A 57,671-nucleotide genomic window follows, 5' to 3' on the forward strand; every position below is an offset into this window, starting at 1 on the left:
GAAAAAGAATTGATTACACGTTGGAGATTAGAGCCTAAAAAAGAAGATATTGAAAAATACAAAAAAGGTGAATTAGTAGAACCTAAGAAACCTATTATATATTATATCGATCCATCGACTCCTAAACAATGGCGCTCTTATATTATAGAAGGTGTTCGCGATTGGCAAGTAGCTTTTGAGAGAGCAGGTTTTAAAAATGCTGTAATCGCAAAAGAACCAACGGCAGAAGATACTGATTTTGATATTGATGATGTTCGTTATTCGGTTATTACTTATGTAGCGTCACAAAAATCAAATGCTATGGGACCTGCGGTTGTAGATCCTAGAAGTGGAGAAATTATTGAATCAGATATTATCTGGTGGCATAATGTAATGACTTCTTTGCAAAGTTGGATGCGTATTCAAACTGGCGCAATTGATCCAAAAGCTAGAGGAAACAAATTTAGCGATGAACATATGGGTGAAGCAATCCGATTTGTATCGTCTCACGAAGTTGGACATACTTTTGGTCTGAAACATAATATGGGAGCTTCTTTTGCATATCCTGTAGAATCTCTTCGATCTAAAGAATTTACAGCAAAAATGGGCGGAACTGCTCCATCAATCATGGATTATGCTCGTTACAATTATATTGCTCAACCTGAAGATCACGTAGAAGCTATCACGCCAAAAATTGGTGAATATGATAAATATGCTATCGAATGGGGTTACAGATGGTATGGCGATCAAACTGAAGAGCACGCAGCACTAAACAATCTAATTGCAAAACATCAAAATGATCCTCTTTATTTCTACGGAGAGCAACAAGATGGAAACGAGACAATAGATCCTCGCTCACAATCTGAAGATTTAGGTGATGATGCAATGAAAGCGAGTGAATATGGTCTTAAGAACTTAAAAAGAGTTGTAAGCAATATTCTGGAATGGAGTTATGATAAAGACGAATCTTACTACCAAACCGGTAAACTTTATATAGGTGCAATTGGTCAATGGAATTTATACAACTATCACGTATTAAATAATTTGGGTGGTATTTATTTGAATACTACTGTTCATGGTGATAATAAAGCAAGTTATGTTCCGGTTCCGGCTGCAATACAAAAGAGAGCTGTAGCTTATTTATTGAAAAATACGATTACAACTCCAGAGTGGTTATTTTTTAATCCGATTCTGGACAAAACAAATCCGTTGAAAGATTCTCCTCTTGGACCTTATGAATATACACCTTATACATTGGTAAGGGAATTACAATACAATGTTTTATACACGATGTTAGGTGATGATCGTTTATTGCGAATGACCGAAAATGAATTGTATCAACGTAATGGTGCTAAAGAAAATGTATTTACGGTTACTCAGTTATTCCAAACCTTACGTCAAAGCATTTTTGCTCCAACAATCCAGAACAAGTCATTAACGATTCTGGAACGTATGACTCAAAAGAATTATGTTGATGTATTGATTGTTTCGACTAATAAACTTTTTGAAAAAACGGATGTTAAAAAAACGCTTCAATTAGAAGAAACATTAAGCATGCCTCATTTATGTGATTATTTAGATGAATCAAAAATGGCACGTAACATTAATCAGTCTTCTCTAAAAAGAGTTACAGAAGTTACCTCTGATAAAAAAGGCGAATTGAATCAGATACTTCAATTATTGAAATCTAAAAGAAGCATCGGAAATCAAGAAACTAAGAATCATTATTTCGATTTGATTCAACGTATTGAAAAGGCATTAAGCAACACATTATAAAATTTTTAACCAAACTCCAAACACAAACTAATGAAGAATTTATTTTACATGCTGAGTTTCCTTCTTGCCCTTTCCGGGTATGCGCAGGAAAGGACAATTAAAGGGACGGTAGTTGATGCCAAAGACGGATTACCAATACCAGGTGTTACTGTTTTTGTCGAAAACAGTGCCGTATCAAACAATACACAACAAAAAGGTGTGATTCAAAGTTCAAGCCTTGGAACCGTAACTGATTTTGACGGTACATTTGAATTTAAAATCAACAGCAATATGAAAAGTTTAAGAGTAACTTATATGGGTTACCTTCCTTATACTATTGATATTTCATCACAAAACAACTACACTATTTCTTTAAAATCTGACGTAGCAGAATTGAAAGAGATCGTTGTAACTGGTTACCAAAAAATTGAGAAAAGAAAATTAACATCGGCTGTTGCACAAGTTGAAATGGCAGATATCAAACAAGCGGGTGTTGCGAGTTTGGATCAAATGTTAATTGGTCAGGTTGCGGGTGTAGCGGTAACGCAACAAACTGGAGCTCCTGGAACGATCTCAAAAATCAGAATTCGTGGTACTGCATCTCTTAATGGTGCACAAGATCCGTTATGGGTTTTAGATGGTTTACCTCTTGAAGGAAATGATGTTCCTCAAAACTATGACAAAGACAATATAGATGTATTAAGTAACTTTTCTATCGCAGGATTAAACCCTGATGATATCAAAGATATTACCATATTAAAAGATGCTGCTGCAACTGCTATTTACGGAGCAAGAGCTGCAAATGGTGTTATTGTGGTAACAACTAAAAAAGGAAGAAAAGGAAACATGAAAGTAGACTTTAACGTTAATACTTTTGTGACTCAAAAACCTGATTTTTCTAAATTAAACCTTTTAAACTCTTCTCAAAAAGTAGATTTTGAACTTTCGCTAGCTTCTAGAGAAGATTTGACTTACAGAGACACGGCTGGGGAAATTTCCCGCATTCTAAACCAGGCTAATGAATTAGGAGCCTATAGATCGGGAGGTTTTTCGTCTCTAAGTCCAACAACACAAAACTCAATCAACGCTTTAAGAAGCAATAATACCAATTGGGGTGATTTATTGTACAGAGCTGCTTTCAATACACAATACGGATTAAGTTTATCTGGTGGTGGAGAAAGATCTGATTATTATTTCTCTTTAGGAGCTTATAATGAAGAAGGTGCTACTGTAGGAACTGGTTTCGACAGATACAACCTTACCTTAAAAAACAACTTTGATGTAACTGATAAATTACATGTTGGTGTTGGAATTTTTGGTACTCAAAGCAAGAAAACAAGTTACCTTTCAGATACAGATGGTTTTACAAATCCTTCTAACTATTCAAGAAACGTAAACCCATATTTGATTCCATTCAACGCTGATGGAAGTTATAAATATGATAAAGATATCAAAGGATATGGAAACGGAACTGTTGCTGTTCCTTTTAACTTCTTAGAAGAAAGAGAAAATACGAATTATGAATTAATAACAAGATCTGTAAAAGCATTACTTGATGTTGATTATAATATTACAAAAGGCTTAAAAGCAAGTACTCAAATTGGTTTACAGTTTGATAATAATTCTTCTGAAAAATACGCTGGTAAAGAAACTTACTATACAAGAAAAGAAAGAGAAAAAACAAGTGTATTTTCAAACGGAGCTTATAGTTATTTCCTTCCTGTTGGTGGAATTATCCAAAATTCAAACACAGACTTTTTCCAATACAACTGGAAAACTATGGTAAACTATAATACGACCCTTGGCGGAAAACATGAGTTAGAATTTATGGTTGGTAATGAATTAAGAAAAAACAAAAGCACTTCTATTAATACGAAAGCTTTTGGTTATGATCCAAAAACATTGACATCAACTCAAATTATTTTTCCAACTGCAAACTATGCAGCTGACACAAACTATAGAACGTATTTAAAGAATGAAAACGAAAATGCATTTGCATCGTTTTTTGCAACAGCATCTTATACTTATAACAGAAAATATACTTTCTTTGGAAGTGTTCGTTATGACGGATCAGATTTATTTGGTGCAGATCCTAAATACAAATACTTACCATTATGGGCAGCTTCTGGTTCATGGGCAGTATCTGAAGAAAATTTCTTAAAAGATAATGACGTAATTTCTAATTTAAGATTACGTGCATCTTACGGTTTACAAGGAAATATTGATAAAAACACTTCTCCGTATGTAGTTGGTACAAACCAAACAACTGTTATTTTACCAGGACAAACAGAACCTGTTATTTCGGTATCTTCTCCTCCAAATGATAAATTAAGATGGGAAAAAACTACCAATACTAACGTTGGAATGGATCTTGGTTTATTCAAAAATCGTATCAACATTGTTACTGATGTTTACGGAAGAAAAAGCACTGACTTAATTGGTTTACAATCACTTGCTGTAGAAAACGGGTTTGAATATACAAACGCTAACTGGGCGCAGGTAACTAATAAAGGATATGAAATTTCTTTGTCTACAAGAAACATTGATCATCCAAACTTTAAATGGAATACAACAATTAATTTCGCTCACAATAAGAGTAATGTTGATCGTATTCAAACAAGATCAAACAGTTATTTACCTTCTAGAGAAGGACTTCCGGTTAATGCGGTATTCGCATTAAAAACTGCAGGAATTGATGAAAATGGTTATCCTTTATTTGTAAATAAAAAAGGAGAAACTGTAAACTCACAAACCTTTTTTGCCCTTTTTGACCCTTATGCAGATTTTTTCCCGGGAGTTCTATCTCAATCTAAACTTACAGATGCTGAAACAAGAGATTTGTTTACTTATGCAGGAGATTTAGATCCTAAATTTACTGGTGGTTTCATGAATACATTCAAAATTCATAATTTTGATCTTACGATTGCTACTACTTTCAATATTAAACAAACTGTCGTTGAAAAACCTACTTTCAATGGTACAAGTTTAGATCGTGGTCAAAACTATACTACTGATGCGCTTAATGCATGGTCACCTACTAATACAGGTTCACACATACCTGGAATTACTAGTCCAACTTCAGGTACAGGAGATTCATGGATGGCTTACCAATGGTATTCTCCAGGAGCAGCTCCACTAGAAATGTACAATTACTTAGATACGTGGGTTCATGAAATGAGTTTTATGCGTGTAAGCAGTATTCGTTTTGGATATTCTTTGCCTAAAAAAGCTATAAACAGTTTGTTTATGGAGAACGTTAGATTTAGTATTGAAGGTAGAAACCTTTTCGTAATCAGCTCTGATTATAAAGGTTACTTTGATCCTGAAACTTTCGGAAATATCTATGCACAACCAATCCCAAGATCAATTTCTTTAGGATGTAACCTAACTTTTTAATCTGATTCAAAAATGAAAAATATATTAAAATACGTATTCTTTGCCAGCGTAGCGATTACTACCGTAAGCTGCGATAATTATCTTGATGTTAAGCCAGTAGGTAAAGTAATTCCGGAAACTTTGCAAGATTACAGAGCTATAATGACAAAAGGTTATTCTATAACTGTAATTCATAAAGCATTGTCTGCTGTAAGAGCAGACGAATTGACTTTTGATGAGTTTAATGATAATGCCACTTTCTATAGAGATCATTATATCTGGAATGATATCAATCCTGATAAAACTACAAACCTTTTTCCTTATGCAGCTTTATACAACAGGATTTTTTATACGAATGTAGTTATCAATGAAGCAAGCCAAAAGTTAGCACCTTCTGCAGAGAAAGACCAATTACTTGGAGAAGCTTATGCACTAAGAGCCTACACTTACTTTGATTTATTGAACATATTCAGTAAACCTTATAATGCTGCAACAGCTGCAACAGACAAAGGTGTTCCATTGGCTTTAAAAATAGATTTAGAGCAGGCTTATATTCCTCAAAGTATTGCTGTTATTTACGATCAGATTTTATCTGATAACCAAGAGGCAAAAAGATTATTGAATTTAGACACACAAACAACAGGTCTTAATTACCGTTTTTCTAAAGCTTCTTTATATGCTATGGAATCTCGTATTTTCCTTTACAGAAAAGAATGGGCTAAAGCTATTGAAGCTGCAGATAAAGCAATGACATACAAAAATGCTTTAATAAACTTAAATACAACAGCTGCTTTGCCTAACCTTTATAATGGTCCGGAATCTATTTTAGCGCTTGAAGATCCTTTTATCAATATTCTAAAAGGAACTACATATGCTTCACCAACATTAACTGGAGCTTATGATAAAACAAACGACTTACGTTTTGCTTTATATTATCAGACAAGCGGAAGCAAATTCAAATTTAGAAAAGGTGGAGATATCGCTCAAAAATGTACTTTCAGAACAGCTGAATTATATTTGACAAAAGCAGAAGCTTCAGCACAATTGAACGATCTTCCAGCGACAAGAACAATCATTTTAGCTTTTATCAAAAACAGATACAATGCTACAGGATTCAACACATTAAGCACATCAATTGCTGCTATGTCACAAACTCAGCTTCTTGATCTTATAGCTCAGGAAAGACAACGTGAGTTTGCAGTTGAAGGTCACCGTTGGTTTGATTTAAGAAGAACTACACAAAAACAAATCATCCACACATTTGGTGGAGATGATCATACTCTGATAGAAAATGACCCGCGTTATACGCTTCCATTTCCTCAAGATGCACGATTAAATAATCCTGATTTGTAATTAAAAAAGCCGTCTCAAAACATTATTTGAGACGGCTTTTTACTTTTATAAACAATTATACTCCTTGAACTAAATTACGGTAATCATACTTTTTATAAGCTTCTACATTAGCTTTTTCTTTATTCAATTCAATCAACTCATTTTTTACCTGAACTCTGTACCATTGCTCCGGTTTAGTATGAGAAAAAGTACTTAACTTCAATACCAGTTTTGCATTTAACTTTCTTTCTCCTATCAGATACTTATGAAGATTACTGTCCTTCATTTCAAAGTAAGAAGCTAATTCCTTTTTCGTAATATTAAGTGTTTTTAAATACATCTTAACAAAATCAAGTACTTTTAAAACCTCGGTATCATTATCACTTTGAATATAATCTTCCAATTTATATTGAATAGAAAGCAATTGATTCTTTAATATCTGTTCTCTAGATTGTTTTGAAGAATGAGATTTTATAATATTTTTTAAATCATCTTTCTTTTTATCATTCCAAATATCACTAATTTGAATTTCTTTATTTTTCATATTCTTTAATTTAAAAACTCGGTAATTAATTTCTCCCCTCCCACTGGAGGAATAATCATAGTTGTCTCACCATATCGGAGTGCTTTGTATTTTTTTGAATATACAGCCATGAGTTTTTCTTCATCAGCTTTATCTTCTTCCAAAACATCAAATACCAGATAACCTGTATATGGTTCCTTCGCTCTTATAAAGCTTAATCTGCACGCAAAAGCAATCAAACAACCTGCTACTTTTTCATATTTTTTATTTAAACCTTTATTGTGAGGTGCGATTTCTATATAAGCCATATAAGGTTCTACTTTCTTTTTCATTTCAAAAATCAGACAACCTTCAATTATATCGGGAGTTTCTTCGCTTACTAAAACATAAGTTTCATTACCTGCAACTTTAGAATGCTTTCTAAAATTAAACCTCCATCCATCAGTGATAGAAGGTAAATTTAATTTTACTGATTTTACATCTGAGATTTTAGCATCAACTAAACTACTTTCATCGATTCTTAATATTTTTACATTCATTTATCTTAAGTAGATTCTTTACACAAATGTACAAAAAAAATATACATTTTGTATAATTTTAACTTCCACTTGCCTTCTTTAATACTTGAAATATATTGCTTAATAAGTTCTGTAAAACAGTAACCCTATACAGTCAAAGTTTTTTAACTTTGCAGAAAAATAAACCAAATGAAAATTGTCATTATTGAAGATGAACATCTGGCTTCAAGCTATCTGAAATCAATTCTGGAACAACAAACTATAATTTCAATTAGTGAAATTTCTGTACTGAAATCGGTAAAGGACGCCGTTGCTTTTTTTAAAACAAATACGGTTGATCTTGCCTTTATGGATATTCATTTGGGAGACGGAAAAAGTCTGGACATTTTTGAGCAAACACTTGTTTCATGTCCTGTTATTTTTATCACTGCTTACGATTCTTATGCTGTAAAAGTTTTCAAACATTTCACGATTGATTATCTACTGAAACCTTATGAAGAAGAAGAATTACTGGAAGCTTTAATCAAATACAAAAACATTAAAGAAACCTTTAATACCAACTTAATTGTTGAATCACTTGTTGAAATTGAAAATCAAAGCAACATTCAACATCACTTTTTAGTAAATCACAGAGACAAACTCATTTCTATAAATGATACGGCAATCACCTATTTTTTTGCCACAGGAAAGCATATGTTTATCTATACCAATTCAGGTAACAGCTATTTGTACAATAGTAATTTAACGGATTTAATCAATAAACTTGATCCGGTTCTTTTCTTTAAAGTCAACCGAAAATATATCATAAACAGACATCATATTCAGGAAATCATCAAACATTCAAGTCAAAAAATAGAATTGCTTTTAAATGTTTCCATTCCCGAAAATGAACCTATTATTTTAAGTAAAAAGGAAATCAACAATTTTAAAAACTGGTTGGATTCCTAAACAAAAATTATTTCCTATAAATAAGTAAAATTTAAGTTTAATTCAAAACACGAATTTCACGAATTAGCACGAATTAAATTTGTGAAATTAATTTCACAAGCTTAATTAACGATTACAATTAGTGCTAATTCGTGAAATTCGTGTTTTCTTTTATAACTCGTATTCCTTCTTCAATCAAAGCGTTAACTCCCCTATTTCAACATTAAAATTTCTAATGTAAATCTAATAATCTTCTAATGACTTTATTTAGATTAAATATAAACAACAACGTAAGTTTGCCCTTCTATTGATAAGTAAATAAGTTATGCGTTTTCTATTGTTTGTGTTTTTGTTCGTTCATTTTTCAGTTTGGTCTCAAAAAGGAAATATTACAGGAAAAGTAACATTAGGAAGTTCAGAATCTGCATTTGGAGCTTCGGTAACGGTTACAGAAACTCAAAAATTTGTTGTTGTTGACAACGAAGGTCAATTCGAAATAAAAGGATTATCATACGGAAACTACACCTTAATAATTTCTTCGCTTGAAGCGAAAGCAAAAACCATAAATGTTGTTCTAAACAGCGCTTCACAACAACTAAATATTGTTCTTGAAAAAAATGATCCAAAGGCTTTAAAAGAAGTAGTTGTTCAAAAAACATCGGTAAAAAAAGAAATTCAAAACAAAGGTTTTTCGGTAAATGTAATTGAAACAAAAGATGCTGCGACCAGAAATCTCCAAACCAATGAATTATTGGATCGTTCTGCGGGAGTAAGAATCAGGCAAAACGGAGGAATGGGTTCTAGCGTTAATTATAACCTCAACGGAATGTCCGGAAACTCAATTAGAATTTTCATTGACGGAATTCCGCTTTCTACTTATGGATCTTCTTTTAACCTCAACAGTATTCCGCCAGCATTAATTGAGCGTATTGAAGTTTATAAAGGAGTTACGCCAGCACATTTAGCCGATGATGCTTTGGGCGGCGCTATAAATGTTATACTGAAAAAAGGGGCAAAAAACACAGTAAATGCTTCTCTTTCTTATGGTTCTTTCAATACTGCTCAATCTAACTTTAATACAACCTATCGCGACAAATCAGGTTTTACTTTAAAAGGTTCCGGATTCTATAATTATTCGGATAACGATTATGAGATTTGGGGAAGATTTGTTTACAATACTTTACCAAACGGACGATATGATTATGTGAGAGTAAAACGTTTCGAAAACAGATACAGATCTTATGGCGGAAGATTCGAAGCTGGCTTTACAGATGTTAAATGGGCCGATATTTTTTTAATTGGCTTAAACATGTCCGAAGATCATAATCAAATTCAGCACGGTCAATATATGACAAAACCCTATAAAGGACGTTTTAGCGAAGCTGATGCAACGGCAATAAGTTTGAATTATTCCAAAAAAGATTTCCTTTTTAAAGGTCTTGATTTTTCAACAAATACGGTCTTTAGCAAAAGACACGAAATGGTAAACGATACCATAAAGTGGAATTACAATTGGTATGGAAAAAAAGCAATTGGTTTATATGACGCACCAATTTTATCAAATACCGGCGCACAACAAGCTGGTCCAACAATCAATACAATTACACAAAATATCTTAAGTTCAAGAAGCATATTTACGTATAATATCAACGAAAAAAACAGAATCGTTTTTAGTAATTTATATTATATGGTTGACAGAAATGATGACGATTTAATAAAACCGGAATTTCAAAACAATTTTGAAGCAACACGCGATTTACAAAAAACGGTTACTTCTTTGGCTTACGAAATGCAAGCTTTTGATTCTCACTTACGAACCAATATTTTCGGGAAGTTTTATGAGCAAAAAGTAAACGAAAGTAAACCTGAAATAGTAAATCAAAATGGTCAGAATGTTATAGTAGAAAAAAAGACTCAAAGCACTACTCCATTTTTTGGATACGGACTTGCAACTTCTTATTTTATTACGCCAAAAATAATGATCTCCGCATCTGCCGAAAAGGCGATTCGATTACCAAACGAAATTGAAATATTTGGAAATCCAAGTGAAAACGTAATTGGAAATTCTGATTTAAAACCGGAACAAAGTGATAATTTAAATGTTGGATTTCAATTTGGTCCTTACAAAACAAACCAACATAAAATCTCAGTTGCAGCATCTGGTTTTTTAAGAAATGCCACAGATAAAATTGTCAGAACTTCAGGAAATCGTGTAAATGATGCGATTCAAACTTTGCCTTTTGAAAATTTAGGAAAAACTCAATCCATTGGTTTTGAAACTTCTTTTGATTATGTTTTCAAAGATCGTTTGTTTATTTCGATGAATATGTCAAAGTTCAATTCGTTATTCAAAATGCAATACGACAATAACGGAGGTCAATTGTCAAACTACGACAAACAATTGCCAAATGAACCTTTCTTTACTGTAAACGCAAACGTTCAGTACAATTTTAAAGGGCTGATACAAAAAAATTCACAATTAAATCTCTATTACAACTGCGGTTATGTTGATCCGTTTGCTACGCTTTGGATTGATGTAATTAATTCTAAAACACCTGCACAATTTTCACAGGATTTGGGTTTGAGTTATGCTTTTCCGAATAAGCAGTTTGTGGTGAGTTTTGATGCCAAAAATATATTCGATAAACAGATTTTCGATAATTACGCCGTTCAAAAACCCGGACGCGCCTTTTATCTAAAACTGAATTATACCATCAATAATTTTTAATATCTAATTTTTTAAAACAATGAATATGAGAAAAAGTACGTTCAAACTACTTGCATGTGGTTTAGTTTTAAGCACATTATCATTTACTGTAAGTTGTAGCAGCGATGACAACAAAAATACAGATCCTGTAATTCCTGTAAATCCGGAAAAACCAGTTCGTTGGATCACTGTTTCGGGAGCATTAATGCAAGATGCGCCGGGAGACGGAAACGGGGGAACGATGGTTTATGCCGTAACGAAGGAAAATGCAAAAGATCCTAATTATTCTATCAATGTTTATGAAAACGGAATGCCGGTTCAATCTAACAGAACTGCACGTTTGCAATCGTCTGTAGACGGAAGCACGCTTTTTAACATCACTTATACTGGCGCAAACGGTGGAGAGTTTATGACGTATAAAGTAAACGGAGCCAAAAATTTTGTGCAATCAGGAACTACAGTAAATATTGCTCAATATGCAGGAACATCACCAAGATGGAACAAACTTTTTGACGGAGATAAATCTGGTATTGCTGTAAATGTAAGTACTCCGGTTATCAAAACCAATGATGATAAAACGTATAAACATACAAGAGGTACTGCAACAATCTTAGGATTAGATCTTAAAAATATTTTAATTTCAGGATACAAACAATACGAACTTCCTTTGACTACTGAAGAAGAATCACTTGGGCACCATATTTTCCGTTTGGATGCACCGACATTAAACAAGGCAGGAAACAAATTAATCGTTGGTACATGGATGCGTAAAACAAATCCGGCTACGGGACAAAACGAAACTACATTTGATCGTTTAGGTTCTAAATCTGTTGTGGTAGATTATCCTTCGTTAGAAAATCCAAAAATTATTACTTCTACAGTTGGTTTTGGAGATACAAGTGGTTTCCGTAGTTTCAACAGCTTTTTAGGAACAGATGGTAATATTTATCAGGCAACTCAGAGAGACACGAATAAAGGTTCTTATATTTTAAGAATCAACCAAAATAATGAATACGACAACTCTTTTGTTCTTAGTTTAGATTCTGCTCTTGGCGTAAAAGGATCTTATATCGACGCTTGGAGATATGCAGGAAACGGAATTGCTTATGCACTTTATACGCACGCCGGAGCTGGCGAACAAGGTTTTGTAGCCAGAATTGACCTGAATGCAAAAACAGTACAAAAAGTAGAAGGTATTGCTTATGATCCTGCTTTAGATTTTGGTCAATACCAAGGTTTTGTAGTAGATGGAAACGAACTTTATTTAGCCGTTACACCAGTTGGAAAAGACGGAAACATCTATGTAATTGATATTCCTACGGGAGCAGTTACAAAAGGTGCAAAACTAATCAACAAGCCAGGAAACCATTATATTGGTCTATTCTAAAAATTTACAGTGACAGAAATGTTTGCTGTAACAAATGCGATTACTTGTTTTTTAATTAGAACATTCTGCTTCAGATCTCTGAAGTAGGATGTCTCTAATAAAGTATCATTTGTTGGATTATTTTTTTTTTATTAAAAGAGCTGTCATAAAAACAGCTCTTTTTTTGTTTCTATATGAAGCTACTATTATTCTGTAATTGTTCTAAATGAATGGATTATGCTAAAAACTCAATTATGAATTATCATTCAAAAGAGTTAAATTTATTATAATAACGATAACTAATTGTAATAAAAATAGCTCTATCTTAGCAGAAATAAATCATATTTAGATTTATATAAAATTTTATCCTACTATAAAATGAGCAAGCAGAATTACAATCTTTTACTAGCGGACGATGATCAGGATGATTGCGCTTTTTTTAAAGAAGCCTTAGACGAATTAGAGCTTCCGGTATCTCTTGTAACTGTTAATGATGGCGTGCAATTAATGAATTATTTAGGAGAGAATTCATCGGGAGATTTACCTGATATTCTGTTTCTTGACCTCAACATGCCCCGCAAAAATGGTCATGAATGTCTGGCTGAAATAAAGGATAAAGAAGAACTTAAAAACCTTCCGGTAATAATATTTTCAACCTCTCTGGATATTGACATTGTAGATTTAATGTACGAAAAAGGAGCCACTTATTACATTCGCAAACCCGGCGAATTTTCTAAGTTAAAAAAGGTTATTGGCAATGCATTAGCCATTACATCTGAAAATAATTTCAAACAACCCAACAGGGCAAATTTTATTCTTCAACCCTAAATAGTTTTTAGAATGAAACCCGCAAATAAGGAGCATTATTTTCTGGCCGATGGTGGAGAGATGGGAGAATTATTACGTTCTAAAGATTGGAGCAAAACCTCTTTAGGAAATCCCGAAACCTGGCCACAAAGTTTGTGTACCATGGTTGCCGTAATGCTCAATAATCCTTTTGGGATGTATATTGCCTGGGGAAATGATTACACACAACTTTATAATGACGGTTTTCGCCCTATTCTGGGTTTAACAAAACATCCCGAAGCTTTAGGAATAAGTTCAAAAGAAACCTTCTCTGAAATCTGGGATACTATTGGTCCGATGTTTGGCGAGGTTATGACAGGAAAAGCGCTTAGTTCTCCTGACTTTATGGTTGTTTTAAACCGAAACGGATTTGATGAAGAATGTTATTTTGATTTCTCCTATAGTCCAATTAAAAAAGAAGATGGAACAATTGGCGGTGTTTTAGTAACCGTAATTGAAACTACCGAAAAGAAAAAAGCAGCCAAAGCATTACAAGAAAGCAATACCAGATTTATAAATAATATCATGCAGGCGCCTGTTGCAATGTGCGTTTTTAGAGGTAAAAATCATACTGTAGAAATTGCCAATGCACAAATGATTCAGTTATGGGGAACGGAATATGAAAAGGTAATTAACAAACCTATTTTTGAAGCCTTGCCCGAAGCTCAGGATCAGGATCTCGAAATTTTACTGGACAATGTATATCAAACCGGTGAAAAATTTGTTGCCAACGAACTTGCGATTCTATTGCCACGAAATGGAAAAGTCGAAACTACTTATATCAATTTTGTTTACGAAGCATTAAAAGAAACTGACGGAACTATCTCCGGTATTGTTGCAATAGCGATCGAAGTAACTCCGCAAGTTTTAGCACGTTCGAAAGTTGAAGAAAGCGAACAAAAAATAAGACAGCTTGTCGAGAATGCCCCCTTTCCTATCGCCGTTTATGTTGGTAAAGAAATGATTGTAGAATTGGCAAACGATTCTATTATTAAAATATGGGGAAAAGGTAATGATGTCATCGGAAAATCATTTAAAGATGTTGTTCCTGAATTGGACAATCAATTGGTATTCGAACAAATTAATACCGTTCTGGAAACCGGAAAATCTTTCCACACACAAAATACTCCGCTCGATCTTACTGTCGATGGAAAATTAGGTACTTACTATTTCAATTACAGTTTAACACCTCTCTACGATATAAATGGCGATGTTTACGGCGTAATGAATACCGGAGTTGACTTAACTGATTTGAATTTAGCAAAGAAAAGAGTCGAAGAAAGCGAACAGAATTTACGTAGTATGGTTTTGCAATCGCCTATTGGTATTTGTGTTCTTGATGCTAAAACTTTGGTCAGCGAAATTGTAAACGAAAGTTTTCTTGAAGTCGCTGGAAAACGCTACGACGAAATCGCCGGAAAATACTATTGGGATTCTTTTGCCGAAGCCAAACCGTATTATGAAGAAGCTTTGCAAAATGTGGTAAATGACGGTCTTCCTTTTTATGCCAATGAAGTCGAAATGATGCTTATCAGACATGGAAAAGAAGAAAACATATATGTTACTTTTGTCTATGCTCCGCTTAAAAATATAGAAGGTAAAGTTAAAAAAATCGCCATTTGGGTACTCGATAATACTCCACAAGTAATTGCAAGACAAAAAATTGAAGAAGCAGATAAACGTTTTAGAAATACTGTAAAACAAGCTCCTGTTGGAATTACGATCTTGCGTGGTTCCAATTTTATGGTTGAAACAGCCAATGAAGCTTATTTAAAATTAGTAGACAGACAAGAAGCTGATTTTGTTGGAAAACCTTTATTCGATTCTTTGCCAGAAGTTGAAGAATCTGTAAGTGCATTACTAAATGGCGTATTAACAACCGGAATTCCTTTTCATGGAAATGAAGTTCCGATTCCGCTAAAACGTTATGGAAAACTGAGTATTTCCTATTTTGATTTTCTTTATCATCCGTTAAAAGAAGAAGACGGAAAAATTTCGGGAATTATTGTAACCGTTACCGAAGTCAGCGAAAAAGTTGAGGTTCGGAAAAAAATAGAACAAAACGAAGAAAGACTTCAAATTATAGTTGAAGCCAGCGAACTAGGAACCTGGGAACTAAATGTAAAAACGAGAGAACCTAAATATTCTAAAAGATATCTCGAAATCGTTGGCGGTTATACCGATAATGTCGCATTATCGCACGAACAATTGCTAAAACATCTTCATCCGGATGATATGCATATTCGGAATAAAGCTTTTAAAGAAGCTCTGACTTCGGGATATTTGAATTATGAAGCCCGAATGATCTGGAATGATAAATCTATTCACTGGATGGAAGGCAAAGGAAAAGTTTTCTATGATGATGAGAATAATCCTGAGAAATTAATAGGTACAATAAGAGATATTACTGATGAAAAAAATCATCAGCAAGAACTCGAAGAAAGCGAAAAAAGATTCCGAAATCTCGTAATGCAATCTCCTGTGCCAGCAGCAATTTTGAAAGGCAGAAACATGAAAATTGAAATTGCCAATATTGCGCTTCTTAAAAATATCTGGAAAAAAGAAGAAAGTGATGTTCAGGACAAAAACTTATTTGAGATTTTCCCTGAACTCGAACAACAAAAATACGGACAGCTTTTAAGTAAAGTTTTCAAAACTGGAGAAGTACATGCTGAGTCAGAATCTCTCTTGTATATAAATGGTAAAAATGGAAGACATCAATTGTATATTGATTTTGAATATGCTCCATTACTTGAAGCAGACGGCAGCATTTCGGGAATAAAAATGACTTTGATAGATGTAACCGAAAAAGTTGAAGCACGCAAAAAAATCGAAGAAAGCGAAAAAAGATTCCGTTCGTTAACCGAGAGTATTCCGCAATTAATTTGGGAAACCGATGAGAAAGGAAATGCTTTATTTGCATCCGGAAAATGGTTTGAATACACAGGTATAAAACCCGCTGGTGAAGCCGAATGGAAAGCTATGATTCATCCTGACGATTATGACGAAAATGTTAGAATATGGAGTCATAGTTTAGAAACCGGAGACATTTACAGATGTGATGTTCGCGTAAGACGAAAAGATGGATATTACAGATGGCACGCCGTAATTGGTGAGCCTATTTTTAATAAAGAAAATAAAATCATAAAATGGGTTGGTGCTTTTACGGATATTCATACTGAAAAAGCGTTTACTCACGAACTCGAACAACAAGTAACCGTAAGAACTAAGGAATTAAGCCAGATAAATGAATCGCTTAGAAAAAGTGAAGAACGTTATCATTTAATGGTCGAAGAAGTTCAGGATTATGCCATTTTATATCTAAATCATGAAGGTATAATTGAAAACTGGAATGTTGGTGCCGAGAAAATAAAAGGCTATAAAGCAGAAGAAATTATCGGAAAATATTTCTCTATTTTTTATACCGAAGAAGATCGCACAAGTAATCTTCCGCAAAAGCTACTGAATCTTGCAATCGAAAAAGGAAAAGCAACTCAGGAAGGCTGGCGCGTTCGCAAAGACGGAACTTATTTTTGGGCAAGCGTTGTGATTACTGCAATTCACAACAAGAAAAATCAGGTTATAGGATTTTCAAAAGTGACGCACGATCTTACAGAAAAAAAGAGAGCCAGCGACAAATTAAAACAAAACGCATTAGAACTCGAACAAAAAAATACAGAACTGGAGCAAATGAACAAAGAGCTTCAGTCTTTTGCTTATATCTCAAGTCATGATTTGCAGGAACCTTTAAGGAAAATACAAACTTTTGCAACTCAGATCATGGAGAAAGAATTAGATAATTTATCTGAAGCCGGCAAAGATAAATTCCTCCGAATGCAAAATGCAGCGCAACGAATGCAAACCTTGATTAATGATTTGCTATCGTATTCAAGAACTAATATTCAGGAACGTGTATTTGAAAAAACAGACTTGGCTAAAATTATTGATGAGGTAAAAGACGATTTAAAAGAAGAACTCGAACAACAGGACGCAATTATTGAAGTCGAAAATACATGTGAGGCTGATGTAATTCCGTTTCAGTTTAGGCAATTATTATACAATCTGGTGAGTAATTCTCTTAAATTTTCTAAACCCGAAACTCATACTGTTATAAAAATAAACTGCGAAATTGCTAAAGGATTAACTTTCGATAATGATAAACTAAGTGATCAGATTAATTATTGCCATATAAGAATTACCGATAACGGAATTGGTTTTGAGCAACAATATAGTTCTAAAATATTTGAAGTTTTTCAGCGTCTACATGGAAAACTAGAATATACAGGAACCGGAATTGGTCTTGCAATCGTAAAAAAAATCGTCGATAATCACAATGGATTTATCACCGCAACAGGCGAACAAAATATTGGAGCCACATTTGATATTTATATTCCGGTGAAATAATTATAGAAACAAAAATCCATAAAAAAGGGAAATAACTTTAAAGTTATTTCCCTTTTTTATTTTCCTGATATAGACTAATTACCTAGTGTAAACTGTAATTATACCAGTAGTTTTGTCTTTTATCTTCAACTCTTTGTTAGTAAGATTCATGATATCGGCTGTAGTACTTACATTCCCTACCGAAATAGTTAAATCATTATGAGATCTTGCGTAAGTTCCTGTAGTTTCTGTTAAGGCACAATCAGAACCATTATAATCACCTATAACTGCTGCATTACTTATTCTTAGATCTAAATAATCTTTTTTACATCCACTTGCATTTTGTGGAGCATCAATTAATACTTCTTTCCCGTCAACAATTGTCCCTGTTTGGCTTAAATTGTATTTCCCTTGTATTGGTACGATTGTTTCTCCTTCGTTATCATCGCTGCTACACGATACAGTAAATAATCCAATACTCAATAATAGTCCTAGTAATATACGTTTAGTTTTCATGTTTGATTTCTTTTAAAAATTAATTATTTGTATATGGCTAAATTATATCCAACATCGATGAAAGATGTTATATAATATTCGCTTTCATTTACATAATTATTTCATTTATCAATGTAATTTCTTACCTAAACATGAATATCGAAACAAAAAAGAACAATATTACTTACATGGTTTGCCTTTTATGTACTTATTAAAAATATAATGCGAAACCGGTCTTAGCGGTCTGTTGAATTCAGGATGTCTTCCATGATCATTAAAAAAGTCAATTCCTCCATCTGGTGTCTTGGTATACCAAATAAAAGCTTCTCCATCTTTCTTAAAACAATTGGTCGTATCGCAAGCGGTTAATTTTCTAAAATCTAAAAGTTCCTTATTTAGCGGAATTACTTCGTTTAAATTCCCTTCAACTTTAGAGGAACAATCTACTATCTCATAATGATCTTCTGACCATTGCATACAATCATTCTTAAAAAAAGCGAAATAAATTACTGTAATAATTAAACCAAAGATAAGTAACGTCGCAATTGATGTATTCCGAATTTTTCCTTTCAATCTACTTGAAGGATTTTCTTTAAAAGATAGGAATGCACTGATTGCATTTGGTTTTGGTTTTGCTTCTTCAATAGTATTTTGCTTTACTTCCTCGTTTACTTTTTGTGTTATAATTCCTTTTTCTATCCTTTTTTCACTTTCTTTCTTATCAAGAAAATTTTCTAGAATTTCAGAACTATCTATTTGTTGCCTTTCGGTATTTAATACTTCAGATCTATTTGTATCATCAATTTCAATTTCATCCTTATATAAATTTTGAATTCTAAATTTATTAAACGGTCTTGCTTTAAAATCAACCAAAATAGCAGCAAGATTTACTGCATCAACATTTGCAGGATCAGTCTCTCCTTTAAAATAAGTTTCAATAGGTCTAAATTTATCAATCTGTTGGTCAAACTTATTCTTCTTAGTAACATCAAAAGCGAGTTCTAATAGAGAACTAAAAACATTTAAATCATCTTGATTTCTATTTTCTTGCAGAAATAATTCCCAACATAAACTACGAAGTTTACCTCTTGTTGGGCTATTTAAATAAACAAAATGTTCGCCGTTTTTAACCTCATCATATTTACTTTTTACAGCAATTTTATAATCTTCAAAAGTATTGTTTGGCATGTGTCTTCTGGAATTTTAAGGATTTCTTATTTGGATTTTCAAGGAATTATCTGGAATTATTCGGAACTCTAAAAATACATCGGAATTCCCGGAATTCCCTCTCAATTCAGGCCTAAAGCCGTTGTTACTTTGCCTTCAGAATCAGTTAACGTTTTGATCTGCAGGTCAAAATCAAATGTACAAAACTAGTTCAATTAAAAGTACGGAAATCCGTAAGACGAAATTTATCCGGGAAGTATAAATATTACTCTTACTGATCTACGTGCTCCACTTCCCAAAGCAATTTGGGTATTGCCCTAACAAAGTTCAGAACCTTTTTGAACGGCAATGCCCTTTAGTAAAAATCATTAAAAACACAAAAAAATGAAAAATTTATTTACAATGGGAGCGTGCGCGCTATTGAGTCTTACAATATTTTCTTGTACAGCAGACGAATTTGAAACTGGAAACAAAGATAAAGCACCTGAAGTTAAAAAAGCTTCTATGACAGACATGCCGCCTTCAGGACCTGGTGATGATCCAATCATTGTTCCTCCACCACCAAAAAAACCATAAATTAAAGAAGGTGGTTTATAATTAATTCATAAATTCGGGGAAAGTAACTTCTATGCTACGATCCCCGTTTTTTTGTTTTATCATTTTCTTAAGTTTTTTTTCCTGTAAAGAGAAAACGACAGTATCTGTAAACGTTGATGCTGCAAAAGAAAAAGCTTTTGAAATAAGAGAAAAAGGAATCGCTAACCTCAACGAAAAGAACTTTAATAGCGCTTTTTACAACTTCAATAAGTCTAAAATACTATATGAAAATTTAAAGGATAGTGCCAATATTGTTTACACTCTTATTCAAATGGCTTCGATACAGCAAATAAACGGAGATTATTATGGCAGCAAAGAGACGTTAACAGAAGCGTTACCTTATATCAAAAAGAAAGATATTTATAGTGCTTCTATTAATAATTTCTTCGGAATTGCAGACAAAGAACTCTCCTTATATAATGATGCAATTTCTTACTACAATGAAGCGATAAAAGAACTGGACAATGAAGCATCAAAACAATCTCCGTTAAACAACATTGCCGCTGTTTATATTGAGCAAAAAAAATACGATCCCGCAATTCAGATTTTAGAATCTTTACTGAACCAAAACAATTTCCAAAAAAAAGAAGAAACTATTAAGAAATACAGAATATTGGATAATCTGGGTTATGCATACTTTAGAAAAGGTCTATTAGATAAAGGTCTTTCTCTGATGGAAGAAAGTCTTAGAATGCGAAATCGAGATAATGATCCTTATGGCTCCATTCAAAGTAATCTTCATTTAGCCGAATATTTTAGTAAAATCAATCCCGAAAAATCAAATCAGCATGCCTTAAATGCGTATGAATCAGCCACAAAATTTAATAGTATTGATGAAAGATTAAAAGCACTTTCTTTTTTAATTTCAAATGATTCTGATATCGATAATACTAAATATGCTCAGAAATTTGTTTTCTTAAACGACAGTATTATTAAGGTTCGGAACAACTTCAAAAACAAATTTGCGAAGATTAAATACGACTCCAAAAAAGAAAAAGACGAGAATCAGAAACTTCGTTTGGAGAAAGCCGAAAATCAATTGGCACTTCAAAAAGCCAAATATCAAAGAACCTTTTCTGTTCTCGGAATTATTATTCTTTTCACTGTATTAATCTATGGTCGAAAGTATTATCGAAATAAAAACAGAATTGAAAAAATAAAAGCTTCTTATGAAACTGAAACCAGAATTGCCAAAGATATCCACGACGAATTGGCAAATGATGTTTTTCATGCGATGACTTTTACACAAACGCAATCTTTAACCAGCAATACTACAAGAGAAACACTGATTCAAAAATTAGACAATATTTATTCACGCGTCCGCAGAATTTCACAAGAAAATAGTACAATTGATATCACATCAAATTATGCTGTTAACTTAAAAGAAATGCTTTCGACTTATAATAGTCCGGAAGCAAACGTAATCATTAATAATATTGAAAAAGTAAATTGGGAATTAGTAGATAATATTAAAAAAGTTACGATTCATCGAATTCTGCAAGAATTAATGGTGAATATGAAAAAACATAGTTACGCATCATTGGTTGTTATAAAATTTGAAAGCAACGGAAAAACAGTTTTTATTGATTATACAGATAATGGAAAAGGCTGTGAAAAAGATAAAATTATTAAAAATGGTTTACAAAATATGGAAATCCGTATTCTAGCCATAAAAGGAACTATTACTTTTGATACAGAACCAGATAAAGGATTTAAAGTAAAAATAACGCTGCCTAAATAAAAGCCATATGTTTAAAAAAGTAATAATTGCCGAAGACCTCGAAGATATAAATTTAGGAATCGAGCAAACCTTAAAAGATTTAGATATTATAAATTTTCAGCATGCAAAATATTGTGATGATGCCTTTTTAAAAATCCGAAAAGCTATTCTGGATAATGAACCGTATGATTTATTAATTAGTGATTTGTCTTTTAAAAAAGACCATCGTGATGTGAAAATTTCGTGCGGTGATGAACTTATCGAAAAAGTTCGGGAATTACAGCCTGATATTAAAATCATAGCTTATTCCGTCGAAGATAAAAGCTTTCGTATTAAATCTCTTTTTGAAAATTCAGATGTTAACGGTTTTGTATTAAAAGGTCGAAATAGTATTGAAGATCTAAAAAAAGCAATTCATATTATTTCTACTTCAGATCAAAAATTTATATCACAGGAAGTTGCTTCTGCACTTCAGGAAAAAAACAATTTCGAAATAGACGATTTGGACATTGAAATTTTAAAATATTTATCATCAGGAACTCCACAAGATGAGATTATAAAAATCTTTAAAGACTCGGGTAAAAAACCCAACAGCAAAAGCGCTATGGAAAAAAGACTTTCTAAATTAAAAGACTTTTTTAAGGCAAATAATACTGTTCATTTGGTTTCTATTACAAAAGATATGGGCATTATTTAATCCTATTACAATGCTGTTTTTAATTTTTTAAAGCTCCTTCTGGGGCTTTTTTTATTACTGAAAATTAAAAAAAAAAATGGATTATGGATTTCCGTAAAATACTGGTTATGATTGGTTTTACTTTTGAAATATCAAAAACTAAAACATGAAAGTCAAACAATTATATATAGGTCATTTTATTACACTTTTCTGTGGTAGTATTATATATGTGCTATTCAGATCTTCAAGTTTAAGAATGTTTCTTTGGTTTGAAAAATTAGGTGTTTTAAATTTTATTCAGACAATTAGAAACTTTACAATTGATTACAAAAACAACTTTCCCAGCTTTATTTTATTCTCATTTCCAGATGGACTATGGTTATTTTCATACGTAAGCGTGGTTTTATATCTGTGGAAAAATGAAATAAGATATGAGAATGTTTTCTGGATTTTAATTGTACCAATAATTGCAATTATGTCGGAATTGGGGCAAATACTAAAAATAGTACCTGGCACATTTGATATAATAGATTTACTCATGTACCTATTAGGAACTACTCTACCTTTTTTAATTTACAAAAAATCAATAACCATTAATTTATTAAACCAATGAAAAGAAAAGTACAACATTTATTTTCTGCATTAACTCTGGCAGGATTTATATTCATCGCATTTGGAAGTGGCGATGATGAAGTCAAAGATGTTTCAGTTAAATCAATAGCAAATGAAACAACAGCTTCATCTCTTGATAATAAAGAGAACGATATTCCAAATCAAATAGCACAATTAGAAAGAGAAATCACCTCAATTGATGAAGGTATAAACTTCTCAAATTACAGGAATACAATCGAAGCTGTTCAAATGGAATTAGTCCTTTTTTCAGCGTGGTCACATACAATTAATGATGCACTAATTTCAGATAATAGTGAAGTAAGATCTTTAGGTAAAAAATTAGAGCAAAAAGTAAAAAAAATTCAAATAAATGAATTTCCAATTTTACGAAAAGCATACAGAGATGCAATTTATCAGAAACTTTGGAAAGAGAATATCGAAACAGAAGTAATTGGAAAAAAAAGTAAAACTATTCAATTTACAGGAGGAATTTTTGCAAACAATGCAAATAAGCAACAAACACAAGAAACGTTACACGATGTATTAAAAATGTTTCGATTCACTAAAGTTAATTATAAATGGTACGAAGGTGATGATGAATTTACATATTATGAAATTGATTCACCTAATGATGGCGATTTAACAGATATTAAATAAAATAAAATTTTAAACTAAAACCAATGGAAATCAATATTCAACTTAAATCATTGGCTGATAAAATAGATCAGCTTAAAAGCAAAATTGAAACAGAAGAATCTACCAAACATGCTTTTGTATTGCCATTTATTCATATTCTTGGCTACGATGCTTTTAATCCGTTAGAAGTTGTTCCTGAATTTACCGCCGATTTAGGCTTAAAAAAAGGAGAGAAAGTAGATTATGCAATCTTTCAAAACGGAGAACCAATTATAATAGTAGAATGCAAAAGTTGGAAAGAAAATCTAACGGTACATAATTCTCAATTATTCAGTTATTTTCATGTTACTAAAACCCGATTTGCTCTTTTAACAAACGGAATTCAGTATCAATTTTTCACAGACTTAGATGACAAAAACAAAATGGATCAAAAACCATTTTTGGAATTTGACATCACAAATCTAAAAGAGAATACAATCACTGAGGTTGCAAAATTTCACAAATCAAGTTTCAACGTTGATAATATTGTTACAAATGCAAGCGCTTTAAAATACATTAAAGAAATAAAAAAGCAAATCAATATTGAATTAGAGAATCCTTCGAATGATTTTACTAAACATTTTGCAAATAAAGTTTACACTGGAAGATTAACTGAAAAAGTGCTTGATGAATTTAAAGACTTAGTTCAAAAATCCCTAAACCAATTTATTAGCGAAAAAATAAATGATCGCTTAAAAGCTGCTCTTACCAAAGAAACAATTAAGCAGCAAGATGAACAGGTTGAATCTCTGGAAGAAGAAAGCAAAATTATTACCAGCGAAGAAGAACTGGATGGATATCGCATTATTGTTGCAATACTAAGACGAAAACTTCCTACTAAACGAATTGTTTATCGCGACACACAATCTTATTTTGGAATTCTACTGGACGATAATAATCGCAAACCTCTTTGCCGTCTTCATCTTAATGGAAGTAAAAAATATGTCAGCCTTTTTAATGACAATAAAAACGAAACAAAACTACCGATTTCGACTATTGATGATCTTTATCAATTCGAAAAAGAGTTACTAGAAACTGTTGGATTATACGAAACCGAATAAAAATTAATTATTATGATAAACGATTTAAAAAAATTCTTGAACGAAGAACAAGACCCAAAAGCAGTTGAAAAACTATTAGTAAAAGTCAACGGATTACTTACTTCTGGTGAAGAAGTAGAATATATCGCCGTGCAAAAAAAACCGGCTATAAATTTATCTCCGGATTGTATTGCTTTAACTAATAAAAGAATCATTTTCTGCAGACCCCGAAATTTAGGATTATCGATGGATTTTCAGGATTATGCCTGGAAAGACATATTAGATTGTCACATGAAAGAAGGAATTATGGGAGCAACTTTTTCTATGAAGACTATTAAAGGAAATGTAAATATGCTCGATTATTTACCTAAGGCTCAAGCTCGAAAATTATATCAATTTGCTCAGCAAAAAGAAGAAGAAATGGTTGTTTTCAGACGTGAACATGATCTTGAAAATAAAAGAGCAATTGCTGGCGGAGGAATAACCGTAAATACAAATATACCAACTCATCAAAATGTCGAGCAAAAAGAAGATCCATTAGAAGTGCTTCAAAAACTAAAAAAATTATTAGAAAGCGAAATCATTTCACAAACAGAATTTGATTCAAAGAAAACAGAAATTTTATCTAAAATGTAAATTATGAAAAGTAAAACAACCGCAGCAATTTTGACATTCTTTTTAGGAGGCATCGGAATCCATAAATTCTATTTAGGACAATCAGGTCAAGGTATTCTTTATCTTTTATTTTGTTGGACACTTATTCCTTCAATATTGGCCTTTTTTCAGTTTTTCGGACTTTTATTTATGTCCGATCATTCCTTTAATGTAAAATATAATACCGGATTTTAAATAATTTAAAAATAAAACCAAATCATTTAAGCTTTTAAAGAGGAACGGAAATGTCCTCTTTTTTCTATTTAAACCAACTTCATGCAAAAACTTTCTTCTCATTAGATCTTTCGATAAAAATCACGTGTAAATACGCATTTTAAAGAAAGTAATTCTAATTAGATTTATCACTATTTAAAAATAACAAGATTTTGAAACCTGTTTTAATATTATTTAAATACCTCAACGCCTGTGCAAAAAAACTACCTAATCCTATTGTTATTTCTTTCGCTTGGAATACTTTCTTGCAAACATGCTTCTGCTCCGGCTCCTCAAAAAATAAACACATTTTATAACGAGGTGATTACTTCTGACGACCGAAAAACTATAACTCCTGAAGAAGCCAAAACTTATCATGTTGATACGCAATATCACTATAAATACCGAACCGGAAATTCTGGTCATTATGAATATAATTATAATGTAAAAGGCGTTGATATCAAAGGAGATTCTGTTTTTGGAAATATTAATGTCGAAGGAAAATATGGCGCAGGAATTCTAATCAATGATTCTGTGCCGGAACTCAACATCAAAACCGAATGGATTGAGCACGGAAAACTAAAAGCCTTTGACGAAAAAGGAAATGAATATTTCTTAGTAGTACAATGATTGTATTTTGTTGAATTTTATCAAAATAATAGCTGCATTCAAAAACACAGAAACACTCACAAACCGTTATTCATCTGATATTTAATTCAGTGATTTTTTATTTCTTTTAATTAAAATTAATAGCTATTTTCGGCTAATTAAAACTTCATTCTTTTGACGTTTTATAAAAAATTCTAATTACTAATCAAAAAAACCAAAATGAAAAAACTAATTCTATTTAGTGCCATTGCATTATTGACTTTTACTACTTTTTCTTGTAGTGCAGATGATGATGATTCTGCAACTAAAACTACTGAAGTAAAAAAAGAAATTAACCATGAAATACCAAAGTACGCTGGACCCGGAGATATTCCAAACACTCCTCCTCCTCCTCCTGAAACTGAATAACAATATTAAAATCATAATTCCGGAGAGAATGCCTCAATTTAGGATTCTCTCCATTTTTTGATTTCTTCATCAAACTTTTTCCCTGGCAACAAAATTGATAAAACGTTTGTTTCTCTAAATGCTATTACACAATAGAAACGCACTCATCGAATAATGTTAATTATTTGATAATAATGACTTTACAATAAATTCACATTAGTTTTGTTAATTTGAATAAAACTAAACGTCATGAAATTCTTCAATTTAAATTTTTTGGTTTCATTCAAAGAATGGCTTTTTTTAAGAGCTATGCAATCTTCTTTCCTTCATTAATAAATTAGAAATTCAAAATTAAAAAAGGAAAGCACAATTGAATGAATAAAGTTGATACCTCATTTTTACATAAAGACCAATTTGGGCAAGATTTCTTGTGGGGTGTTTCTACCGCCGCCTTCCAAATTGAAGGTGCACATGATGCCGACGGAAAAGGTTCTTCTATCTGGGATGTTTTTACTTCTCAAAAAGGAAAAATCAAAAATGGACATCATGCCCTGACTGCTTGTGATTTCTATAATTCTTACCAGAATGATATTGATCTGATAAACGAATTAAACATTCCGAATTTCAGATTTTCTATCAGTTGGCCACGAATTATGCCTACAGGAACTCATCCTGTAAATCAGGGAGGAATAGATTATTACAACAAAATCATAGACTCTTTACTCGCATCTGGAATAGAACCCTGGATTACACTTTATCATTGGGATTTACCTCACGATTTAGAAGTAAAAGGCGGATGGACAAATCGCGAATCGGTTTCCTGGTTTTCAGAATATGTTGCCGTTTGTGCCCAATATTTTGGAGATCGCGTCAAAAACTGGATGGTCATAAATGAACCTTCCGTTTTTACCGGAGCAGGATATTTTCTGGGCATTCACGCTCCAGGAAAAAAAGGAATTACCAATTATCTTAAAGCCATGCATCATGTAACTTTAGCTACAGCTGCCGGTGCAAAAAAATTAAGAAACCTAATTCCGGACGCTAATATTGGCACTACTTTTTCGTGTACACATATTGAACCTTTTTCTCAATCTCCAAAAGATATAGAAGCTGCAAAACGTGTAGATACTTTACTGAACAGAACTTTTATAGAGCCAATTTTAGGATTGGGTTATCCACAAGCAGATTTGCCGGTTCTTAAAAAACTGAATAATTATATTCTTGAAGATGACTTAAACAATCTAGCTTTTGAGTTTGATTTCATTGGACTTCAATGTTATACAAGAGAAGTTGTAAAATCGTCCCTATTAATTCCGTATATTGGTGCTGAATTAATTAGTGCCGAAAAAAGAAATGTTATTGCCACAGATATGGGTTGGGAAGTTTATCCTCCGGCACTTTATCACGTTCTTAAAAAATTCAATAGTTACAATATCAAGAAAATTATAATTACCGAAAATGGTGCTGCTTTCCCGGACATTCTTAAAAACGGAAAAGTCTATGATATCAAGCGCACACATTATATACAAGATCATTTAGAACAGATTTTGAAAGCCAAAAAAGACGGTTATAATGTTGATGGTTATTTTGTTTGGAGTCTTACCGATAACTTCGAATGGGCAGAAGGTTACAATGCCAGATTCGGGCTTATTCATGTAGATTTTGACACACAACAAAGAACTATTAAACATTCGGGATTATGGTTCCGTGATTTTTTATCCTAAAACCCAAATCATAAAATAGATTTAAGAATACCTAAATTGAATTAAACTCAGTATAAACTTAAATAAATTATTATGGAAATCAACCGGTATGTATTGAGCGCGATAGTTATTGGCGTTGTTTTATTAGTTTACTTTCTGGTAAAACAAAATAAAAAAGACCGTAAGAAAATTGAAGAAGAATTAAATTTCTACAAAGAATCTGATGAGGTAGAAATCAACAACGATCTTCATTTATAGTTCTTTTTTAAACATTTAAAAAAGCAAAAAGCCTTTCGGAAGTCTACTTCCGAAAGGCTTTTTGTTTACACACTAATTCAATGTTTCATTCAAAACTGCAACAACTTCTTTCCAGTTATTTACACGTAAGTGATGCGTTTTATTTACATTATGAAACGCTGTAAACATAATAGGTTTACCCATGCAATGATCCAGATTTTTAGGATGATCATCAATCATAAAATCTGTATTGATAATTCTTTTACTTCCGCAAAGAATAATATTTTCCCACTTAATAAACGGAAAATGTTCCTCAAGCCAAAAGATTTTTTCGGCAAGCGAAACCGGAAATTCCGTAGCGGCAGAAACTATAAATATTTCGAAGTTTTCCTGCAATTGACGCAAACTTTCGACAGCATCGTCCATTACAGGTAAGTTTCTAAAGAAATTCTCTTTATTTAAAATTCCTCTCAAAAGATCTCTTTCTACAAAAGCATCTTCTTCACTCAAACCCTGAATACTTTCTCTCGTTAATGTTGTTCCATTAGCTTCATTATAATACTCAATTAAATGTGCCTCGATATCGGCAAGCACGCCATCCATATCGACGGCAATAGTTTTCTTTTTCATTTTTAGCTTTATTTTGCAACAAAATTACGCAAATATTGCAAATTATTGCAATAATATTTTACTTTTGCAATATAAAGTTGCATCACATGAAAAAAGAAGAGCGTCAAAAAGTAATTTTAGAATACTTATCAAAAGAGCATCGCTTAACATTACTCGAACTTAGCGGATACTTAAATGTCTCTGAAGACACGATAAGACGAGACGTAAAAGAACTCTCAGATCAGGGATTATTAAAAGCAGTTCGCGGAGGCGCAGTCGCTCCTTCTCCAATTCCGTTGCATTATAGAAGCAGAGAAAAACACGACGTCGAAAATAAAAAGATCATTGCCGAAAAAGCAATCTCTTACTTAAAAGACGGTCAGGTTGTGTTTATTGATGGCGGAACAACTTCTTTGGCTTTAGTGGCAAGTTTTCCCTATGATTTAAAAATAACCGTTATTACAAACAGTTTTCCCGTTGCGGCATTAATCGAAGATTTACCTAATATTGATCTGATTTTTGCAGGCGGAAAAATGTGCAAAACATCCTTTACCACGGCTAGTATCGAAACTATAGATTTCTTCCGTAATTTTAGAGCCGATATTTGTATTCTGGGCGTTTGTAGTATACATCACGAACGCGGACTTACGGGCGTTATACATGAAGATTCTCAGATTAAAAAGACCATGATTCAAAATTCTAATTATGTGATAGCATTGAGTTCTATAGAAAAAGTAGATACCGCCGAATCTTATTTTATTGGTCCAATCAGCAATATTGATGTTCTGGTAACAAATGCTTCTCCGGAAGAAGAAATTTTAAAACCATACAAAGATTCTGGTGTCACAATTGTTTAATGCTCGATTTTATTTAGAATCTAATATAATATTTATTAGGAGCTATTTCCTGCTCTCCGTTTCAATCTTTTATGCCAAACCCTGGCATAAAAGGATTTCCACTTCTATCACGGCTAGGGCATTCGTTTCTATAAGAAATATTGAAAAAACTATTAAATAAAAAGTAAACTTCTTTCATTGGTTTCAAATCCCGAGACAAATTTTATGTCAATCCAATTACCATCAAAAAAGCAGATTTCACTGCTTTTTTGATTCATAATAGCAGGCAAAAAAATTTAGAAAATTTATGCTAAAAAAAGCAAAAAAAATCCGTTATTTCACTGGTTTTTACTAGGTTTAACGGTTATTTTTTCTTATCTTTATAGTGTAAATAACAGTAAATATATGCCGAAAAACAGACTTTTTAAACTCCAGAATTACTTCTCAAAAAATTATTCTTTTTACTTCTTTAAGTATCTTATTTTTCACTTTCACAATGCTTCTCCAGAACTTCCTTTAGATTTAGAAATCATTCGATCTAATTTTTTTAAACATGCTGAAGAAACCAAAGCTATTGTCCCAATTCCAACCATAATTATTTTTTCCGGATTTATTTTCTGAGTTTTTATTTTAGAAAATACATCTTGAACATTAGAATAAAAATTTCCTTTTTTAAGATCCTCGTTCGATCCTTCATTTTCACTTTTCACAAAACCCTCTACTTCTATGACTTCTTTCTCACTTTCTACAGCTATCTCAGCTTTATCGGTATTCTTAATTTGTTTGGTTTCTTCAATCCGACACTTTTCGTTAAACTTTTTAAAAGGACGTGGTTGAAAATCAACTATAACTGCCGCAAGATTTATTGCGTCAATATTCAACGGATCTGTTTCGCCCTTAAAGAAGGTCTCAATAGGCCTAAACTTATCTTTTTGCTCCTTAAACTTATTCTTTTTAGTATGATCAAAATCTAAGCACAATAAATTTTTAAAGACATTTAAATCGTCTTGAGTTGGGTTATTCTCAAAAATAAGCCAACATAAATCGCGGAGTTTTCCACGAGACGGATTATACAAGTAATCGAAGTGTTCTCCTTCTTTTACGATCTCATATTTAATTTTAATGCCTTTTTTATATTCTTCTAATGTCTTGGAATGCATGGTATATATGGTTTTTTATAGGAAATCTTGGGAATCTCAGTAAACCGCAGAAATTTTGATAATCTCTTATAAACAAAAGTCTCAACAGACCTTTGTTTATCATAGAAATTAGTTCATGTATTGTCTGCAGATTAAAACAAAAATATAAAACTAGTTCAAATTAACAGTGTAAAAAACCGTAAGACCGGATTTATTCGGGAAGTATAAAAAACGTCTTACAGTTCTATAAACTTTACTTCCTCAAAAGTCAATCTTGGAACTACTATTAACAAGCTCTGGATAAACTCTGGATAGCAATACTTATGCCTAATTTTTAATCTAAACCAAAATGGAAAAAAAATATTTTTTTATAGCCTTCACGTTATTATTTACTTTATTCTATTCTACTCCTATAAGTATGAAAATCAGCAAAAAAACTAATCTGTTTTTAGTAAAAAATTCTACTATTTTTTTCTCGTTCTCCAGCAATTAAAATTGTTCTACTATTAAAATCAATTTATTGATCTCTTCAATATGCATTTTTATGTTTTTTTTAATAGTCCAAACCAACCTTTTTAAGACTTTTTGCCTCTATTAAATAAAGGTCAAGTTTGATTTTAGATTCACATAATATCTTCTAACAAACCTAAATTTATTGTGCATCATATTCTTTTTTCAGGAATTCCTGGGAATCTCAGGAAAACGCGGGAATTCTGGGAATCCCCTATAAACAATGGGCTCAAAGCGCCTTTTCTTTGCCATAGAAATTAGTTCAAGTTTTGTCTGCAGACTAAAACAATAATAAAAACTAGTTCTAATTAACAGTGTAAAAAACCGTAAGACCGGATTTATTCGGGAAGTATAAAAAAACGTCTTACAGTCCTACACCGTTTACTTCCCAAAAACCAATTTGGTATTGCCAACCAAAAACTCTGGGTGAACTCCGGACAGCAATACCTATGTCTAATTTCTAAATTAAATCAAAATGAAAAAGCTAATACTTTTTGTCGCTATTGCGTCATTATTCACTATATTTTCTTGTACTCCTGATGAGTACGAGACACAGCCAACAAAGAAAACAGAAAAAATAAAAGATTCTTTGCAGGCAGGAGACAAGGGCACGGAAGGTCCTGGTGATGGCGGTACAACGTCACCACCACCAACGATACCACCAAAAATAAAACCATAAAAAATTATTTTTAGTGTCTAATTTATTGTTATTTTCGGGGAAAGTAAATTTATATGTTACGGTCCCCGTTTTTTTATTTTATTGTTCTGCTTTTCCTTTTTTCCTGTGAAGAAAAAAAGACTACTACCACTAATACAGAGTCAATACAAAAAGAGGCACTTAGCTTAAGAGATAAAGCAATTAAAAATTACGAAAAACAAAACTTCAACACTTCATTTTACGAGTTTAATAACTCCAAACAACTTTTTGAAACTATAAAAGACAGCGCTAATATTGGGTATATACTTATTCAGATGGCATGTATTCAGCAAGTCAATGGAGATTACTACGGCAGCAAGGAGACTGTAACAGAAGCATTACCTTACGTTAAGAATAACCTTATTTATATCGCCGCTATAAACAATAGATTAGGTATAGCGGACAAAGAACTCTCTCTTTATGATGATGCTATTCATAACTACAAAAAAGCATCAAATGAATTAATAGATCCTATGGAGAAGCAACGTCCCTTAGGTAATATTGCAGCTGTTTATATCCAACAAAAGAAATATGATAATGCAATCGCTCTTTTAGAATCTCTTTTAAGCAAAAAATTATTAACTAAAGCTCAATCAGTCATCAAAGCTGTATACATAGACAACTTGGGTTATGCTTATTTTAAGAAAGGAATGGATGAAAAAGGATTCGGTTTAATGAAGGATGCGCTCCACACCAGAATTGAATTTAAGGATACTTATGGAAGTATTGAAAGCTACTTGCATCTTGCCGATTATTATGCTAAAAAAGATATTCCTAAATCAGATGAAAATGCTCTCGCCGCTTACAATATATCTACAAAACTAAATAGTGTTGATGAAAGATTAGAAGCGCTGCAAATTTTAATCTCTAATAACCATAAAAACCAAGCAAGCAAATATGTGCAAAAGTATTTTACATTAAACGACAGCATTATTAAAGTTAGAAATAATTTTAAAAATAAGTTTGCCAAAATAAAATACGATGCTAAAAAAGAAAAAGACGAAAATGCAAAACTTCGTTTAGAAAAAGCCGAAAACGAATTGTCGCTTCAAAAAGCCACATATCTGAGAATTGTATTTGTTATCATTTTTATCTTTTTAGTCATTTTAATAGCTATTTTAATCCGCTATTATAAAAATAAAAACAAAGCTATAGAATTTAAGACTTCGTACAATACAGAAGCTAGGATTGCTAAACAAATCCATGATGAGTTAGCAAACGATGTATATCATGTAATTGCTTTTGCCGAATCTCAAACATTGTCTCAAGAAAACACTAAAGAGAATCTACTCCAAAAACTAGATGATATATACGGACGTGTACGAGGAATTTCAAAAGAAAATAATAAAATTGATACGGGAATAAATTTTACTTCCACCATAAAAGAAATGCTTTCGACTTACAATACCAGCGAAAGAAATATCATGATTACCAATCTCGATGATATCAACTGGGAAATTATCGATGACGTTAAAAAAGTCACTATTAGCCGAATTTTACAGGAATTAATGGTGAATATGAAAAAACACAGTATGGCAAAGCTGGTTGTTATAAAATTTGAAAATGATCAAAAATCAATCTTAATAAGCTATACTGATAACGGTAAAGGTTCCGAAAAAACCAAGATGGTAAAAAACGGTCTTAAAAACATGGAAAGCCGAATTCATGCTGTAAAAGGAACTATCGATTTTGAAACAGAACCTGACAAAGGCTTTAGAGCAAAAATATCCATTCCTAAATAATACAAATCATTAGTTGTTTTATAAGGAGCTATTTGATAGTCCGTTCGCTATCGCTCGTACAGTGCAGTTAAGTTAAGCTTTTAGAAAATAAAATCCGTTTTAATCCGCGTTTTTACAAAGTAAATCTGTTTTATCCGCGTCAAAATTAGACGCTGATTTTACTGATTCGCTAAAGCGAAAACGCTGATAAAAACGGATTTTCTAATTACTTTCTTGATTAAACTGTTAAGTAATTTTGTAGATTTTCCCTTAATTTAATGACATTGCCCGATAACTATCTGGACCGGCACAAAAGGATTTTCTCCCGACACTTCGGGACTATCAGGGCTAAGACTCCGGTTTTCATAAGAAAGTTTAATGTTTAATTATCTCTTTTTAAACATAAAAAAAAACCTCCCAGAATTTTACTTCTGGAAGGCTCTCCTACTAATAACTAATTAAAATAGGCATTCTATTTCCAACCGCCGCCTAAGTCTCTGTAAACATGAACCGCAGCATTCAGTTGTTCCTTTTTAGTATCTACTAATTCTAATTTCGCTTCTAATGCATCACGTTGAGTCATTAAAACTTCGAAATAATCAACTCTCGCTGACTTAAATAAATCATTAGAAACATCAATTGATGTGTTTAAAGCATCAACTTGTTGCGATTTAAGATCGTATCCTTTCTGTAAGTTTTCAATCTTAGAAAGTTGGTTTGAAACCTCTAAATAAGCATTCAAAACCGTACGATCATAATTATATAATGCCTGAAGTTGTCTGGCGTTTGCACTTGCAAATTCAGCTTTAATTGCATTTCTGTTAATCAATGGCGCAGCTAAATCTCCTGCTATAGAATATAAAATTGACTCTGGAAACGTAAACAAATAAGCAGGCTTAAATGCTTGTACTCCAAATGCTGCCGAAATATCCAATGAAGGATAAAACTCAGCACGTGCTACTTTTACGTCTAATTTTGCTGCTACAAGCTCTAACTCTGCTTGTTTAACATCAGGACGATTTGCTAATAATTGAGACGGAATTCCAGAACTAACTGCTGCAGGCAATAAACTCAAGAAGTTGGTACTGCTAGTTCTTTTAATTTCCTGTGGATATCTACCTAACAAAAAGTTGATTTTATTCTCCGCTTCTTTTATTTGCTGACGAATATCAAACTCCATACTTTTTGAAGTTAAAACCTCAGCCTCAAACTTCTTAACACCAAGTTCTGTTGCTCTTGCAGCTTGCTTCTGAATTTTTACAATTTCTAAAGCATTTGACTGCAATTTGATCGTTTGATTTATAATATCCAATTGATTGTCCAAAGCCAATAACTCATAATAAGAATCAGCAACTTCAGCAATAAGATTTGTAATCACGAAGTTTTTCCCCTCAACTGTAGCTAAATATCTGTTTAAAGCTGCTTTTTTAGAATTACGCAATTTTTTCCAGATATCAACTTCCCAATTCGCATAAGCGGCAATTGTAAAATCACCAAGCGGATCAGGAGTTTCTACTCCCGGTTTAATCTCTGTTGTAGCATCACCCGCACCTTGGCTTGTATATCTACCAACTTTCTCGATTCCAGCTCCGGCGCGAACACCAACTGTTGGCAATAAAAGTCCTTTTTTAACTCGGATATCATTCTTTGCAATTTCAATTTCCTGCAAAGTGATATTTAATTCCTGATTGTTTTTTAATGCAACATCAATAAGGTCAACAAGGTTTTGATCTTTAAAATAATCTTTCCATTGCAATGCTGATGTATTATTGTTTGCGTCCTGAGTTTGGGCAGTCTGATCAAATGATTCAGGAACCGGCGTGCTTGTAGTAGGCGCTGCCTCAGGCGCAGGGGCTTTACACCCTGCAACCGTAAGACATAAACCTAATGCAATACCATATTGATATGATTTGAATTTATACATGATTGTTATCAATTTCTTCTGTTAATGGATTCTCTTCTTCATGTTTCACTAATTTGTGTCGTTCTGCAATTTTTCCAAAAATGTAATACAATCCCGGAATTACAAATACACCACAAATAGTTCCGATAAGCATACCTCCAGCGGCGGCAGTACCAATGGTTCTGTTACCAATTTTACCCGGACCAGTCGCAAAAGCAAGTGGTAATAATCCGGCAATAAAAGCAAATGAAGTCATCAAAATTGGACGGAACCTCGCTTTCGCTCCTTCCATTGCTGCTTCAAGAACTGTTTTACCCGCTGCATGTCGCTGTATCGCAAACTCTACAATCAGTACGGCATTTTTACCCAATAAACCAATAAGCATTACCATGGCAACCTGAGCATAAATGTTGTTTTCTAATCCTGTTACTTTCAATAAAAGGAAGGCTCCAAAAATACCCGCCGGCAATGAAAGAATTACAGAAAGTGGTAAAATAAAACTCTCATATTGAGCAGCCAAAACCAAGTAAACAAATCCTAAACAAATTAAGAATACCCAAATAGCCTGATTACCCTGAGCAACCTCATCGGCAGAAATACCTGCCCAGTCAATATCATATCCTCTAGGTAATTTTTTCTCTGCAACTTCCTGAATTACTTTAATAGCTGTACCAGAACTATATCCTGATGCAGGTCCACCACTAATCTCAGTAGAGTTATACATGTTGTGTCTTGTAATCTCTGAAAGACCATATACTTTTTCTAACTTCATAAAAGCAGAAAAAGGAACCATTTCATCACGATTATTTTTCACATAAAGTTTTAAGATATCATCTGGTTGTGCACGATATTCTGGCGAAGCCTGAACGATTACTTTATAATTAATTCCGTATTTAATGAAACTAATTTCGTAGTTACTACCTACAAGAGTTGACAAAGTATTCATCGCATTTTCGATAGAAACTCCTTTTTGCTGTGCCAAATCATTATCTACTTTCATCATGTACTGAGGGAAACTCGCACTAAAGAAACTAAATACGTTAGATAATTCCGGACGTTTGTTCAATTCTTCAACAAACTCTTTATTTACAGCTTCCATTTTCTTGAAATCTCCTGAACCTGTTTTATCCAGTAAACGAAGCTCAAATCCTCCAGCTGCTCCATATCCAGGAACTGCAGGTGGTTGGAAAAACTCAATGTTTGCACCTGGAATATCTTTTGATTTCTCTTCCAGTTCTGTCATAACTTCCTGAACAGATTCTTTACGATCGTTCCAGTCTTTTAAGTTGATCAAACAAGTTCCGGCATTAGATCCGGTACCTTCCGTCAAAATTTCATAACCCGCCAATGAAGAAACAGATTTTACTCCATCAATTGTCTCAGCAATTTTTTGCAATTTCTCAGCAATATTATTCGTTCTTTCTAATGATGAACCCGGAGGCGTCTGGATAATAGCATAAAACATACCCTGATCCTCATTCGGGATAAACCCGGAAGGAACTGTACTACTAATCAACCAGGTTCCGGCACAAAATCCAAGAAGTGCAATAATTGTAACGGCTCTTCTGTTTACAATTTTAGCCAATACATTTTGGTATTTACCTTGTGCAAGGTTAAACTTGTTGTTAAATCCATCAATAAAGATGTTTACAGGAGTTCTCTTTTTAGGTGTAGCATGATTATTTTTTAACATCATTGCACAAAGTGCCGGTGTCAAAGTCAATGCGACAATACCAGAAAGGATAATTGCTGTTGCCATCGTAATCGAGAACTGTCGGTAAAATACCCCAACCGGACCTGACATAAACGCAACCGGAATAAATACCGCTGCCATTAAGAATGTAATCGCAACGATCGCTCCTGCAATTTCATGCATCGCTTTTTTAGTTGCTTTAAGTGGTGAAAGATGCTCTTCCTCCATCTTGGCGTGAACGGCTTCAATTACAACAATCGCATCATCGACGACGACCCCAATTGCAAGTACCAAAGCAAACAATGTAATTAAGTTCAACGAAATATCGAAGAATTGCATGAATACAAAAGTTCCAATTAATGAAACCGGTACCGCAATTGCTGGGATAATCGTAGAACGCCAGTCTCCTAAGAAAAGGAAAACCACTAATCCTACCAGGATAAAAGCTTCAACCAAAGTGTGAATTACTTTTTCGATAGAAGCATCAAGGAATTTAGAAACGTCATAAGAGATTTCATAATCCATTCCTTTTGGGAACTTTTGCTTGATTTTTTCAAGTTTCGCTTTTACATCTTCAATAACCTGATTGGCATTACTACCAAAAGATTGTTTTAATACGATCGCCGCAGATGGTTTTCCATTCAAATTAGAATAGATATCATACATCGAGCTGCCAAATTCAATTTTAGCAATATCCTTCAAACGTAAAAGTTCTCCGTTGCTATTTGATTTTACAATGATATTCTCGTATTGTTCTTTGGTTGTAAAACGCCCTGAATATTTTAATACATATTCAAATGCTTGAGAACGTTTACCAGAACTTTCTCCTGTTTTACCAGGCGAAGCTTCCAAACTCTGACTAGATAATGCTTCCATTACTTCATCAGCAGAAATTTTATAAGCCAACATACGATCCGGTTTCAACCAAATACGCATTGCATATTCACGTGTTCCTAAGATATCTCCTGATCCAATACCATTTACCCTTTTTAATTCAGATAATACGTTGATATCAGCATAGTTGTACAAGAACTTCATGTCGGTATTTTTATCCGTACTATAAAGATTCACGTACATCAACATACTCGGAACCTCACGCGTGATCTTAACACCTTCACGAACTACCAATGGAGGTAGTTTATTAGTAACCGAAGCTACACGGTTTTGAACGTTAATTGCAGCCTGATTAGGATCTGTACCTAAGTTAAATACAACCTGAATACTTGCTTCACCATCATTTCCTGCATCAGAGGTCATATATTTCATTCCCGGAACACCGTTAAGCGCTCTTTCTAAAGGAATAACAACAGATTTAATCATCAATTCTCCATTCGATCCAGGGTAATCCGCTGTAACGTTTACCATCGGAGGAGAGATGGAAGGAAACTGGGTGATTGGTAAATTCAACACCGACAATATCCCTAAAAAGACAATGATAAGCGATATTACTATCGACAATACAGGTCTTTGAATAAATTTATTAAACATTTTTATATTTTTTTAATGATTAAACCTATTCTGCTTTTACGCGCAAATGATTAATAACCGTTTGAGGAGATTGGTATTCGAATTTAATTTTGTCATTTTCTTTTACTTTCTGAACTCCTTCAAGTAAAATTTTATCAGTTTCAGCAAGACCTGTTTTGATAACATACAAATCAGGAATTTCACCTGTAATTGTAATTTCTCTTGAACTTACTTTATTGTTTTTATCTACTATAAAAACATATTTTTTATCCTGAATTTCATAAGTAGCTTTCTGTGGAATCACGATAGCATTTTTAAGCGGAACGATCATTTGAACTTGTCCAGTTTCTCCGTTTCTAAGTAATTTTCCAGAATTAGGGAATCTTGCTCTAAAAGCAATATTTCCTGTTTCGTTGTTAAATTCACTTTCGATAACTTCTACGTTTCCTTTTTCTTTAAAAGTCTCACCGTTAGCAAGAACCAAGCTCACTTTATTGTCAGCACGATCTTTTACATCTGTTTGGTATTGTAGATATTCAGGTTCAGATACATTGAAGTAAGCAAACATTTGACTGTTGTCTGAAAGACTTGTCAACAATTCACCTTCGTCAATAAGACTTCCAAGTTTCAAAGGAATACGGTCAATTGTTCCATCAAATGGAGCTCTGATTTCTGTGAATGATAAATGAAGTTTTGCCAATGCAACTTCAGCTTTTGCTGATTGTAATTTTGCCTGAGCTACACTTAATTCGTTTTTAGAAACGATATTTTTATCAGCTAATAATTTAGAATTTTGCAATTCAATTTCTACTGATTTTTGTTCAGCTTGTGCTTTTAATAATTCTGCCTGATACATATTTGGCATAATTTTAAACAATAACTGACCTTTTTTTACAAACTGTCCTTCATCAACATAGATGTTTTGTAAAAACCCTTTTTCCTGGGCACGGAGTTCAATGTTACGTACAGATTTAATCTGTGAAACGTATTCTTTTGTAAATGAAGTGTCAATTTTTACAGGATTAGTAACCGTAAATTTTTCTGCTTCTTCTTTCTCTTCTTTTTTAGCTGTACAGCTAGTAAGGCACACTAGGGCAATTAAGCCTGTGAACAAGATAATTCTTTTCATGATTTTATTTGGAAATTAAGCGATTGGATGCTTGGAATACAGAGATTCCTTTGGATGAAAAAATGCATCAGCCAGCCTTAGTCAGAACTTAACTTTCATATAAGAAGAAGTAGAAAAAATATACATCAACAAGATATGCAGATCACAACTTAGGTAACCGATGTATACTGTTGAATCAAATTCTTAAAACCTGTTGGGTAATGTAAATAGGATTTGAATTGCCACAGAATGGCACGAAGAATTTAAAACGATTGTAATTATTTACAATAGTCTGACTTGAAAAGGAAAGGTACCATTTGTCAAGTAAACTGTAGTTTGTTGCAAAAAATTTATTCGTAAGTCCATCTTTAAGATCACCACTTCCAAGATATTCCTCTTCAAGATCTACATCGGCATCTTCGATTATTGAAGATCCCTGATCCTGATTTGTGAATTTTACACGGTGCTTTTTCTCAAGAGTATGTTGATGAAAGTTTTGAGGAGTACCAGCATTAAGATATTGCCCTCCGCCGAACAGAAGCATATTCATGAATACTAAAAATACTATTAACTTTCTCATTTGGGTGCGAAAGTAATAAAAGATTGGAACAAAAAAAATAAAATAAGAAAGTCTTAACATGTAGAATCAAACGAAAACGTTTTCATTTTTTAACATTCTTTATTCAATAATTAAATGTGGCGTTTTATGCTAAAATGACAGAAAAGAATCGTTCAAGCTTTTAACTATTGTATTTTTCAAAAGTATTCCAGCAGAAACTGATTAAATCCACAAATACCTGATAGTCTTTATCTTATTTCAATAAAATCCGCTACTTTTTCTACAGAAAAATTTCCATTATCGTAAATTCCTGTCCTTCTTTAGAGAAAATTTTATGAGTGTCTATCATTCCAAATTTCTCATAAAATGATTTTTTATTGCTTCTTGCATTGCACCATATTTTACTTAAATTTTGCTTTTTGGCGACTTCAAAAATAAAATTTAACAATTCAGAGGCAATTCCTTTACCTTGATATTCTTCTAAAGTGGCTAGTTTTCTAAATTGCATTTCCTGATTACCAACAAAGCAAGAAACTATAGAAACTAATTTTTCCTGATCAAAAACTCCAAAATGCAAACCATTATTATCTTCTTCTAATTGTACAAATTCAATAGGTTTATCAGGCCACATTACTTTATGTCTGATTTCCCAGGTTTGAGATGCATCGATTGTTTTAATTTCCATGATTATCTTTTTTGAAACATTCAAATTTAAGTTTTTTAAAGATTATATTTTCTCGCTTTACAAATACGTACATTCTATTCATTATCAAAAAGATACAAAATTAAAAAACACAGATTAACTCGAAATAAATAAGATAAATCGTTCGAATCTAATTTATAATATTTATTTTTATGTCATCTAAAAACAAATCCAGTCATGAAAAAATTCATTTTAGCAGCATTTTTGTGTATTAGTGTAAATGGCTTTGCACAATTAATACAATTTGGACCCCAGTTTTCTTATAACATAACTTCGCCACTTACTGATGATTTTAGTTCAAAAAGCTCCGGAACCGGTTATGGTGTTGCCGGATTTGTTCGGGTTAATTTATTAATGTTGTATGCTCAGGGCGAACTTGGATATGCTAAATCAAAATTTAGTCTTTCGCAAACAGGTATTGGTGAAACTGATTATGAGTTAGCCGGAAGTGATGCAACCATACTTGTTGGTTTCAAAATCGTCCCTTTAGGAAAACTTGGAAACGTACGTCTTTTTGCCGGATATAACTGGAAGAATTATTCAGATATAAGTGCAAATAACAATCTAAATATTGTTGCTTTCGAAAAAAACAATAGCAGTATTCTTGGTGGTGTTGGTGTCGATTTATGGAAACTTACTCTCGATTACAGATATCTTGCAGGCGTTACAGATCTTGATCCTTCAGGAAGAAATATAAAAACTGCAGTCTCAAATTTCTCACTTGGATTTAAGTTCTTGTAAAAATATTTTATCATATAAAAAAAGGGAATCAAAATTTTGATTCCCTTTTTTTATTCGTCTACTTTGATATAAAATCGCTCTTGATTATCGCTTTTTATTTCTTCAGTACCATTTTCATCTTTTTTTGCAACGTTAATTACATGCATTTCATTTGAACTATCATTTATTGAACAATGCCAAATATTACCGTCTGATAAGATTACATTCGAGAATGAAGCATCTTCTGAATTCTCTCCGTTATAATAAACTAAATCCTCTGTTTTTATAAGTTTCTTTTCTTGTGTTTTCTTATTTTTTTCGAAATATAAAATCTGTGTTTTATTAATTTCTACAAGCTTATCCGAAGTTTTTCCTGCATTAATACTTGCCTGATCAACCGCCCAACCTGGTTTGTTTCCAACCTTTTTCCAGGTACCCAATGCTTGATCTAATAATCTCTCTCTTAAAATAACTCGCAAAGAATCTACTTTTTTAAGAGATGCAATACCAATCTCGTTCTCTGGTATAACTCTGGCAGCAATGTAATATAGATCGATAGCTTTCTTAAAATCAGCTTTCTTAAAATAAGAAACAGCTAATTCATATCTATTTTTCTGGAATGTAATTTTAGAATTGTTTTGAGCAAAAATCGGAATACTTAATAATAAGATAACAATAAGAAAATAGAGTTTTTTCATTTTTTCAGTATGTTTTTTTTCTTACAAACGTAATTTATTAATTCAACATACTTTTATGGTTTTCCGTATTTTTTTAATTTTAACACATTACCATTAATACAAGCGTCAGAAAGGAATCTATTACATTTAAACTCCTTTCTGATGTTATTTATTTTAACAAAAAAAGATACTGAAAATTATTCTGAAAATGCATTTAGAACTTTCATTGCTTTCTCTGTATCATTTGTATTCACAAAAATATGGTCGTGATAAAAAGCTGCTACAACATTACAGCTAATTCCATTTTGTGAAAGTGCTTTAGAAAATGCCGCGGTCAAACCAACAGCTTCTAATGACGAATGCACTGTAAGCGTTATCCATGACATTACAACCGAATATTCAAGATTTAATTGTTCTGCTATTTCCTTTTTAAGAATTAATGTGACGGCTTCTTTTTCTTTAAAGAACATTTCGATATCATCCAAGTTGAGGTTTTCTAATTTCTCAACTTTACAAAAAACATAATCGCCAACATTATGTTGAGGTTTCATGCTTTTAAGCAATTTCTCCAGATCTTTTTCTCCTGACATTCTGTATTTTATTAAATTAAAATTATTTTAGTTTTTCTAGTTTTCCTTTTGTTTCCGGAAAGTTTTTATCCAAAACCAATACTTTTTCATAACTGGCAATTGCGTTTTTCTTATCTCCATTTGCTTCATAAAAATCTCCAAGTGAGTCGTACACATTTGGGCTTTCGGGATAATTGACAACATTCAATTTGAACAAATAACCAGCTAAATCCATATCTTTTTTACCCAAAGACATATAACCATAAGAATTTACCGTATTTTCAGGAATAGCTACTTTGTATCCTAAATGTTTCGATACATTATCAAAATGCTTTTCAATTTTAGCAAAAACAGTTTTATCAAAATTAATCTGTTCCGGAATTGAAAGTTTTAATTGATTGAATTTAAATATAAAACGAAGACCATCATAAGTTGCGATCAATGGAACTGATCCGTGATTATCGTCGTTATAATATTTATAATCATAATTCAGATTGCTTTTTTTATTCCTGACGAAAAAATCATTCAAATCTAAAATTCCTCTGATATGTCTTGTAAAAGCTGTAGTATCTTTTCGAACTTTTACAACATTCATATTATCGTCCATTGTATTTGCAGCTGCCATAAATAGTGAAATATTAGTGAGATCTTTATTCGCCAGCTTTTTTTGAGTTTCGGCTAAAAATTTCTGATGATCCCACCACATACTCGGATCTATAGCAATATAAGAATTGAATAAATTACTGTGATTTGTCAAAATATTAATCGCTGTTAATCCTCCAAAAGAATGTCCAATTAAGGTTTTATAAGGTGCTGCAGGATATTTATTATTGATATACGGAATCAGTTCTTTTTCCAGAAACTCAACAAACTTTTCACCTCCGCCAGATTGTTCGCTTAGATTTTTAGGTACAAAAGGAAGATCAATATCTGAATGTGTAGGTGTTAAATCTCTGTTTCTGTTGGTGTTCGTAATTCCCACCACAATCATTTCCGGACAGTTTGTGTTTCCGTTTACTTCGCTCATTTCTTCAATAATTCCCACGACAGAACTAAAATGTCCGTCACCATCAAGTACATAAACTACTGGATATTTTTGTTTTGCAAAACCATTATTTTGTGCACTTTTAGGCAAATGAACCCAAATTTTTCTATTCTCATTTAAGACTTTGGAAGCAATACTATCAACGATTCCAATCTCGATTTTGTCTTTTTTCTGAGCTAAAGCAAAACTGGTCAATAACATAAAAAAACTTACGACTATTATCTTTTTTCTAAAAGCATTAATTGAACGATCCATATATTTTATTTTTTTGATTAGTTTATAAACTTATATTATAAAAAAAAGGCGCCTTTCCCAACAGAAAAGACGCCTTCTTGAATGCTTTTTTTTAATTAGCAGACCAAGTATTATTTGAAGGCGTGGCATCCATAAAAATACCTCCATCTAAAACAACTTGCTTGATTGGTTTTTTGTTTTTCAAAATAACTTTCGCCAATTTCTGATTTGCTTCCCAAACCGCTGGTGTTTGATGTACAGTTTCTTTTGTATTATCCTGATATGTAACAACTACATCAAACGGAATTGCAAAACCTCCTTCATTTGCAACGGTAAGGACACTTTTATCAACATTTTTTACTGAAAGATCAATGTAATTATTCGTAAAAAACCAGTTATTAAAAAACCAATTCAGGTTTCTTCCTGAAGCGGTGTTTATCGAATTAAAATAATCCCACGGAATTGGGTGTTTCCCATTCCAATTATCCATATAAGCGTGTAATGATTTCTTGAACAAATCATCTCCAAGCATATCTTTTAAAGCCAGATAAGAAAGAGAAGCTTTTCCGTATGAATTATTACCATAACCCGGGCCAGAAACTTGCGTAGACATTGTGATTATTGGCTGATCTTCTTCACTTGATACATCGGTTATATAATCTTTTACTCTAAACTCTTTATAGAATTTATCTGCAGCTTCTTTACCATGTTCTGCAATACCTATTAAATATTCAAAAGTAGTTGCCCAACCTTCATCCATAAAAGCATAACGCGTTTCGTTGATTCCCATGTAAAATGGAAAATAAGTATGCGCCACTTCATGATCCTGAACTAATTGTGAAAAAACAGGATCGCCAATTTGCGAATCATTACACATCATTGGATACTCCATATCTGCAAAACCTTGAAAAGCAGTCATTTTAGAAAACGGATAAGGAACTCCCGGCCAGCTATTCGAAAAGAAATCTAAAGCAAATTGATTGTTTTTTATCGAGTTTACAAAATCAGTTCCTTTTACATCATAAGCAGCTTGAACACTAGCACGACGATTTGTCTTTTTATCGACCAAAACACTGCTCGCATCCCATAAATAATGATCACTTAATCCAAAACAAACATCTGAGATATTTTTGGCTTCAAACTTCCATACATTCCAATCATTTTGTTTGGTAACAATTCCGCTTTTTAGTTCTGTTTCGTTTGCGATATGCATAATTTCATCAGTAACATATGATTTTTTCAAACGAGCCGAAAATTCAGGCTGCAAAACCTCATCTGGATTTAATAAATCTCCAGTTGCATAAACCACATAATTTTTAGGCGCTTTTACAGTAAAGCTATAATCATTAAAATCATTATAAAACTCCTGACGATCTGTATGCGGCAATCTGTCCCACATATTATAATCATCAAAAACAGAAACACGAGGATAACTATAGGCTACAAAAAAAGTAGTTTCATCGATTTGTCCTTCTCTCCCACTCTCTTTTGATAATGGATAATTCCAATCAATAGAAATTGTAGCTTTAGAATGAGGCAAAATTGGCTTGTTCATTTTTACATTTCCAACTGTTCCCCAGCTTCTTGCATCTTCTTTATAAACTTCACCTTCAATTTTCAAAGACGTAATCGTTAATCCGTTACTTAAAAAATCATCATTTACACTTGCGCTTCTTGGCGAAGAAGGTTTGTGAAGATTATTTACAAATCTAACTGCCAAATTTCTTAGCGTATCATTACTATTATTTTCATAAACGATAGTTTCTGTTCCGCTAACCAATTTAGTTTTTGGGTCGACAGAAATATCCATAGTATATTTTCCGTGATTCTGCCAATAGTTTTTTCCTGGTTTTCCATCTTTCGAACGCGTACCTTTTTCGTAAGCTTCTTTTATATTTCTAGGCATATAAAGCTCTTGTGCAAAGCCATTTTGCACCAAAAACAGTAATGTAATAAATACAAATTGGAATGTTTTTTTTTCCATAAGTGGTTTCAAAATTTTGATTGTTTAATACTGATTATCATATTAGATGAGTTTTCTAAATGAATGTTACAATTCTGTATAAAATTATATCATTTTAAATAAAAAAAAACATCTAATTCTTAAAAAGAAGAAGATGTTTGTAAATATAAAACCCACAATAAGAATTCTATTTTATTTAACTCTACTATAATATGCTTCTTTATTTTCTAAATCGATCGCTTTTTTTCCTGAAGAAGTCACATCACCACTATGAATTAAATGAAGACTATTTAGAGATTCATCTACAATAAAAGCCCATAATTCGTTATCTGAATTTACAATTTCTGTAACAGAATCATTATTTTCAAGAACATCATAAAATTCCATTTTATCTGTTTTAATCAGTCTGGTTTCTTTTGTTTTTACATTTTTTACATAAAAAGCAATTTCTTGATTTGTAACAACCATCAAGGTATCATTAAGCTTGGTGTTTTTTGATTTTTTGTATACCCACGTTGGTTCATTACCGCTTAAATTCCAGGTTCCAATTATCTTATTAACGAAACTATTTCTGATAATAGGTTTGAGTATATCTATTTTAATCTTTGATTCTTTGCCAATTTCCGATTTGGGATTAATTTTATAAGCAAATAAAAGAGGTTCAACAGCTTTATTAAACTGCTTTTTTTGAAAGTAAGATAATCCTAAATTATATTTATTTTCCTGAAGCCACATTTTTTTATCGTTTTGAGACCAGGAGTTTAATGCAAATAAGAGAAGAAATGCAATTGTAAATTGTTTCATTTTAGACTTCATTTTTTATAAATTAAAAATGTAGTAAAAGTAATACAATATATTTATTTTGAAAGAAAATACATCTAATATTATTTTAAAAATAAAAACCGTCTAATTCTATACAGAAAAAGACGGCGTCTACAATTAATATATAACCTCGGAATTACAAAATATAATCGGTATTTATAAAATTCGATTCTTTGCTATTTAATAGCTCTTGCAGAATTTCATTATTATAAGCGATATCTTTTGAAGCCACGAACGTACGAATTGAGAATGAACGCAAAGCATCAGGAATACTCAAAGTTCCTACAGCAGAGTCTTTACGACCAGTAAATGGGAATGCATCCGGTCCTCTCTGGCAAGAACTGTTCAGGTTTACTCTACAAACTAAATTTACTAAAGCATCGATAAGCGGTGCCAAAGTTTTAATATCTTTCCCGAATAAACTTACTTGTTGTCCGTAGTTTGATTCGGCCATATCTTCAAGAGGTTCGTTTATATCTTTGAAAGAAATAATTGGCACAACCGGTCCAAATTGTTCTTCATGATACACACGCATATTTTTATTTACAGGATAAAGAACTGCAGGAAAAATATAATTCTCTGTATGTTTCCCTCCTTTTTCATTCAATATTTTAGCACCTTTATGTGTTGCGTCATCAATCAATCCCTGAATATAAGCTGGTTTATCAGTTTCAGGAAGCGGCGTTAACGAAGCACCTTTTTCCCAAGGATTTCCAAATACCAACGCATCTACTTTTTCAGAGAAACGTTTATTAAATTCTTCAGCAATCGATTCATGAACATAAAGTACTTTTAAAGCCGTACAACGTTGTCCGTTAAAAGACAAAGTTCCTGCAATACATTCCTGAATTGCCAAATCTAAATCGGCATCCGGTAAAATAATCGCTGGATTTTTTGCTTCTAAACCTAAAATCAAACGCAATCTGTTTTTGTTTGGATGTTGATCCTGCAATGCAATCGCAGATTTACTGTTTCCGATTAATGCTAAAACATCAATCTTTCCAGATTTCATAATTGGAGAAGCCACTTCGCGACCTCTTCCATAAACAATATTGATAACACCTTTTGGAAAACTGCTTCTAAACGCTTCCAACAATGGCGAAATACATAAAACGCCATGTTTTGCAGGTTTAAAGATTACAGTATTTCCCATAATTAAAGCCGGAATCAACAATGAGAAAGTTTCATTAAGAGGATAATTGTAAGGTCCAAGACACAATACAACTCCAAGAGGTCCACGGCGAATCATCGCATTTACACCTTGTACTTTTTCAAAATGCGCGCTGCGTCCGTTTAATTCTTTGTAACTATCAATAGTATCCTGAATATATTCTACAGTTCTGTCAAATTCTTTTTGAGAATCGCCAAGGTTTTTTCCAATTTCCCACATCAAAAGTTTCACAACTTCCTCACGTGTTTCCTTCATTTGTCTCACGAAGTTCTCCATACATTTTATACGATCAACCACTTTCATAGTTGGCCATAAACCTTGTCCTTTATTATAGGCAGCATTTGCAGCTTCAACAACTTCGGCAGCTTCTTTCTCTGCCATAAACGGAATCGATCCTAATAAAGTTGGTGTATATTTTTCTGTAGATGAAATTGTAGAAAAAACAGGTGTGGTTTGCCCTGTCCATTGTTTTAATTCTCCGTTTACAAGATAAGTATCTTGATTTATAAGGGTTTTGATTTGAAATTCTTCGGGTATTAAACTCATAATTTGGTAATTTATGTTTGGTTATTAATAGCATTTAAACGAAAAAAGAGGCTTTTTGCGCCTCTTTTTTCTATCTTTTATGGATTCACTGTTTCCCCTTCCCAGTCCAGGATTCCACCAAGCAAATTGTAGGCATTATTTATACCTAACTCATTCATTATCTGACATGCTTTAGCACTTCTGGCACCAGAACGACAATACACATAATAGTTTTTGTTTTTATCTAATTCTTCGATTTCATAAATAAAACCTTGTCCTTTATTAATGTCGATATTTACAGCATTTTCGATATAGCCGTCATTAAATTCGTCTTCAGTTCTTACGTCAAGTATAACTGCATTCTCGTCAGCGTTAAGCTGATTAACCCAATCTTCTTGTGATAAATTCATAATAAATGTGTTTTTGTAAAATTACGACGTTTCTATTAATTAAAAACGTGCCAAATGCGATTTCGATTATTATTCTCAGAAAACGTTTTAGAGAAAGGATTATAATCAGTGAAAGACAAATTTACTTACTATTTTTAAAAATATAGTCTATAAACTCGATCGAAAATAGGATTTTTTCATTTCTCTTTTTACATCTTAAATATAGTTTTCTGATAATTTATCCCATTCCAATCTGCTATCTTTGTAAAAAATTATAGTTTTTAACCTTAATTTGATAAAAAATGTTTGCCACGAATTGCACGAATTCTCACGAATTTAGTATGCTGAAATTTATTTTTTGCCACAGATTAAAGGATTAAAGTGATAAAAATATTTTAGCATTTGATTAAAAAAAATAAATCTGTGCAAACCAGTTCAATCTGTAAAATCTGTGGCCCAATAATTACAACACATAACCAATGCAAAATTCATTAAAAAATATATTCCCGAATTTCTCCAACGAACTTATCTCCACAATCGAAGAAAACGGAAGTTTGCAGCATTACGAAGCCGGAACCATCCTAATGCGAACCGGACAATATATTAAGAATACTGTTTTGATCACCAAAGGAAAAATCAAAATCTATCGCGAAGGCGAAGATGGCGGCGAATTTCTAATGTATTATTTGCAACCAGGTCAGGCTTGCGCCATTTCGATGATATGTGCTACCAAAAGCGAGAAAAGTCAGATTATGGCAAAAGTTGTCGAAGACGTTTCTGTAATGATGATTCCACTGCAAATGATGGATAAATGGATGATGGAACACAGATCTTGGTACGAATTTGTAATCGAAACCTATAGAAATCGCTTCGAAGAAGTCTTAGAAGTTGTCGACAATATCGCTTTCCGTTCTATGGATGAACGCTTAGAATTTTACCTAAAAAGACATTCCGACGCTTGTGGCTGTTCCGAAGTAAATTTGTCGCACCAAGAAATCGCCTCCGAATTAAATACCTCAAGAGAAGTCGTTTCGAGATTACTCAAAAAAATGGAACAAAGAGGTTTGGTCAAACTAAACCGAAACCAAATTGAACTTTTAAACACAAATTTCACAAATTAACACGAATCTTGCTTTTTCGTTAATCATTTAAAAGATTAACACTTAAGGCAACGGTTGTCGCATTGAGCGAAGTCGAAATTCATTGCGAGTTCTCTCCCGAAGCCTCGGGACGCTCGAACTGACAAATCGATTCGTGCAAATTAGTGAAATTCGTGTTTAATTTTCTTTGTGTGATAAATGTTACTGTAGATTTTTATTTTACAAACCACCTTTGCATAAAAACAAATGCAATGGAATATTTAGGTTATTTTGCTTCAATCATCATCGGAATTTCACTTGGCTTAATTGGTGGCGGCGGATCGATATTGACAATTCCTATTTTGGTGTATTTGTTTAAAGTAAATCCGGAGCAAGCCACTTCATATTCCTTATTTATTGTTGGATTAACCGCTTTATCCGGAAGTTATAGCCATTACAAAATGGGAAATCTAAAACTGAAATCGGCATTATATTTTGCGATTCCTTCTGTTATTTCGATTCTGATTATCCGTGAAGTAATATTTCCTCAAATCGCTTCAACATTATTTTCTGTTGCTTCTTATTCTGTTTCCAAAGATTTTCTGATCATGATAATCTTTTCAATATTAATGATTACGGCGGCAATTTCGATGATTCGAAAAAATAAAACCGAAATAAAAGCAACCGAAACAAATTACACTCAATTAAGTATAATAGGTTTCATCGTTGGAATCATAACCGGATTTCTTGGTGCTGGCGGCGGATTCCTAATAATTCCTACTTTATTGTTTTTTGCCAACTTACCAATGAAACAAGCCGTTGGAACATCATTATTGATTATCACCATAAATTCTTCAATAGGTTTTGGAGGCGATTTATACATCGGAACTCCCATCGATTACACCTTTTTATTAGGCGTTTCCGGAATGGCACTTTTCGGAATGTTAATTGGAAGTCAGCTTTCTAAAAAAATAGACGGTACAAAACTTAAACCCATTTTTGGATGGTTTGTTCTCATAATGGGATTTTATATTATTACAAAAGAAGTTTTATTTTAGAATATTTTTTCTCGCAGATTTTGCAGATAACGCAGATTTGTTGATGTTGAAATTTATTATAAAGCGAAAGTTCCGAAGGAACGATTCATATTGTAGAAACGGAATTCATTCCGTTAGAGATTTAAAAATTTAATTTTAGTTTTACTTGTTAAGTAATCTTTGTCAAAGTTTAAAACTTTGACAAAGATGAAAACTAAAAAATCAATGACAGAAATATTCCGCCATTGATTCTTTTTCTTTTTTATAAACCAAAGTTCAATTATCGTTGTCCACCAGAAACAGCGATAGTTTCGCCAGTGATCCAATAAGAATCTTCCGAAGCAAGAAATACAGCAACTTTTGCAATATCTTCTGGTTTTCCTACTCGCCCAAGTGGAGTTTCAGAAACATGCCATTTTTCAGCATCTCCATTCATAACTCCAGAACTATGAGAACCTTCTATTTCGATCAGTCCAGGATTAATAGAGTTGATACGTATATTCTTCGGACCAAGTTCTTTGGCAAGAATACGCGTCATTGCATCAACAGCGTATTTTGTTTGCGTGTAAATTAATGTAGTTGGCATATCGAGCGTTGAAACTATTGAACCCGTATTAATGATTACGCCACCTTTGTCTCCAAATAATTTCACCGCCTGCTGAATCGTCAAAATGCTTCCCAAAACATTAATATTAAACATATTGTGAAATGACTCTTCGGTAATATCATCAATTCCTGCAAATTTATAAACACCCGCATTATTCACCAGAATATCCAGTTTACCAAATGTCTTTACGATTTCTTCAAAAATGCGTTTTACATCTGCCGATTTTTCGACATTCCCTTGTATTGCAATTGCTTTTCCGCCATTAGAAGTTATTTCCTGAACGACTTTATCAGCATCACTTTTACTACTTGCATAATTTACGATTACAGTTGCGCCCTGATTTGCGTATGCTTTTGCGATACCGGCACCAATACCTTTTGATGCGCCAGTTATTAATGCAACTTTCCCGTTTAATTTTCCTAAATTTTCCATCTTTACTTTATTAATTATAAGTTGTTAATTGATAAAGCAAAGTTGGGTATTAAGTCAAGCTGAAAAGTTGAAGTATCTTAGGAAAAAAGGTTGAACTAGTTCAACCTTTTTTCTTAACTTTTTCATTACGTATCTTAGATAAAAACTCTGTAGTCATATTAAGATAAGACGCAAGAGCGTATTGTGGAAGGCGTTGCGCAACTTTTGGAAACTTTTCCAGAAACTCGCTATAACGTTGTTCTGCATTTTGGGTAAGCATTGCAATAATCCGACGCGCATAAAATGCCGCCGATTTTTCGGCCATTAAACGAAATAATGTTTCCAGATTATGACTGGATGATTTCAATTTCTGCTCGGCTTCATGATTTATTTGTAGAATCACACTATCTTCAAGCGCAACAATAAACATCGTTGCCGGAGTTTGATATATATAACTATTGTAATCCGCGATCCACCAATCTTCAATCGCAAACTGAATCGTATGTTCCGTACCTTTTTCATCGACAACATAAGCCCGAAAAGATCCTTCAAGCACATAAGTTCTATGTTTGTTTACAAATTCCGGCTGTACAATAAACTGTCTTTTCTTTATTTTCCGAATTTTAAACTCAGACAATAAAACATCCATTTCGTCTGGTAACAAAACAACTTTCTTATTAATGTTTTCAATAAACGATGTCAGATCTTCCATGGAATTTTAAGTTGCTTTTAAATTGTAGCTTGGTAGTTTTACAAATTTATTCCAAAAAATAATAGCAATACGATAAATTGAGTTTGTTTATTTTGGGTGTATTCGCAAAGACACACGCTACGTCATTGCGAGGAACGAAGCAACCACACTAAAAAAGATTAACATAAAGCTTTAATATTTAAATAAAGTTTACTCTGAACCTATTATTTTAAATTCCAAGTTATTAGAATCGGTGATTTTATATGAATAAATACTTTTTCCATCAACATGACCATCACTATAACTTGCAATTAAAAATTTGCTACCCAAAAGCTGAATATTTTCATATGCCATTTTTCCTCCTAAAGCAGCTTTTAAAGAAATCAACTCTTTTTTTCGGAATTCACTTTCAACAAAACTTGCAGGATTTACAATTCCCTTCTTTATAAGATCTGAAGCATCATAATCTTCTTCGAATAAATTACTTAGCTTTTGATTTGCTTCTTTTAATTGTTTACTCAACGAATCATTCGTTTTACGCAATGAAACATTTTGTTTGTTCAGTAAATCGTTATTGATGTTTTGTTTTTGACAACTTATTATACAAAAGCAAAATAGTATTAGAATTCCATTTTTCATTTATTGAGGATATTTAATTTTCAATTGGATGTTCAGCCAACCAAACAGAATCATTTGCTTTTGTTGTGTAATTCCATGAAATCTCTCTTTCAATTTCATTTGAAATCATTAATTTATTATCTTCAAGTTTCCATTTTTCACCATAAAACTTTAAAACGTGAATAACATTTTTTCGATGTGTTTCAGATAACATATCAGGTACTTCCATAAGTTGGTCTTGTTGAAAAACTATTGGTATATATTCTCTAAATTGATTCTCAGAAATTCGTTTTTCCCAGGTTTCCTTCTTTTTTTCATAAATTCTATCAGTATTAAAATACCATTTTTGAAAAATAAATATACTAGCTCCAAACAATAAAAAAACAACAATTAAAATCTTTAAAGTTTTTTTCATTTTTAATTTTAATTTGAATAGCCGTTGGTTCCAACCAACGGAATATAGGAAACATTCGATTTCGGCTTTAGCCAAATATATTCTTTTTTTGACTAAACTAAACTATTACATACACCTGAGAAAAAAATAATTCCCAGAGATAGAAACATTTTTATCATTCGATAAACTACTTTTGATATTACAGAGAATAATCTGATAAAATGTAACACGAATGAAAAAACAAATAATAATACTTTTATTATTCACCTTCTCAGTTTCTGCACAAGAAGCAAACAACTTAAAAACCGAAAAAATTGATATTGAAAGCGGAGCAATTATCAAACAATACAATATTGATAATAAGCTCGAGAGTTTTTCGGTTGAGGTTTCAGCTGCTTATTATGGTAATATAATATTTTTCACCAAAGAAAAAGACACCATAATTATTAAAAATGAGATCGAAAAAGACGCTATTATAAAGATATATGTTAAGAATCAAAAAAAAGTCAGTGAGTTTTTTTATAAAGGCAATCTTATTTCCTTCATCGAATTTTTCGATTTTAAAATCAGTAATCTACCTTCAAATAGTTTGATTTACGGTAAGATATCAGATAATGAAAATTATAGCTATTTATATAAAAATTATTCCGACAAATTCCCCGAAGGTGACTATGAAAAAAGTTATAAATTATATGCTTTTCTAAAAACATCCGAAAACAACGTAAATATTGATTTGCTGTTTAATGAAATCGCAGATTTTTTCTCGCAGGAAGATGCACTTCTTAGAATTTATTTAAGCAAGTATAGAGAAAAAATAAAAACTGAATCCGGAGAGAATATTACTGCATATTTAAAAACTGATCAATTAGGTAAAATTACAAATGGGATTTTATGGACCAAAAAATCTCCCAATAGTGGTCAATATGAAATATATAACGATGGAAAAATAATTAAATCTGAAAACATCAACTTAACTTCTTTTCAAAAAGTTTTGAATACCTATGTTAGTAATAAAACTGATTTTTGATAAATTAAAGTTTTATATGACTATATTTTGGCTAAAGCCAAGATTAACAAACAAAAAAACCGTTGGTTTAAAACCAACGGCTATTTATATAATTAATTCGTGAATTCGTGGCTAAAAAACCATTAATGTTCCCCATATCCAATATCATCCATTTTCCCGCTAAAAACGCGATATTGAATAATAAAATAAATAATCACCAGAAACAAAGCGATAAAAAACCAACTCATTCCGGCATTCAAACCATATTCTCCAGCTGCGCTATTGTAAATCGTCAATGATGGATTTACATTATTGGTTGAAGGTAAAACATTCGGGAAAATCGAAACTGCTGTTGAAGCAAATCCGCCAACTAAAAATAAGGTCGAAAATATAAATCCGTGACCGTCTTTTTTAAACGAACGAACTTTGAATAATCCTAAAATTCCAACAAATGTCATTAGAGGAAAAAACCAAAGAATTGGCGTTTCAATAAAATTATGAAATGGTTTTGGCTCAATAAAATGCCAGATTTGCAACGAAATACAAACCAAAATCAGAAGAACAATATTCAGTTTAAACACAACATTTTTAAGCTGTGTATTTAAAGAAGAATTAGTTTTAAAAATAATCCAGTTTGCGCCGTGAATCGTCAAAGCAACAACACTTACAATTCCTAGAAATAAAGTAAACCAATCGATAATTCCCAATTCATTCGCTTGTGGACTAAAAGTAGGATTCCATAAAGGCAAAAAGAAATAATGTGCTTCTTGTGTCGAAACTCCGTTTGTAACCATTCCGAGATTTACGCCACGAACAATATTTCCTAAGGCAATCCCAAAAAACAACGCCAAAAGCAAACTTGCAATTCCAAACGCTTTATCCCAAATAGTTTCCCACATTGGATGGTGCACTTGTCCGCGCATTTCTAAACCAATCGCACGGAAAATCAAAAGCCATAAAATCATAATCAACGGCAAATAAAATCCGCTGAAAGACGAAGCGTATAAAGTTGGAAAAGCAAAAAACAAAACTCCTCCCGCAGCAATAATCCAAACTTCGTTGGCATCCCAAAATGGTCCTATTGCATTTGTGATTGCTTTTTTATCTTTTTCTGTTTTGGCAAAAAATAAATGAATTATTCCTGCTCCAAAATCGTAACCGTCTAAAACAATGTAAACGGCTAGAATTCCCATTAAAACAACGTACCAAAAAAATTCCATAATTATATTTTTTCTGAATTCAGTTCAACATTATGAGGTCCCTTATTGATGATTTTTCCAATCAAAAGCAAAAACAACATTCCCAGTAAAAGATACAATCCTATAAAACCCAGTAAAGTAAATAAGGTATTTCCGGACGAAACCGTTGGTGAAGCGCCGGATGCTGTTCGCAATAAATTGTAAACCAACCAAGGTTGTCTTCCTAATTCGGCCGTGTACCAGCCAGTTGTATTTGCGATATACGGAAATGGCATCATAAACATGAGCGACCATAAAATCCATTTGGTTTCGAATAATTTCCCTCTGATTAATTGAAAAAGCGCTAAAACCATTAATCCAATAAAAAGCGTTCCTAAACCTACCATAATATGATACGCATAATATAATCCCGAAATATTGGTTGGATGCAAATCTTCTTCGAATTGGTCTAAACCTTTAATTTCCTGATTCCAATTTCCATAAGTTAGGAAACTCAGAATATTTGGAACCGCAATTTTGTTGTCCAGTTTTTTGTCTTTTACGTCAGGCTGACCAATCAGGACAATTTCAGAACCTTTCTTTTCGGTATGGAAAATTCCTTCCATTCCGGCAAAAGTTACAGGTTGATATTTCACTACATTTTTAGCCAATAAATCTCCTGTTGGAACCGCCACAATTATACTCGAAATCAATCCGAAAATAACGCCCGTTTTAAGAAACAATCTCCCAAAAGAAACATTCTTTTTGCTTAGAATATAAAAAGATCCAATTCCGGCCACAACAAATGAACTTGTCACTAATGATGCTGCCTGATTGTGTAAATAAGATGGCCACAACCACGGATTAAGGAATAAAGCCTGAAAATTATTAAGTACAAATTTTCCGTTTTCCAGAATTTCATAACCTACAGGATTCTGCATCCAGGAATGTGTTGCAATAATTAAAAATCCGCTTGCCCAGGAACCAATGCAAATTAATAATCCAGTTACAAAATGCCATTTATGTCCAAGGAGTTTTTCTCCAAATAAAAATAAACCTAAAAAAGAGGATTCGAGAAAGAAAGAAAACATTCC

50 protein-coding genes (2 of these 50 cut by a window edge) are annotated in these 57,671 nt (G+C 32.5%); 26 read left to right on the forward strand and 24 right to left on the reverse strand.

The window, feature by feature from the left end:
* The 3 genes in view from CLU81_RS05925 to CLU81_RS05935 are tightly spaced (at most 30 nt apart) and all read left to right on the forward strand, a layout consistent with a single transcriptional unit that may run on beyond the window.
* Nucleotides 1–1,755: the 3' portion of a zinc-dependent metalloprotease gene (locus CLU81_RS05925; RefSeq protein WP_099708979.1), read on the forward strand. 846 nt of this gene lie to the left of the window's left edge; 1,755 of the gene's 2,601 nt are visible here — the last part of the coding sequence; its start codon lies off the left edge, out of view; it ends in the stop codon at nt 1,753–1,755.
* 30 nt (nt 1,756–1,785) lie between these two features.
* Nucleotides 1,786–5,130 (forward strand): SusC/RagA family TonB-linked outer membrane protein, encoded by a 3,345-nt coding sequence (locus CLU81_RS05930; protein ID WP_099708980.1) that lies wholly within the window; start codon nt 1,786–1,788, stop codon nt 5,128–5,130.
* Between the two features lie 12 nt (nt 5,131–5,142).
* Nucleotides 5,143–6,462: a RagB/SusD family nutrient uptake outer membrane protein gene (locus CLU81_RS05935; protein ID WP_099708981.1), complete on the forward strand. Its 1,320-nt coding sequence runs from the start codon at nt 5,143–5,145 to the stop codon at nt 6,460–6,462.
* 55 nt (nt 6,463–6,517) lie between these two features.
* Here CLU81_RS05935 and CLU81_RS05940 read toward each other — a convergent pair whose 3' ends face one another.
* Nucleotides 6,518–6,985 (reverse strand): transcriptional regulator, encoded by a 468-nt coding sequence (locus CLU81_RS05940; protein WP_099708982.1) that lies wholly within the window; start codon nt 6,983–6,985, stop codon nt 6,518–6,520.
* 5 nt (nt 6,986–6,990) lie between these two features.
* Nucleotides 6,991–7,503, reverse strand: coding sequence for a hypothetical protein (locus tag CLU81_RS05945; protein WP_099708983.1), 513 nt, complete (start codon nt 7,501–7,503; stop codon nt 6,991–6,993).
* A gap of 168 nt (nt 7,504–7,671) precedes the next feature.
* Here CLU81_RS05945 and CLU81_RS05950 point away from each other — a divergent pair, with 168 nt between their 5' ends.
* From CLU81_RS05950 to CLU81_RS05970, 5 genes are all read left to right on the forward strand, one after another.
* Entirely contained in the window at nt 7,672–8,430 is a 759-nt protein-coding gene (locus CLU81_RS05950) for a LytTR family DNA-binding domain-containing protein (protein ID WP_099708984.1), read from the forward strand.
* A gap of 304 nt (nt 8,431–8,734) precedes the next feature.
* Nucleotides 8,735–11,137, forward strand: a complete 2,403-nt coding sequence (locus CLU81_RS05955) for a TonB-dependent receptor plug domain-containing protein (protein WP_099708985.1) — start codon at nt 8,735–8,737, stop codon at nt 11,135–11,137.
* Nucleotides 11,138–11,162: 25 nt separating this feature from the next.
* Nucleotides 11,163–12,503, forward strand: a complete 1,341-nt coding sequence (locus tag CLU81_RS05960) for a hypothetical protein (RefSeq protein WP_233209670.1) — start codon at nt 11,163–11,165, stop codon at nt 12,501–12,503.
* A 357-nt stretch (nt 12,504–12,860) separates the two neighbouring features.
* Entirely contained in the window at nt 12,861–13,310 is a 450-nt protein-coding gene (locus CLU81_RS05965; protein WP_099708987.1) for a response regulator, read from the forward strand.
* A gap of 12 nt (nt 13,311–13,322) precedes the next feature.
* Entirely contained in the window at nt 13,323–17,732 is a 4,410-nt protein-coding gene (locus tag CLU81_RS05970) for a PAS domain S-box protein (protein ID WP_099708988.1), read from the forward strand.
* Nucleotides 17,733–17,810: 78 nt separating this feature from the next.
* On the opposite strand, the gene CLU81_RS05975 is transcribed toward CLU81_RS05970, so the two are convergent.
* Complete coding sequence (locus tag CLU81_RS05975) at nt 17,811–18,227, reverse strand: lipocalin family protein (RefSeq protein WP_099708989.1); 417 nt, start codon at nt 18,225–18,227, stop codon at nt 17,811–17,813.
* A gap of 159 nt (nt 18,228–18,386) precedes the next feature.
* Nucleotides 18,387–19,394 (reverse strand): hypothetical protein, encoded by a 1,008-nt coding sequence (locus tag CLU81_RS05980; protein WP_099708990.1) that lies wholly within the window; start codon nt 19,392–19,394, stop codon nt 18,387–18,389.
* 363 nt (nt 19,395–19,757) lie between these two features.
* Between CLU81_RS05980 and CLU81_RS05985 the strand changes: the two genes are divergently transcribed.
* From CLU81_RS05985 to CLU81_RS26760, 11 genes are all read left to right on the forward strand, one after another.
* Nucleotides 19,758–19,949, forward strand: coding sequence for a hypothetical protein (locus tag CLU81_RS05985; RefSeq protein WP_099708991.1), 192 nt, complete (start codon nt 19,758–19,760; stop codon nt 19,947–19,949).
* Nucleotides 19,950–20,001: 52 nt separating this feature from the next.
* Nucleotides 20,002–21,711, forward strand: a complete 1,710-nt coding sequence (locus tag CLU81_RS05990; RefSeq protein ID WP_099708992.1) for a tetratricopeptide repeat-containing sensor histidine kinase — start codon at nt 20,002–20,004, stop codon at nt 21,709–21,711.
* A gap of 7 nt (nt 21,712–21,718) precedes the next feature.
* Nucleotides 21,719–22,387, forward strand: coding sequence for a response regulator transcription factor (locus tag CLU81_RS05995; RefSeq protein ID WP_099708993.1), 669 nt, complete (start codon nt 21,719–21,721; stop codon nt 22,385–22,387).
* 588 nt (nt 22,388–22,975) lie between these two features.
* Nucleotides 22,976–23,635: a hypothetical protein gene (locus CLU81_RS06005; RefSeq protein ID WP_099708995.1), complete on the forward strand. Its 660-nt coding sequence runs from the start codon at nt 22,976–22,978 to the stop codon at nt 23,633–23,635.
* A gap of 23 nt (nt 23,636–23,658) precedes the next feature.
* Nucleotides 23,659–24,714 carry a type I restriction endonuclease gene (locus tag CLU81_RS06010; RefSeq protein ID WP_099708996.1) on the forward strand — a complete coding sequence of 352 codons (1,056 nt, stop codon included), beginning with the start codon at nt 23,659–23,661 and terminating at the stop codon, nt 24,712–24,714.
* A gap of 12 nt (nt 24,715–24,726) precedes the next feature.
* Nucleotides 24,727–25,329, forward strand: a complete 603-nt coding sequence (locus tag CLU81_RS06015; RefSeq protein WP_099708997.1) for a PH domain-containing protein — start codon at nt 24,727–24,729, stop codon at nt 25,327–25,329.
* Nucleotides 25,330–25,332: 3 nt separating this feature from the next.
* A complete protein-coding gene (locus CLU81_RS06020; RefSeq protein WP_099708998.1) occupies nt 25,333–25,542 on the forward strand; it encodes a TM2 domain-containing protein in 210 nt (69 codons plus the stop codon).
* A gap of 231 nt (nt 25,543–25,773) precedes the next feature.
* Nucleotides 25,774–26,190, forward strand: coding sequence for a hypothetical protein (locus CLU81_RS06025; RefSeq protein ID WP_233209671.1), 417 nt, complete (start codon nt 25,774–25,776; stop codon nt 26,188–26,190).
* Between the two features lie 198 nt (nt 26,191–26,388).
* On the forward strand, nt 26,389–26,577 hold the full coding sequence (locus CLU81_RS06030) for a hypothetical protein (protein ID WP_099708999.1): 189 nt from the start codon (nt 26,389–26,391) through the stop codon (nt 26,575–26,577).
* Nucleotides 26,578–26,930: 353 nt separating this feature from the next.
* The gene (locus CLU81_RS06035; protein WP_099709000.1) at nt 26,931–28,280 is read left to right on the forward strand and encodes a GH1 family beta-glucosidase; all 1,350 of its coding nucleotides are present in this window, start codon (nt 26,931–26,933) and stop codon (nt 28,278–28,280) included.
* Nucleotides 28,281–28,352: 72 nt separating this feature from the next.
* The gene (locus tag CLU81_RS26760; RefSeq protein WP_158235316.1) at nt 28,353–28,517 is read left to right on the forward strand and encodes a hypothetical protein; all 165 of its coding nucleotides are present in this window, start codon (nt 28,353–28,355) and stop codon (nt 28,515–28,517) included.
* A 72-nt stretch (nt 28,518–28,589) separates the two neighbouring features.
* On the opposite strand, the gene CLU81_RS06040 is transcribed toward CLU81_RS26760, so the two are convergent.
* Nucleotides 28,590–29,126 (reverse strand): 5'(3')-deoxyribonucleotidase, encoded by a 537-nt coding sequence (locus tag CLU81_RS06040; protein WP_099709001.1) that lies wholly within the window; start codon nt 29,124–29,126, stop codon nt 28,590–28,592.
* An 86-nt stretch (nt 29,127–29,212) separates the two neighbouring features.
* Here CLU81_RS06040 and CLU81_RS06045 point away from each other — a divergent pair, with 86 nt between their 5' ends.
* Entirely contained in the window at nt 29,213–29,962 is a 750-nt protein-coding gene (locus CLU81_RS06045) for a DeoR/GlpR family DNA-binding transcription regulator (RefSeq protein ID WP_099709002.1), read from the forward strand.
* Nucleotides 29,963–30,432: 470 nt separating this feature from the next.
* Here the strand turns inward: CLU81_RS06045 and CLU81_RS06050 are convergent, their stop codons facing one another.
* Complete coding sequence (locus CLU81_RS06050; protein ID WP_099709003.1) at nt 30,433–31,101, reverse strand: hypothetical protein; 669 nt, start codon at nt 31,099–31,101, stop codon at nt 30,433–30,435.
* A 964-nt stretch (nt 31,102–32,065) separates the two neighbouring features.
* On the opposite strand from CLU81_RS06050, the gene CLU81_RS06055 reads away from it, so the two are divergent.
* Together CLU81_RS06055 and CLU81_RS06060 are read left to right on the forward strand one after the other, a co-directional pair.
* Nucleotides 32,066–32,269, forward strand: a complete 204-nt coding sequence (locus CLU81_RS06055) for a hypothetical protein (protein ID WP_099709004.1) — start codon at nt 32,066–32,068, stop codon at nt 32,267–32,269.
* 293 nt (nt 32,270–32,562) lie between these two features.
* Nucleotides 32,563–34,029 (forward strand): ATP-binding protein, encoded by a 1,467-nt coding sequence (locus CLU81_RS06060; protein WP_369804783.1) that lies wholly within the window; start codon nt 32,563–32,565, stop codon nt 34,027–34,029.
* 451 nt (nt 34,030–34,480) lie between these two features.
* Here CLU81_RS06060 and CLU81_RS06065 read toward each other — a convergent pair whose 3' ends face one another.
* The 5 genes from CLU81_RS06065 to CLU81_RS06085 form a co-directional block, all read right to left on the reverse strand.
* Nucleotides 34,481–35,932, reverse strand: a complete 1,452-nt coding sequence (locus CLU81_RS06065; protein WP_099709006.1) for a TolC family protein — start codon at nt 35,930–35,932, stop codon at nt 34,481–34,483.
* Complete coding sequence (locus CLU81_RS06070; protein WP_099709007.1) at nt 35,925–39,092, reverse strand: efflux RND transporter permease subunit; 3,168 nt, start codon at nt 39,090–39,092, stop codon at nt 35,925–35,927. Before CLU81_RS06070 ends, CLU81_RS06065 begins: the two co-directional genes overlap by 8 nt.
* Before the next feature lie 25 nt (nt 39,093–39,117).
* Complete coding sequence (locus CLU81_RS06075; RefSeq protein WP_099709008.1) at nt 39,118–40,200, reverse strand: efflux RND transporter periplasmic adaptor subunit; 1,083 nt, start codon at nt 40,198–40,200, stop codon at nt 39,118–39,120.
* A gap of 175 nt (nt 40,201–40,375) precedes the next feature.
* Nucleotides 40,376–40,759: a hypothetical protein gene (locus CLU81_RS06080; RefSeq protein ID WP_199174552.1), complete on the reverse strand. Its 384-nt coding sequence runs from the start codon at nt 40,757–40,759 to the stop codon at nt 40,376–40,378.
* A gap of 259 nt (nt 40,760–41,018) precedes the next feature.
* A complete protein-coding gene (locus CLU81_RS06085) occupies nt 41,019–41,423 on the reverse strand; it encodes a GNAT family N-acetyltransferase (RefSeq protein WP_099709010.1) in 405 nt (134 codons plus the stop codon).
* A gap of 195 nt (nt 41,424–41,618) precedes the next feature.
* Here CLU81_RS06085 and CLU81_RS06090 point away from each other — a divergent pair, with 195 nt between their 5' ends.
* Nucleotides 41,619–42,182, forward strand: a complete 564-nt coding sequence (locus CLU81_RS06090) for a hypothetical protein (RefSeq protein WP_099709011.1) — start codon at nt 41,619–41,621, stop codon at nt 42,180–42,182.
* A 50-nt stretch (nt 42,183–42,232) separates the two neighbouring features.
* Here CLU81_RS06090 and CLU81_RS06095 read toward each other — a convergent pair whose 3' ends face one another.
* From CLU81_RS06095 to CLU81_RS06125, 7 genes are all read right to left on the reverse strand, one after another.
* Nucleotides 42,233–42,859 (reverse strand): hypothetical protein, encoded by a 627-nt coding sequence (locus tag CLU81_RS06095; protein WP_099709012.1) that lies wholly within the window; start codon nt 42,857–42,859, stop codon nt 42,233–42,235.
* Nucleotides 42,860–43,035: 176 nt separating this feature from the next.
* Entirely contained in the window at nt 43,036–43,428 is a 393-nt protein-coding gene (locus tag CLU81_RS06100) for an ACT domain-containing protein (protein ID WP_099709013.1), read from the reverse strand.
* 22 nt (nt 43,429–43,450) lie between these two features.
* Nucleotides 43,451–44,707, reverse strand: a complete 1,257-nt coding sequence (locus CLU81_RS06105) for an alpha/beta hydrolase-fold protein (RefSeq protein WP_099709014.1) — start codon at nt 44,705–44,707, stop codon at nt 43,451–43,453.
* Nucleotides 44,708–44,798: 91 nt separating this feature from the next.
* The gene (locus CLU81_RS06110; protein WP_099709015.1) at nt 44,799–46,670 is read right to left on the reverse strand and encodes a M1 family metallopeptidase; all 1,872 of its coding nucleotides are present in this window, start codon (nt 46,668–46,670) and stop codon (nt 44,799–44,801) included.
* Between the two features lie 171 nt (nt 46,671–46,841).
* Nucleotides 46,842–47,453, reverse strand: coding sequence for a hypothetical protein (locus CLU81_RS06115; protein WP_099709016.1), 612 nt, complete (start codon nt 47,451–47,453; stop codon nt 46,842–46,844).
* 154 nt (nt 47,454–47,607) lie between these two features.
* A complete protein-coding gene (locus tag CLU81_RS06120; RefSeq protein WP_099709017.1) occupies nt 47,608–49,188 on the reverse strand; it encodes an NADP-dependent glyceraldehyde-3-phosphate dehydrogenase in 1,581 nt (526 codons plus the stop codon).
* A gap of 77 nt (nt 49,189–49,265) precedes the next feature.
* Complete coding sequence (locus tag CLU81_RS06125; RefSeq protein ID WP_099709018.1) at nt 49,266–49,577, reverse strand: rhodanese-like domain-containing protein; 312 nt, start codon at nt 49,575–49,577, stop codon at nt 49,266–49,268.
* A gap of 458 nt (nt 49,578–50,035) precedes the next feature.
* Here CLU81_RS06125 and CLU81_RS06130 point away from each other — a divergent pair, with 458 nt between their 5' ends.
* Both CLU81_RS06130 and CLU81_RS06135 read left to right on the forward strand, forming a co-directional pair.
* Nucleotides 50,036–50,677, forward strand: coding sequence for a Crp/Fnr family transcriptional regulator (locus CLU81_RS06130; RefSeq protein WP_099709019.1), 642 nt, complete (start codon nt 50,036–50,038; stop codon nt 50,675–50,677).
* Between the two features lie 230 nt (nt 50,678–50,907).
* Nucleotides 50,908–51,693, forward strand: coding sequence for a sulfite exporter TauE/SafE family protein (locus CLU81_RS06135; protein WP_099709020.1), 786 nt, complete (start codon nt 50,908–50,910; stop codon nt 51,691–51,693).
* Nucleotides 51,694–51,952: 259 nt separating this feature from the next.
* On the opposite strand, the gene CLU81_RS06140 is transcribed toward CLU81_RS06135, so the two are convergent.
* The 4 genes from CLU81_RS06140 to CLU81_RS06155 form a co-directional block, all read right to left on the reverse strand.
* Nucleotides 51,953–52,711, reverse strand: coding sequence for an SDR family NAD(P)-dependent oxidoreductase (locus CLU81_RS06140; protein WP_099709021.1), 759 nt, complete (start codon nt 52,709–52,711; stop codon nt 51,953–51,955).
* Between the two features lie 100 nt (nt 52,712–52,811).
* Nucleotides 52,812–53,402 carry a Crp/Fnr family transcriptional regulator gene (locus tag CLU81_RS06145; protein WP_099709022.1) on the reverse strand — a complete coding sequence of 197 codons (591 nt, stop codon included), beginning with the start codon at nt 53,400–53,402 and terminating at the stop codon, nt 52,812–52,814.
* Nucleotides 53,403–53,591: 189 nt separating this feature from the next.
* Nucleotides 53,592–54,020: a hypothetical protein gene (locus CLU81_RS06150; protein WP_099709023.1), complete on the reverse strand. Its 429-nt coding sequence runs from the start codon at nt 54,018–54,020 to the stop codon at nt 53,592–53,594.
* A 13-nt stretch (nt 54,021–54,033) separates the two neighbouring features.
* Nucleotides 54,034–54,414: a hypothetical protein gene (locus CLU81_RS06155; RefSeq protein WP_099709024.1), complete on the reverse strand. Its 381-nt coding sequence runs from the start codon at nt 54,412–54,414 to the stop codon at nt 54,034–54,036.
* Between the two features lie 211 nt (nt 54,415–54,625).
* On the opposite strand from CLU81_RS06155, the gene CLU81_RS06160 reads away from it, so the two are divergent.
* Nucleotides 54,626–55,420 carry a hypothetical protein gene (locus CLU81_RS06160; protein ID WP_099709025.1) on the forward strand — a complete coding sequence of 265 codons (795 nt, stop codon included), beginning with the start codon at nt 54,626–54,628 and terminating at the stop codon, nt 55,418–55,420.
* 122 nt (nt 55,421–55,542) lie between these two features.
* On the opposite strand, the gene cydB is transcribed toward CLU81_RS06160, so the two are convergent.
* Together cydB and CLU81_RS06170 are read right to left on the reverse strand one after the other, a co-directional pair.
* The gene (gene cydB / locus CLU81_RS06165) at nt 55,543–56,619 is read right to left on the reverse strand and encodes a cytochrome d ubiquinol oxidase subunit II (protein WP_099709026.1); all 1,077 of its coding nucleotides are present in this window, start codon (nt 56,617–56,619) and stop codon (nt 55,543–55,545) included.
* A 2-nt stretch (nt 56,620–56,621) separates the two neighbouring features.
* Nucleotides 56,622–57,671 carry the 3' portion of a cytochrome ubiquinol oxidase subunit I gene (locus tag CLU81_RS06170; protein WP_099709027.1) on the reverse strand. It continues 297 nt past the right edge of the window, so only the last 1,050 of its 1,347 coding nucleotides appear in the window; its start codon lies beyond the right edge, outside the window; the stop codon is at nt 56,622–56,624.

This window comes from Flavobacterium sp. 9 (assembly GCF_002754195.1).
Taxonomy (GTDB): domain Bacteria; phylum Bacteroidota; class Bacteroidia; order Flavobacteriales; family Flavobacteriaceae; genus Flavobacterium.

Bases quoted from the DNA above. Each gene is read 5' to 3' on its own strand.
- CLU81_RS06130 (WP_099709019.1), top strand. From the start codon at position 50,036: ATGCAAAATTCATTAAAAAATATATTCCCGAATTTCTCCAACGAACTT.
- CLU81_RS06135 (WP_099709020.1), top strand. From the start codon at position 50,908: ATGGAATATTTAGGTTATTTTGCTTCAATCATCATCGGAATTTCACTT.
- CLU81_RS05950 (WP_099708984.1), top strand. From the start codon at position 7,672: ATGAAAATTGTCATTATTGAAGATGAACATCTGGCTTCAAGCTATCTG.
- CLU81_RS06040 (WP_099709001.1), bottom strand. From the start codon at position 29,126: ATGAAAAAGAAAACTATTGCCGTCGATATGGATGGCGTGCTTGCCGAT.
- CLU81_RS06045 (WP_099709002.1), top strand. From the start codon at position 29,213: ATGAAAAAAGAAGAGCGTCAAAAAGTAATTTTAGAATACTTATCAAAA.
- CLU81_RS06060 (WP_369804783.1), top strand. From the start codon at position 32,563: ATGGCATGTATTCAGCAAGTCAATGGAGATTACTACGGCAGCAAGGAG.
- CLU81_RS06100 (WP_099709013.1), bottom strand. From the start codon at position 43,428: ATGTCAGGAGAAAAAGATCTGGAGAAATTGCTTAAAAGCATGAAACCT.
- CLU81_RS05960 (WP_233209670.1), top strand. From the start codon at position 11,163: ATGAGAAAAAGTACGTTCAAACTACTTGCATGTGGTTTAGTTTTAAGC.
- CLU81_RS06115 (WP_099709016.1), bottom strand. From the start codon at position 47,453: ATGAAACAATTTACAATTGCATTTCTTCTCTTATTTGCATTAAACTCC.
- CLU81_RS06065 (WP_099709006.1), bottom strand. From the start codon at position 35,932: ATGTATAAATTCAAATCATATCAATATGGTATTGCATTAGGTTTATGT.
- CLU81_RS06090 (WP_099709011.1), top strand. From the start codon at position 41,619: ATGAAAAAATTCATTTTAGCAGCATTTTTGTGTATTAGTGTAAATGGC.
- CLU81_RS06070 (WP_099709007.1), bottom strand. From the start codon at position 39,092: ATGTTTAATAAATTTATTCAAAGACCTGTATTGTCGATAGTAATATCG.
- CLU81_RS06015 (WP_099708997.1), top strand. From the start codon at position 24,727: ATGATAAACGATTTAAAAAAATTCTTGAACGAAGAACAAGACCCAAAA.
- CLU81_RS05980 (WP_099708990.1), bottom strand. From the start codon at position 19,394: ATGCCAAACAATACTTTTGAAGATTATAAAATTGCTGTAAAAAGTAAA.
- CLU81_RS06080 (WP_199174552.1), bottom strand. From the start codon at position 40,759: ATGAGAAAGTTAATAGTATTTTTAGTATTCATGAATATGCTTCTGTTC.
- CLU81_RS05965 (WP_099708987.1), top strand. From the start codon at position 12,861: ATGAGCAAGCAGAATTACAATCTTTTACTAGCGGACGATGATCAGGAT.
- CLU81_RS06055 (WP_099709004.1), top strand. From the start codon at position 32,066: ATGAAAAAGCTAATACTTTTTGTCGCTATTGCGTCATTATTCACTATA.
- CLU81_RS06145 (WP_099709022.1), bottom strand. From the start codon at position 53,402: ATGGAAGATCTGACATCGTTTATTGAAAACATTAATAAGAAAGTTGTT.
- CLU81_RS05940 (WP_099708982.1), bottom strand. From the start codon at position 6,985: ATGAAAAATAAAGAAATTCAAATTAGTGATATTTGGAATGATAAAAAG.
- CLU81_RS05970 (WP_099708988.1), top strand. From the start codon at position 13,323: ATGAAACCCGCAAATAAGGAGCATTATTTTCTGGCCGATGGTGGAGAG.
- CLU81_RS06140 (WP_099709021.1), bottom strand. From the start codon at position 52,711: ATGGAAAATTTAGGAAAATTAAACGGGAAAGTTGCATTAATAACTGGC.
- CLU81_RS05990 (WP_099708992.1), top strand. From the start codon at position 20,002: ATGCTACGATCCCCGTTTTTTTGTTTTATCATTTTCTTAAGTTTTTTT.
- CLU81_RS05935 (WP_099708981.1), top strand. From the start codon at position 5,143: ATGAAAAATATATTAAAATACGTATTCTTTGCCAGCGTAGCGATTACT.
- CLU81_RS06005 (WP_099708995.1), top strand. From the start codon at position 22,976: ATGAAAAGAAAAGTACAACATTTATTTTCTGCATTAACTCTGGCAGGA.
- CLU81_RS06160 (WP_099709025.1), top strand. From the start codon at position 54,626: ATGAAAAAACAAATAATAATACTTTTATTATTCACCTTCTCAGTTTCT.
- CLU81_RS06075 (WP_099709008.1), bottom strand. From the start codon at position 40,200: ATGAAAAGAATTATCTTGTTCACAGGCTTAATTGCCCTAGTGTGCCTT.
- CLU81_RS06155 (WP_099709024.1), bottom strand. From the start codon at position 54,414: ATGAAAAAAACTTTAAAGATTTTAATTGTTGTTTTTTTATTGTTTGGA.
- CLU81_RS05955 (WP_099708985.1), top strand. From the start codon at position 8,735: ATGCGTTTTCTATTGTTTGTGTTTTTGTTCGTTCATTTTTCAGTTTGG.
- CLU81_RS06095 (WP_099709012.1), bottom strand. From the start codon at position 42,859: ATGAAAAAACTCTATTTTCTTATTGTTATCTTATTATTAAGTATTCCG.
- CLU81_RS06120 (WP_099709017.1), bottom strand. From the start codon at position 49,188: ATGAGTTTAATACCCGAAGAATTTCAAATCAAAACCCTTATAAATCAA.
- CLU81_RS05985 (WP_099708991.1), top strand. From the start codon at position 19,758: ATGAAAAATTTATTTACAATGGGAGCGTGCGCGCTATTGAGTCTTACA.
- CLU81_RS06010 (WP_099708996.1), top strand. From the start codon at position 23,659: ATGGAAATCAATATTCAACTTAAATCATTGGCTGATAAAATAGATCAG.
- CLU81_RS26760 (WP_158235316.1), top strand. From the start codon at position 28,353: ATGGAAATCAACCGGTATGTATTGAGCGCGATAGTTATTGGCGTTGTT.
- CLU81_RS06150 (WP_099709023.1), bottom strand. From the start codon at position 54,020: ATGAAAAATGGAATTCTAATACTATTTTGCTTTTGTATAATAAGTTGT.
- CLU81_RS06030 (WP_099708999.1), top strand. From the start codon at position 26,389: ATGAAAAAACTAATTCTATTTAGTGCCATTGCATTATTGACTTTTACT.
- CLU81_RS06105 (WP_099709014.1), bottom strand. From the start codon at position 44,707: ATGGATCGTTCAATTAATGCTTTTAGAAAAAAGATAATAGTCGTAAGT.
- CLU81_RS06020 (WP_099708998.1), top strand. From the start codon at position 25,333: ATGAAAAGTAAAACAACCGCAGCAATTTTGACATTCTTTTTAGGAGGC.
- CLU81_RS05945 (WP_099708983.1), bottom strand. From the start codon at position 7,503: ATGAATGTAAAAATATTAAGAATCGATGAAAGTAGTTTAGTTGATGCT.
- CLU81_RS06110 (WP_099709015.1), bottom strand. From the start codon at position 46,670: ATGGAAAAAAAAACATTCCAATTTGTATTTATTACATTACTGTTTTTG.
- CLU81_RS05930 (WP_099708980.1), top strand. From the start codon at position 1,786: ATGAAGAATTTATTTTACATGCTGAGTTTCCTTCTTGCCCTTTCCGGG.
- CLU81_RS06035 (WP_099709000.1), top strand. From the start codon at position 26,931: ATGAATAAAGTTGATACCTCATTTTTACATAAAGACCAATTTGGGCAA.
- CLU81_RS05975 (WP_099708989.1), bottom strand. From the start codon at position 18,227: ATGAAAACTAAACGTATATTACTAGGACTATTATTGAGTATTGGATTA.
- CLU81_RS05995 (WP_099708993.1), top strand. From the start codon at position 21,719: ATGTTTAAAAAAGTAATAATTGCCGAAGACCTCGAAGATATAAATTTA.
- CLU81_RS06085 (WP_099709010.1), bottom strand. From the start codon at position 41,423: ATGGAAATTAAAACAATCGATGCATCTCAAACCTGGGAAATCAGACAT.
- CLU81_RS06050 (WP_099709003.1), bottom strand. From the start codon at position 31,101: ATGCATTCCAAGACATTAGAAGAATATAAAAAAGGCATTAAAATTAAA.
- cydB (WP_099709026.1), bottom strand. From the start codon at position 56,619: ATGGAATTTTTTTGGTACGTTGTTTTAATGGGAATTCTAGCCGTTTAC.
- CLU81_RS06125 (WP_099709018.1), bottom strand. From the start codon at position 49,577: ATGAATTTATCACAAGAAGATTGGGTTAATCAGCTTAACGCTGACGAG.